Source organism: Bradyrhizobium sp. CCBAU 11386 (assembly GCF_028128955.1).
Taxonomy (GTDB): domain Bacteria; phylum Pseudomonadota; class Alphaproteobacteria; order Rhizobiales; family Xanthobacteraceae; genus Bradyrhizobium.
Window position 1 is genome coordinate 56,358 of sequence record NZ_LBKA01000245.1, and the last position, 55,678, is coordinate 112,035.

Annotated in this window: 55 protein-coding genes and 1 pseudogene (2 of these 56 only partly in view); 29 read left to right on the forward strand and 27 right to left on the reverse strand. The window is 65.2% G+C overall.

All coding sequences use genetic code 11. From position 1 onward, the window contains the following. From XI09_RS29135 to XI09_RS29145, 3 genes are all read right to left on the reverse strand, one after another. Nucleotides 1-683: the 5' portion of a F0F1 ATP synthase subunit gamma gene (locus XI09_RS29135; RefSeq protein ID WP_271569897.1), read on the reverse strand. It extends 190 nt beyond the left edge of the window; 683 of the gene's 873 nt are visible here — the first part of the coding sequence; the start codon lies at nucleotides 681-683; its stop codon lies beyond the left edge, outside the window. A 152-nt stretch (nucleotides 684-835) separates the two neighbouring features. Continuing rightward, nucleotides 836-2,365, reverse strand: a complete 1,530-nt coding sequence (atpA, locus tag XI09_RS29140) for a F0F1 ATP synthase subunit alpha (RefSeq protein ID WP_271569898.1) — start codon at nucleotides 2,363-2,365, stop codon at nucleotides 836-838. Then, entirely contained in the window at nucleotides 2,365-2,925 is a 561-nt protein-coding gene (locus tag XI09_RS29145; protein ID WP_271569899.1) for a F0F1 ATP synthase subunit delta, read from the reverse strand. Before XI09_RS29145 ends, atpA begins: the two co-directional genes overlap by 1 nt. Nucleotides 2,926-3,583: 658 nt before the next feature. On the opposite strand from XI09_RS29145, the gene XI09_RS29150 reads away from it, so the two are divergent. Beyond that, nucleotides 3,584-4,081, forward strand: coding sequence for a septal ring lytic transglycosylase RlpA family protein (locus XI09_RS29150; RefSeq protein ID WP_271569900.1), 498 nt, complete (start codon nucleotides 3,584-3,586; stop codon nucleotides 4,079-4,081). Between the two features lie 351 nt (nucleotides 4,082-4,432). Here XI09_RS29150 and XI09_RS29155 read toward each other — a convergent pair whose 3' ends face one another. Further along, complete coding sequence (locus XI09_RS29155; RefSeq protein ID WP_271569901.1) at nucleotides 4,433-6,643, reverse strand: primosomal protein N'; 2,211 nt, start codon at nucleotides 6,641-6,643, stop codon at nucleotides 4,433-4,435. A 112-nt stretch (nucleotides 6,644-6,755) separates the two neighbouring features. Here XI09_RS29155 and XI09_RS29160 point away from each other — a divergent pair, with 112 nt between their 5' ends. Together XI09_RS29160 and XI09_RS29165 are read left to right on the forward strand one after the other, a co-directional pair. Then, nucleotides 6,756-7,721 carry a tyrosine recombinase XerC gene (locus tag XI09_RS29160; RefSeq protein WP_271569902.1) on the forward strand — a complete coding sequence of 322 codons (966 nt, stop codon included), beginning with the start codon at nucleotides 6,756-6,758 and terminating at the stop codon, nucleotides 7,719-7,721. Nucleotides 7,722-7,803: 82 nt separating this feature from the next. After that, entirely contained in the window at nucleotides 7,804-8,394 is a 591-nt protein-coding gene (locus XI09_RS29165; protein WP_271569903.1) for a DUF4337 domain-containing protein, read from the forward strand. A gap of 189 nt (nucleotides 8,395-8,583) precedes the next feature. Here the strand turns inward: XI09_RS29165 and XI09_RS29170 are convergent, their stop codons facing one another. The 12 genes from XI09_RS29170 to XI09_RS29225 form a co-directional block, all read right to left on the reverse strand. Then, nucleotides 8,584-9,114 carry a hypothetical protein gene (locus tag XI09_RS29170; RefSeq protein WP_271569904.1) on the reverse strand — a complete coding sequence of 177 codons (531 nt, stop codon included), beginning with the start codon at nucleotides 9,112-9,114 and terminating at the stop codon, nucleotides 8,584-8,586. Between the two features lie 34 nt (nucleotides 9,115-9,148). Then, nucleotides 9,149-10,549, reverse strand: a complete 1,401-nt coding sequence (gene lpdA / locus XI09_RS29175) for a dihydrolipoyl dehydrogenase (RefSeq protein WP_271569905.1) — start codon at nucleotides 10,547-10,549, stop codon at nucleotides 9,149-9,151. A gap of 37 nt (nucleotides 10,550-10,586) precedes the next feature. Then, nucleotides 10,587-11,336: an SDR family oxidoreductase gene (locus XI09_RS29180; protein ID WP_271569906.1), complete on the reverse strand. Its 750-nt coding sequence runs from the start codon at nucleotides 11,334-11,336 to the stop codon at nucleotides 10,587-10,589. 67 nt (nucleotides 11,337-11,403) lie between these two features. Beyond that, nucleotides 11,404-12,648, reverse strand: a complete 1,245-nt coding sequence (odhB, locus tag XI09_RS29185) for a 2-oxoglutarate dehydrogenase complex dihydrolipoyllysine-residue succinyltransferase (protein ID WP_271569907.1) — start codon at nucleotides 12,646-12,648, stop codon at nucleotides 11,404-11,406. Between the two features lie 139 nt (nucleotides 12,649-12,787). Beyond that, nucleotides 12,788-15,757, reverse strand: a complete 2,970-nt coding sequence (locus tag XI09_RS29190; protein WP_271569908.1) for a 2-oxoglutarate dehydrogenase E1 component — start codon at nucleotides 15,755-15,757, stop codon at nucleotides 12,788-12,790. Nucleotides 15,758-15,895: 138 nt separating this feature from the next. Further along, entirely contained in the window at nucleotides 15,896-16,780 is an 885-nt protein-coding gene (gene sucD, locus XI09_RS29195; RefSeq protein WP_271569909.1) for a succinate--CoA ligase subunit alpha, read from the reverse strand. A 34-nt stretch (nucleotides 16,781-16,814) separates the two neighbouring features. Beyond that, the gene (locus tag XI09_RS29200; protein ID WP_271569910.1) at nucleotides 16,815-17,294 is read right to left on the reverse strand and encodes a DUF1579 family protein; all 480 of its coding nucleotides are present in this window, start codon (nucleotides 17,292-17,294) and stop codon (nucleotides 16,815-16,817) included. Nucleotides 17,295-17,298: 4 nt separating this feature from the next. Beyond that, nucleotides 17,299-18,495 carry an ADP-forming succinate--CoA ligase subunit beta gene (sucC, locus tag XI09_RS29205; RefSeq protein WP_271569911.1) on the reverse strand — a complete coding sequence of 399 codons (1,197 nt, stop codon included), beginning with the start codon at nucleotides 18,493-18,495 and terminating at the stop codon, nucleotides 17,299-17,301. A 213-nt stretch (nucleotides 18,496-18,708) separates the two neighbouring features. Next, the gene (gene mdh / locus XI09_RS29210) at nucleotides 18,709-19,677 is read right to left on the reverse strand and encodes a malate dehydrogenase (protein WP_008145224.1); all 969 of its coding nucleotides are present in this window, start codon (nucleotides 19,675-19,677) and stop codon (nucleotides 18,709-18,711) included. A 245-nt stretch (nucleotides 19,678-19,922) separates the two neighbouring features. Further along, a complete protein-coding gene (gene zapE / locus XI09_RS29215; RefSeq protein ID WP_271569912.1) occupies nucleotides 19,923-21,107 on the reverse strand; it encodes a cell division protein ZapE in 1,185 nt (394 codons plus the stop codon). 228 nt (nucleotides 21,108-21,335) lie between these two features. Beyond that, the gene (gene thpR / locus XI09_RS29220) at nucleotides 21,336-21,872 is read right to left on the reverse strand and encodes an RNA 2',3'-cyclic phosphodiesterase (protein ID WP_271569913.1); all 537 of its coding nucleotides are present in this window, start codon (nucleotides 21,870-21,872) and stop codon (nucleotides 21,336-21,338) included. Nucleotides 21,873-22,047: 175 nt separating this feature from the next. Next, a complete protein-coding gene (locus XI09_RS29225; protein WP_271569914.1) occupies nucleotides 22,048-22,692 on the reverse strand; it encodes an arylesterase in 645 nt (214 codons plus the stop codon). Nucleotides 22,693-22,747: 55 nt separating this feature from the next. Here XI09_RS29225 and XI09_RS29230 point away from each other — a divergent pair, with 55 nt between their 5' ends. The 4 genes from XI09_RS29230 (at nucleotide 22,748) to XI09_RS29245 (ending at nucleotide 27,849) form a co-directional block, all read left to right on the forward strand. Then, a complete protein-coding gene (locus XI09_RS29230; protein ID WP_271569915.1) occupies nucleotides 22,748-23,470 on the forward strand; it encodes an ABC transporter ATP-binding protein in 723 nt (240 codons plus the stop codon). Then, complete coding sequence (locus tag XI09_RS29235; RefSeq protein WP_271569916.1) at nucleotides 23,467-26,037, forward strand: ABC transporter permease; 2,571 nt, start codon at nucleotides 23,467-23,469, stop codon at nucleotides 26,035-26,037. Before XI09_RS29230 ends, XI09_RS29235 begins: the two co-directional genes overlap by 4 nt. A 268-nt stretch (nucleotides 26,038-26,305) precedes the next feature. Continuing rightward, nucleotides 26,306-27,097, forward strand: a complete 792-nt coding sequence (locus XI09_RS29240) for a Bax inhibitor-1/YccA family protein (protein WP_028174871.1) — start codon at nucleotides 26,306-26,308, stop codon at nucleotides 27,095-27,097. Between the two features lie 221 nt (nucleotides 27,098-27,318). Further along, complete coding sequence (locus tag XI09_RS29245; RefSeq protein ID WP_271569917.1) at nucleotides 27,319-27,849, forward strand: GNAT family N-acetyltransferase; 531 nt, start codon at nucleotides 27,319-27,321, stop codon at nucleotides 27,847-27,849. A 109-nt stretch (nucleotides 27,850-27,958) separates the two neighbouring features. Here the strand turns inward: XI09_RS29245 and XI09_RS29250 are convergent, their stop codons facing one another. The 3 genes from XI09_RS29250 to acnA all read right to left on the reverse strand — a co-directional run bounded on the left by XI09_RS29250 (nucleotide 27,959) and on the right by acnA (nucleotide 32,652). After that, nucleotides 27,959-28,330 (reverse strand): DUF2794 domain-containing protein, encoded by a 372-nt coding sequence (locus tag XI09_RS29250; RefSeq protein WP_092189541.1) that lies wholly within the window; start codon nucleotides 28,328-28,330, stop codon nucleotides 27,959-27,961. 603 nt (nucleotides 28,331-28,933) lie between these two features. Beyond that, on the reverse strand, nucleotides 28,934-29,710 hold the full coding sequence (locus XI09_RS29255) for a DUF1223 domain-containing protein (protein ID WP_271569918.1): 777 nt from the start codon (nucleotides 29,708-29,710) through the stop codon (nucleotides 28,934-28,936). 221 nt (nucleotides 29,711-29,931) lie between these two features. Next, entirely contained in the window at nucleotides 29,932-32,652 is a 2,721-nt protein-coding gene (gene acnA / locus XI09_RS29260) for an aconitate hydratase AcnA (RefSeq protein ID WP_271569919.1), read from the reverse strand. A 242-nt stretch (nucleotides 32,653-32,894) separates the two neighbouring features. Here acnA and ccmA point away from each other — a divergent pair, with 242 nt between their 5' ends. The 5 genes from ccmA (at nucleotide 32,895) to XI09_RS29285 (ending at nucleotide 35,882) form a co-directional block, all read left to right on the forward strand. Then, nucleotides 32,895-33,497: a heme ABC exporter ATP-binding protein CcmA gene (ccmA, locus tag XI09_RS29265; RefSeq protein WP_271569920.1), complete on the forward strand. Its 603-nt coding sequence runs from the start codon at nucleotides 32,895-32,897 to the stop codon at nucleotides 33,495-33,497. 76 nt (nucleotides 33,498-33,573) lie between these two features. Next, entirely contained in the window at nucleotides 33,574-34,242 is a 669-nt protein-coding gene (ccmB, locus tag XI09_RS29270) for a heme exporter protein CcmB (RefSeq protein ID WP_027523533.1), read from the forward strand. A gap of 76 nt (nucleotides 34,243-34,318) precedes the next feature. Next, nucleotides 34,319-35,110 (forward strand): heme ABC transporter permease, encoded by a 792-nt coding sequence (locus XI09_RS29275; RefSeq protein ID WP_271569921.1) that lies wholly within the window; start codon nucleotides 34,319-34,321, stop codon nucleotides 35,108-35,110. Next, complete coding sequence (gene ccmD, locus XI09_RS29280; protein WP_271569922.1) at nucleotides 35,107-35,292, forward strand: heme exporter protein CcmD; 186 nt, start codon at nucleotides 35,107-35,109, stop codon at nucleotides 35,290-35,292. Before XI09_RS29275 ends, ccmD begins: the two co-directional genes overlap by 4 nt. Next, the gene (locus XI09_RS29285) at nucleotides 35,289-35,882 is read left to right on the forward strand and encodes a DsbE family thiol:disulfide interchange protein (protein WP_271569923.1); all 594 of its coding nucleotides are present in this window, start codon (nucleotides 35,289-35,291) and stop codon (nucleotides 35,880-35,882) included. The genes ccmD and XI09_RS29285 overlap by 4 nt, the downstream gene beginning before the upstream one ends. Before the next feature lie 137 nt (nucleotides 35,883-36,019). On the opposite strand, the gene XI09_RS29290 is transcribed toward XI09_RS29285, so the two are convergent. Next, nucleotides 36,020-36,622, reverse strand: coding sequence for a septation protein A (locus XI09_RS29290; RefSeq protein ID WP_271569924.1), 603 nt, complete (start codon nucleotides 36,620-36,622; stop codon nucleotides 36,020-36,022). Nucleotides 36,623-36,625: 3 nt separating this feature from the next. Continuing rightward, a complete protein-coding gene (gene ftsY, locus XI09_RS29295) occupies nucleotides 36,626-37,573 on the reverse strand; it encodes a signal recognition particle-docking protein FtsY (protein WP_271569925.1) in 948 nt (315 codons plus the stop codon). Between the two features lie 60 nt (nucleotides 37,574-37,633). Between ftsY and XI09_RS29300 the strand changes: the two genes are divergently transcribed. Then, complete coding sequence (locus XI09_RS29300; RefSeq protein WP_271569926.1) at nucleotides 37,634-38,335, forward strand: RluA family pseudouridine synthase; 702 nt, start codon at nucleotides 37,634-37,636, stop codon at nucleotides 38,333-38,335. Between the two features lie 127 nt (nucleotides 38,336-38,462). Continuing rightward, nucleotides 38,463-39,572 (forward strand): DUF2336 domain-containing protein, encoded by a 1,110-nt coding sequence (locus XI09_RS29305; protein WP_271569927.1) that lies wholly within the window; start codon nucleotides 38,463-38,465, stop codon nucleotides 39,570-39,572. A 134-nt stretch (nucleotides 39,573-39,706) separates the two neighbouring features. Here XI09_RS29305 and mtaB read toward each other — a convergent pair whose 3' ends face one another. Both mtaB and dapF read right to left on the reverse strand, forming a co-directional pair. Next, nucleotides 39,707-40,960, reverse strand: a complete 1,254-nt coding sequence (mtaB, locus tag XI09_RS29310; RefSeq protein WP_271569928.1) for a tRNA (N(6)-L-threonylcarbamoyladenosine(37)-C(2))-methylthiotransferase MtaB — start codon at nucleotides 40,958-40,960, stop codon at nucleotides 39,707-39,709. After that, on the reverse strand, nucleotides 40,960-41,835 hold the full coding sequence (gene dapF, locus XI09_RS29315; protein WP_271569929.1) for a diaminopimelate epimerase: 876 nt from the start codon (nucleotides 41,833-41,835) through the stop codon (nucleotides 40,960-40,962). Before dapF ends, mtaB begins: the two co-directional genes overlap by 1 nt. 202 nt (nucleotides 41,836-42,037) lie before the next feature. Between dapF and XI09_RS29320 the strand changes: the two genes are divergently transcribed. Beyond that, nucleotides 42,038-42,799: a GyrI-like domain-containing protein gene (locus XI09_RS29320; protein WP_271569930.1), complete on the forward strand. Its 762-nt coding sequence runs from the start codon at nucleotides 42,038-42,040 to the stop codon at nucleotides 42,797-42,799. Nucleotides 42,800-42,804: 5 nt separating this feature from the next. Further along, nucleotides 42,805-43,507: pseudogene (locus XI09_RS29325) on the forward strand (SIMPL domain-containing protein). 188 nt (nucleotides 43,508-43,695) lie between these two features. Here XI09_RS29325 and XI09_RS29330 read toward each other — a convergent pair. Next, nucleotides 43,696-44,676 carry an MBL fold metallo-hydrolase gene (locus tag XI09_RS29330; protein WP_271569931.1) on the reverse strand — a complete coding sequence of 327 codons (981 nt, stop codon included), beginning with the start codon at nucleotides 44,674-44,676 and terminating at the stop codon, nucleotides 43,696-43,698. A gap of 414 nt (nucleotides 44,677-45,090) precedes the next feature. Here XI09_RS29330 and ffh point away from each other — a divergent pair, with 414 nt between their 5' ends. The 7 genes from ffh to XI09_RS29365 all read left to right on the forward strand — a co-directional run bounded on the left by ffh (nucleotide 45,091) and on the right by XI09_RS29365 (nucleotide 51,042). After that, entirely contained in the window at nucleotides 45,091-46,638 is a 1,548-nt protein-coding gene (gene ffh, locus XI09_RS29335; RefSeq protein WP_271569932.1) for a signal recognition particle protein, read from the forward strand. 85 nt (nucleotides 46,639-46,723) lie between these two features. Beyond that, nucleotides 46,724-47,056, forward strand: coding sequence for a 30S ribosomal protein S16 (rpsP, locus tag XI09_RS29340; RefSeq protein ID WP_011083313.1), 333 nt, complete (start codon nucleotides 46,724-46,726; stop codon nucleotides 47,054-47,056). A 9-nt stretch (nucleotides 47,057-47,065) separates the two neighbouring features. Then, the gene (rimM, locus tag XI09_RS29345) at nucleotides 47,066-47,620 is read left to right on the forward strand and encodes a ribosome maturation factor RimM (protein ID WP_271569933.1); all 555 of its coding nucleotides are present in this window, start codon (nucleotides 47,066-47,068) and stop codon (nucleotides 47,618-47,620) included. Nucleotides 47,621-47,748: 128 nt separating this feature from the next. Beyond that, nucleotides 47,749-48,516, forward strand: a complete 768-nt coding sequence (gene trmD, locus XI09_RS29350) for a tRNA (guanosine(37)-N1)-methyltransferase TrmD (RefSeq protein WP_271569934.1) — start codon at nucleotides 47,749-47,751, stop codon at nucleotides 48,514-48,516. Between the two features lie 110 nt (nucleotides 48,517-48,626). Continuing rightward, nucleotides 48,627-49,007 carry a 50S ribosomal protein L19 gene (rplS, locus tag XI09_RS29355; RefSeq protein ID WP_092189506.1) on the forward strand — a complete coding sequence of 127 codons (381 nt, stop codon included), beginning with the start codon at nucleotides 48,627-48,629 and terminating at the stop codon, nucleotides 49,005-49,007. Nucleotides 49,008-49,331: 324 nt separating this feature from the next. Further along, nucleotides 49,332-50,738 (forward strand): 3-isopropylmalate dehydratase large subunit, encoded by a 1,407-nt coding sequence (leuC, locus tag XI09_RS29360; protein ID WP_271569935.1) that lies wholly within the window; start codon nucleotides 49,332-49,334, stop codon nucleotides 50,736-50,738. A gap of 94 nt (nucleotides 50,739-50,832) precedes the next feature. After that, complete coding sequence (locus XI09_RS29365) at nucleotides 50,833-51,042, forward strand: hypothetical protein (RefSeq protein ID WP_271569936.1); 210 nt, start codon at nucleotides 50,833-50,835, stop codon at nucleotides 51,040-51,042. A 51-nt stretch (nucleotides 51,043-51,093) separates the two neighbouring features. On the opposite strand, the gene XI09_RS29370 is transcribed toward XI09_RS29365, so the two are convergent. Continuing rightward, nucleotides 51,094-51,618 carry a hypothetical protein gene (locus tag XI09_RS29370; RefSeq protein ID WP_271569937.1) on the reverse strand — a complete coding sequence of 175 codons (525 nt, stop codon included), beginning with the start codon at nucleotides 51,616-51,618 and terminating at the stop codon, nucleotides 51,094-51,096. 187 nt (nucleotides 51,619-51,805) lie between these two features. On the opposite strand from XI09_RS29370, the gene XI09_RS29375 reads away from it, so the two are divergent. Then, the gene (locus XI09_RS29375) at nucleotides 51,806-52,105 is read left to right on the forward strand and encodes a DUF1330 domain-containing protein (RefSeq protein ID WP_271569938.1); all 300 of its coding nucleotides are present in this window, start codon (nucleotides 51,806-51,808) and stop codon (nucleotides 52,103-52,105) included. A gap of 9 nt (nucleotides 52,106-52,114) precedes the next feature. Here XI09_RS29375 and XI09_RS29380 read toward each other — a convergent pair whose 3' ends face one another. Further along, nucleotides 52,115-52,375, reverse strand: coding sequence for a hypothetical protein (locus tag XI09_RS29380; RefSeq protein ID WP_271569939.1), 261 nt, complete (start codon nucleotides 52,373-52,375; stop codon nucleotides 52,115-52,117). Between the two features lie 298 nt (nucleotides 52,376-52,673). Here XI09_RS29380 and XI09_RS29385 point away from each other — a divergent pair, with 298 nt between their 5' ends. Continuing rightward, nucleotides 52,674-52,883 (forward strand): hypothetical protein, encoded by a 210-nt coding sequence (locus XI09_RS29385; RefSeq protein WP_271569940.1) that lies wholly within the window; start codon nucleotides 52,674-52,676, stop codon nucleotides 52,881-52,883. Between the two features lie 7 nt (nucleotides 52,884-52,890). Here XI09_RS29385 and XI09_RS29390 read toward each other — a convergent pair whose 3' ends face one another. After that, entirely contained in the window at nucleotides 52,891-53,181 is a 291-nt protein-coding gene (locus XI09_RS29390; RefSeq protein ID WP_271569966.1) for a hypothetical protein, read from the reverse strand. A gap of 161 nt (nucleotides 53,182-53,342) precedes the next feature. Between XI09_RS29390 and XI09_RS29395 the strand changes: the two genes are divergently transcribed. From XI09_RS29395 to XI09_RS29410, 4 genes are all read left to right on the forward strand, one after another. Continuing rightward, nucleotides 53,343-53,753 carry a metallopeptidase family protein gene (locus XI09_RS29395; protein ID WP_271569941.1) on the forward strand — a complete coding sequence of 137 codons (411 nt, stop codon included), beginning with the start codon at nucleotides 53,343-53,345 and terminating at the stop codon, nucleotides 53,751-53,753. Nucleotides 53,754-53,834: 81 nt separating this feature from the next. Beyond that, entirely contained in the window at nucleotides 53,835-54,440 is a 606-nt protein-coding gene (gene leuD, locus XI09_RS29400) for a 3-isopropylmalate dehydratase small subunit (RefSeq protein ID WP_271569942.1), read from the forward strand. A gap of 81 nt (nucleotides 54,441-54,521) precedes the next feature. Continuing rightward, nucleotides 54,522-55,307, forward strand: a complete 786-nt coding sequence (locus XI09_RS29405) for a hypothetical protein (protein WP_271569943.1) — start codon at nucleotides 54,522-54,524, stop codon at nucleotides 55,305-55,307. A 292-nt stretch (nucleotides 55,308-55,599) separates the two neighbouring features. Then, nucleotides 55,600-55,678: the beginning of a DUF6455 family protein gene (locus XI09_RS29410; RefSeq protein ID WP_271569944.1), read on the forward strand. It continues 341 nt past the right edge of the window; the window shows 79 of its 420 coding nt (coding positions 1-79); it begins with the start codon at nucleotides 55,600-55,602; the stop codon falls past the right edge of the window.

Genomic DNA, 55,678 nt, shown 5'->3' on the forward strand with positions numbered 1-55,678 from the left:
GCGAGGTTGCGCGGCAGCAGGCGCGTGAGGATCTCGTCCTCTTCCGGCTCGTATTCGTAGGACGTCGTGCTGGCGGCAGCGCTCTCCTCGACAACCAGCGGGATGATCTGCTGGGCGGTCGGGATCTGGGCGATCACCGAGCGGAAGCGCGAATAGAACAGCGTGCAGACGTCGAATTCACCGGCATCGAAGCGGGCCAGAACCTTCTTGGCGATGTCCTCGGCATTGACGAAGCCGAGCTGGCGAACGCTGCGCAGGTCGAGATGCTCGACGATCTGCTTGTCGAACTGGCGGCGGAGCTGCTCGTAACCCTTGCGTCCGACGCAGAAGAATTTGACTTCCTTGCCCTCGTTCATCAGCGCCAGCGCGCGCTCGCGGGCGAGACGCACGATCGAGGAGTTGAATGCACCGGAGAGGCCGCGCTCGCCGGTGCAGACCAGAAGCAGGTGAACCTGGTCCCTGCCGGTGCCGGCCAGGAGCGTCGGCGCGCCGGGCGAGCCCGCCGCGGCGCTGGCGATGTTGGAGATCACCGCGCTCATCTTGTCGGCATAGGGACGTGCAGCTTCCGCAGCGGTCTGCGCACGGCGCAGCTTCGAGGCCGCGACCATCTGCATGGCCTTGGTGATCTTTTGCGTCGCCTTGGTGGAGGCGATGCGGACGCGCATGTCTTTAAGTGACGCCATTCTTCGTCCCCGACGGTTCGAGCCCTTGCGGCCAAACCGCTAGCCTGTCTCTGTCGTCATGCCCGGGCCTGTCCCGGGCATCCACGTCTTCGTCTTTCCACGCGGCAAGGCATGGATGGCCGGGACAAAAGCCCGGCCATGACGGCTCGTTATTACGCGAAGCTCTTCGCAAAACCTTCGACCACCGACTTCAGCTTGGCAGCGGTGTCGTCGGAGAGGTCGCGGCTGTCGCGGATCGAATTGAGGATCTCGACGTTCTTGCCGCGCAGCAGCGACAAGAGACCGTCCTCGAACGCGCGCACCTTGTTGAGCGGGAGCGGATCGAGATAGCCGTTGGTGCCGGCCCAGATCACGCAGACCTGCTCTTCCATCTTCAGCGGCGAGAACTGCGGCTGCTTCAGGAGCTCGGTGAGGCGCGAGCCGCGGTTGAGCAGGCGCTGGGTCGAGGCGTCGAGGTCGGAGCCGAACTGCGCGAACGCCGCCATTTCGCGGTACTGCGCGAGCTCACCCTTGATCTTGCCGGCGACCTTCTTGGTGGCCTTGGTCTGCGCCGACGAGCCGACGCGCGACACCGACAGACCGACGTTCACCGCGGGGCGGATGCCCTGGAAGAACAGGTCGGTTTCCAGGAAGATCTGGCCGTCGGTGATCGAGATGACGTTGGTCGGAATGTAGGCCGACACGTCGTTGGCCTGGGTTTCGATGACCGGCAGCGCGGTGAGCGAGCCCGAACCCTGGTCCTTGTTGAGCTTCGCCGCGCGCTCGAGCAGGCGGGAGTGCAGGTAGAATACGTCGCCCGGATAGGCTTCGCGGCCCGGCGGACGGCGCAGCAAGAGCGACATCTGGCGGTAGGCGACGGCCTGCTTGGACAGATCGTCATAGATGATGACGGCGTGCATGCCGTTGTCGCGGAAGTACTCGCCCATGGTGCAGCCGGTGAAGGGGGCGATGTACTGCATCGGCGCCGGATCGGAGGCAGTGGCGGCGACGATGATCGAGTACTCCAGTGCGCCCTGCTCTTCGAGCACCTTCACGAACTGGGCGACGGTCGAACGCTTCTGGCCGATCGCGACGTAGACGCAGTACAGCTTGATGTTCTCGTCGGCCTGCGCGTTGAGCGGCTTCTGGTTCAGGATGGTGTCGAGCGCGATCGCGGTTTTGCCGGTCTGGCGGTCGCCGATGATCAGCTCGCGCTGGCCGCGGCCGATCGGGATCAGGGCGTCGATCGCCTTGAGGCCGGTCGCCATCGGCTCGTTCACCGACTTGCGCGGAATGATGCCGGGCGCCTTGACGTCCACGCGCATGCGCTTGTCGGCCTGGATCGGACCCTTGCCGTCGATCGGGTTGCCGAGCGCGTCGACGACGCGGCCGAGCAGGCCCTTGCCGACCGGCGCGTCCACGATGGCGCGGGTGCGCTTGACGGTCTGGCCTTCCTTGATCTCGCGGTCGGCACCGAAAATAACGATACCGACGTTGTCGGTTTCGAGGTTCAGCGCCATGCCGCGGGTGCCGTTCTCGAACTCGACCATCTCACCGGCCTGGACGTTGTCCAGACCGTAGACGCGGGCGATACCGTCGCCGACGGACAGCACCTGTCCGACTTCGGAGACTTCAGCTTCCTGGCCGAAATTCTTGATCTGGTCCTTGAGGATCGCGGAAATTTCCGCGGCGCGGATGTCCATCAGCCTGCCTCTTTCATCGCGTGCTTGATCGAATTGAGTTTGGTGCGAAGCGAACCATCCACCATGCGGCTGCCCAGCTTGACGACGAGGCCACCGATGATCGAGGGATCGACTTTCACGTTCAGCGCGACGTCCTTGCCGGTCACCGACTTCAGGGCAACCTTGAGAGCGTCGAGATTCTTGTCCGAGAGCGCCTCCGCCACGGTGACATCAGCGGTCGCCTCGCCCTTGAACCTGGCGACCAGGGCGCGGTAGGCGCGGATGACGTCAGCCACCACGAACAGGCGGCGGTTGGCGGTCAGCACTTTCAGGAAATTGGCGGGGATGCCGACGATGCCGACCTTGTCCAGCACGGCCGAGAGGGCCCTGGACTGGGCATCGGCCGCGAACACCGGGCTGCGGACGAGGCGCTTCAGATCGGCACTCTCGCCCAGCAAGGCCTCGAACCTGTCGAGGTCGGCCTTGACCTCGTCGACCACGTTCTGGTCGCGGGCCAGTTCAAACAAGGCCGTTGCATAACGGCCGGACACACCGGAAACGGACGTATCTTCTGCAGCCACAGACGCGCTCTTTTAGCTGTCAAATTCGCAAGGGAAAAACCGTCGCCACGAAGCGGCGCCTAGCGATCCAAGCCCTTGGAATTCAAGCGGGACTTCGATTTTCGACCAGCACGGGAAGTGCCGGGCTCGTTAAAATCGCGGCTTTGCTAACATAGCAGGCGCGCACGTGCAACATGACGCCAAATTAAAGGCATGAGGTTCTGTCGCCAGTTCGTCGCAGTCCGCGGCGCTTCAGATGACGAGCGTCGTCGACTTGCACGATGACCTGCCACGCCACGGAATTGCCGCGTGCCTTGCAGCGGTGCGGCGTCCTTGGTTCCTGCCCCCAGCGCATAGCGGCCATGAACACGGATCGCTGAGGCGTGAATCCCGCCGCGGTCGTGCCACGCGCCGAATACTTACTCAATTCTAAACGCTGGGAGCGATGACTTTGCTCTACAGTATTCGAAAGTAATAGACCAGTTAATGAATCGTTAAAGTGCAAGATTACGGAATGTCGGATGAATATACCGGCAGGTCACAAGATATTTCATGACGACATAGAACAGATTTACTGCCCAATTCATGCCGCATTGCGAAAGGAAACGCCAATCCGCTCACAAACTGATGGGGGCTCCACTGGCCACATATGTGGCAATACTAGCTTAGGGACCACTAAATGCTGTCTTCCAAGACGCTGGGCACTGTGACCCGGCCGCGCACGGCGATCGCTTTCATTGCCGCAACCCTCCTCATCGGTGGAACCGCCACCGAAGCTTCCGCCAAATCCCGGCATCATCGGCACCATCACCGCCACCACATCCAGAACGATGCCAACGCGAACTCCGACTGGCGCAACGCCAACGCGTCGATGACGCCGTCCTCGGGCACCGGGCACAGCTTCTCCGGCATGGCCTCCTATTACGGCAACGAGTCCGGCAGCCGGACCGCCTCGGGCCAGCGCTTCAACCAGAACGCCATGACCGCGGCGCACCGTTCGCTGCCGTTCGGCACCAAGCTGCGCGTCACCCATGGCGGTTCGAGCGTCATCGTCACCATCAATGACCGTGGCCCCTTCATTCGCGGCCGTGTGCTTGACCTCTCCACGGGTGCTGCCCGCGCCATCGGCCTCACCGGCGCCGGCGTCGGCCGCGTCACCGCGGAAGTCGTCTCCTAAGAGCGCATCACGCGTGAAACAAGCCCGCTGTCTTGGGGGACGGCGGGCTTTTTTGTTGGCCGTCATCCCGCTCGTGTCCCGGACAAGCTGCAACGCCGGTTGGCGTTGCGGCGCGGAGCCGGACCCAGAAGCTGCGAGCTCTCCTTTGCGACATGGACCCCGGCTCTGCAGCGCACCGTCGAAGAGACGCTGCGCTGCGTCCGGGGCACCAGAGGAGAGAGCGACGAACACACCGCTCCCTACCGTCATTGCGAGCGCAGCGAAGCAATCCAGAATCTTTCCGCGGAAAGACTCTGGATTGCTTCGTCGCAAGGGCTCCTCGCAATGACGGGGAGAGAGTGTGCGCAGCCCTTACAAAAAGCTCTGCGGATCGACGTCCACCTCTAACTTCAGATTGCCCTTCGGCTTCGGGCAAACGGCGAGCCAGTTGCGCAGATAGTCCGACAGATCGAAACCGCGCGCCGATTTCACCAGGATGCGGAAGCGGTAGCGGCCCTTGATCACGGCGAGCGGCGCTTCCGCCGGGCCCAGCACCACCACGCGCTCGTCGCGCGGCGCGAGCGCGACGAGACGGCGGCCAAAGCCTTCCGCGCTCGGGCGGTCGCCGGCCGAGATGATCAGGCTGGCGAGCCGGCCGAACGGCGGATACAGCGTGCGCTCGCGCAGATCGATCTCGCTGTCGTAGAAGGCTTCGCGGTCGCAGGCGATCAGCGCCTTCATTACGGGATGATCGGGCTGGTGGGTCTGGAGATAGCCGACGCCGCGGCCCTGCTCGCGGCCGGCGCGGCCGATCACCTGGTTGAGCAATTGCCAGGTGCGTTCCGCCGCGCGCGGATCGCCATTGGACAGGCCCAGATCCGCATCCACGACGCCGACCAGGTTGAGCCGCGGGAAGTTATGGCCCTTGGCGACGAGCTGCGTGCCGATGATGATGTCGACGCGGCCCTCCGCGATCTCGGCAAGCTCGGAGCGCATGGTCTCGATCGAGGTGATGAGATCGCTCGACAGCACCATGGTGCGCGCCTCCGGGAACAGCGCCGCCGCTTCTTCCTGCAGGCGCTCGACGCCGGGGCCGACCGCGACAAGCGATTCCTCTGCCGAACAGTTCGGACAGATATGCGGGCGCGGCATCGAGAAGCCGCAATGGTGACAGACCAGGCGCTGGCGGAAGCGGTGATCGACCAGCCAGGCATCGCAGATGGTGCAGGCGAAGCGATGGCCGCAGGCCCGGCACAAGGTCAGCGGCGCATAGCCGCGGCGATTGAGGAACAAGAGCGCCTGCTCGCGCCGCTCGATCGCGGTTCTGATCTCGCCTGCCAGGCGCGGCGAGATGAAGCGGCCGCGCGCGGGCGGCTCGCGCCGCATGTCGATCGCCTCGATATGCGGCATGTGCTGGCCGCCGAAGCGCGAGGGCAGCGCGATGCGCTGATAGCGGTTCTTGCGCGCATTGACCTCGGATTCGACCGACGGCGTCGCAGACGCCAGCACGATCGGAATCTTGGCGATATGCGCGCGCACCACCGCCATGTCGCGGGCGTGGTAATGCACGCCCTCGTCCTGCTTGTAGGCCTGGTCGTGCTCTTCATCGACGACGATGAGGCCGAGATTGGCGTAGGGCAGAAACAGCGCCGAGCGCGCGCCGACCACGACCGGCGCGCTGCATTCGGAGATCGCCGCCCAGTTGCGCGCGCGGGTGCGCGGGGTGAGCTCGGAGTGCCATTCGATCGGCCGCACGCCAAAACGCTGCGCGAAGCGGTCGAGGAACTGGCCGGTGAGCGCGATCTCCGGCATCAGGATCAGCGACTGCCTGCCGCGGCGGATCGCCTCCGCGATAGCCTCGAAATAGACCTCGGTCTTGCCCGAGCCGGTGACACCGTCGAGCAGCGCGACGTGGAACGTGCCGTTGGCCGCGAGCGCGCGCATCGTATCGACGGCGGTGCGCTGGAGCGGTGTGAAGTCCGGCCGGCCGAAATCCGGATCGGGGGCCGGTGGCGGCGGTGGCGGCGGCATCGGCTCGACCGTGAGCGTGCCTTCGTCCACGAGGCCGTCGATCACGCCGGCCGAGACGCCCGCCCCCTTGGCCGCCTCGGACTTGCCGTGCAGCAGCCGGTCCGACAGCACCTCGATCACGCGTTGCCGCGCCGGCGTCAGCCGCTTGGGGGGATCGCCGACCAGGCGCACGCCGGGGCGCACCCGCTCGGGGCCGAGATTGTCGCCCATCCGCAGGCACATGCGCAGCACCATGCCGCGCGGGCTCAGCGTGTAATTGGCGACCCAGTCGACGACGGAACGCAGCTCGGGCTTCAGTGGCGGGAGGTCGAGCTTCTCGTTGACCTCCTTGAGGCGGTTGTGCAGGCGCGGATCGGGATTGGCGTTCTCGGCCCAGACCACGGCGAGCACCTCGCGGGGCCCCAGCGGCACGCCGACGAGATCGCCCGCCTTCAGCTCCATCCCGCGCGGCACCTTGTAGGAATAGGTCTGTTCCAGCGCGACCGGCACCAGCACGTCGACCATGCGGGTCGCGTTGGCGGAGGCGGTGCTGCTGCGGGACGTGTGGTCCATGAACTGAGAATCGGAACCCGGGGGCCTCAAGGCTAGCGCCGTGAGGCGGCCTTAGCGAACGATAAACGAGTGTGATGCGATATACTGTGCGGAATCACCACGTCCAGAGCGCATGAGCAAAGCGGCCGCCCCACCCATCGAGCTCGCCAGCGCCGATCCTGACATCGCGCAGGAGATGACGCGCTGGCTGTCGCATCTCGGCGCCGAGCGGCGGCTGTCGCCGAAGACGCTGGAGGCCTATGGCCGCGACTTGCGGCAGTGCCTGGATTTCCTGTGTGCCCATTGGGGCGAGCGCGTCACGCTCAAGCGCTTCGCGGCGCTGGAAGCCACCGACGTGCGCGCCTTCATGGCGATGCGCCGGGCCGACGATATTGCCGGCCGCTCGCTGATGCGCGCGCTGGCGGGCCTGCGCTCGTTCGGCCGTTTCCTCGAACGCGAGGGCAAGGGCAAGGTCGGCGCACTCTCGGCGATCCGCGCGCCGAAGGTCGCCAAGAGCCTGCCAAAACCGCTGCCGATGGCTTCCGCAAAGCGTCTTGCGGATGCCGACGAGCGCGCCGGCGAGGAACGCGAGACCTGGATTCTGGCGCGCGATGCCGCGGTGATGGCGCTGCTGTACGGCTCCGGCCTGCGCATCTCCGAAGCGCTCGGCCTGAAGCGCCGCGAGGTGCCGAAGCCGGGCGAAGGCGACGTGCTCGTCGTGACAGGCAAAGGCAACAAGACCCGCATGGTGCCGGTGCTCCAGAACGTGCTCGCGCTGGTGCAGGAATATGTTGCGATGTGCCCGTATCCGCTGCCGGCGGAAGGACCGATCTTCGTCGGCGCGCGCGGCGGTCCCTTGAGCCCACGCATCATCCAGCTCGCGATGGAGCGGCTGCGCGGCGCGCTCGGCCTGCCCGACAGCGCGACGCCGCACGCGCTGCGCCATTCCTTCGCCACGCATCTGCTGTCGCGCGGCGGCGATTTGCGCGCGATCCAGGAATTGCTCGGCCATTCCTCGCTCTCGACCACGCAGGTCTACACCGGCATCGATTCCGAGCGGCTGCTGGAAGTCTATGCCAGCGCGCATCCGCGACGCTGACACACTGACGTCATAACTTCCTTGCCTCTTGCGCGGCGCCCGCGGTTCGGTCAATCGTGGGGAACCGAGGCAGGAGGGATTTATGAGCGCACATGAAAGCATGGAGCATGCCGAGCACGCCGAGCACGCGTCCGGCTCGAACAAGAAGATCGCACTTCTGATCGCCGTGCTGGCGCTGTTCCTGGCGATCTCCGAGACGCTCGGCAAGGGCGCCCAGACCGAATCGATCAGCAAGAACGTCGAGGCCGCCAATCTCTGGGCGTTCTTCCAGGCCAAGAGCATCCGCCGCACCGTGGTGCTGACCGCGGCCGAGCAGGGCAAGCTCTCGCTCGCCGGCACCACCGACGACGCCATGAAGGCGACGGTGCAGAAGCAGGTCGACGACTGGACCAAGACCGCGCAGCGCTACCGCTCCGAGCCCGAGACCGGCGAAGGCACCGAACAGCTCGCCGAGAAGGCCAAGCATGCCGAGCACGAGCGCGACGAGGCGACCGCGAAATACCATCACTTCGAGCTGGCGTCCGCCGCCTTCCAGATCGGCATCGTGCTGGCCTCGGCCACCATCATCACCGGCATGTTCGCGCTGGCTTACGTCAGCGGCATCCTGACGCTCGCCGGCCTCCTCATGACCGCGCTCGGCCTGTGGTGGCCGCATCTGGTGCATTTGCATTGAGGCCGGGTCGCATTTGCTCCGCTGTCGTCCCGGCGAAGGCCGGGACCCATACCGCGTGATTTATCGATTGCGGATGGTCGGAGTATCGAACGACGAATCTTCGCCAAACTTCTCCCTGGGGTTATGGGTCCCGGCCTTCGCCGGGACGACACTGGGGAATTGGCGTGAGCATAGGCTCAACAACAACGCTCAGCGCGCCTCGTGCACGCTCTTGCGGAAGCGCTGGATCAGGCGGAGGGTGCGGGAGGACCAGCCTTCGCCGTTGCCGCTGATGATCTCCTTGATGCGCCGCTTGACCGGGTCGACGAGCTCGGCCGCCTTGGCGCGCAGCTTCAGCACCAACGCGTAGAGCCGCTCGAACCAGTGCATCTCCATGAGCTTGTCGCGCGTCACGTCGAAGACGAAGGCGGTGACGCCGACGCCGAGCATCTTTGCGAACAGGATCGTGAAGACGGCGCTGGTCCAGTATTCATGCGTAAGCAGCCACAGGCCGACCAGCTTGAGCGGAAACAGCGGGATGATGGGGACCGCGAACACGATCAGCGTCATGGCCGGCGATAGCGCATCGACGCGCTCCGTCAGCCATTGCTTGAAACGCGCGAGCGGGATCGCTGCGACAACCCGCGCGACGATCGGCTCGAGATGGTCCCACAGCCAGGCTTCGATCAGGAAAATGATCGCCAGCAGGACCCAGACCGGTTGAAGAAGGCGGCGCAGCATGTGTTGTCCCGCCCGATTCGGCTCGGGGCGTGGCCTACATATGGATGGCCCGCTTGCCGACTGCAAGCGCGGCTTCCTTGATGGCCTCCGAGCGGGTCGGATGCGCGTGGCAGGTGCGCGCGAGATCCTCCGCACTGCCGCCAAACTCCATGAGAACGCACGCTTCATGGATCATTTCCCCGGCTTCGCGGCCGATAATGTGCACGCCGAGCACGCGATCGGTCTTCGCATCTGCGAGAACCTTCACAAAGCCGTCGGTGGTCTGGTTGACCTTGGAACGGCCATTGGCGGTAAAGGGAAACTTCCCGACGGTATAAGCCACGCCCACCTGCTTCAGTTCCTCCTCGGTCTTGCCGACGGCGGAGACTTCCGGCGTGGTATACACGACGCCTGGGATAACGTCGTAATTCACGTGGCCGGCTTGCCCTGCGATGATCTCCGCGACCGCAACGCCTTCGTCCTCGGCCTTGTGCGCGAGCATCGGGCCGGCGACGACGTCGCCGATGGCGTAGACGCCCTTGAGGCTGGTGGCGAAATGCGGATCGATCTGCACGCGGCCGCGATTGTCGAGCGCAACGCCGGCCTCCTTCAGGCCGAGGCCATCGGTGTAGGGCACGCGGCCGATGCAGACGAGCACGACGTCGGCTTCGATAGTCTCGGCGGCACCGCCGGCAGCCGGTTCGATTTTCGCGAGCAATGCCTTGCTGTTCGCTTCGACGCCGGTGAGCTTCGAGCCCAGCTTGAATGCAAATCCCTGCTTTTCGAGGATGCGCTGGAACTGCTTCGCGATCTCGCCGTCCATCCCGGGCAAGATGCGGTCCAGGAATTCGACCACCATGACTTCGGATCCGAGCCTGCGCCACACCGAGCCAAGCTCAAGCCCGATCACGCCGGCGCCGATGACCAGCAACCTGCCGGGCACCTTGTCCAGCGACAGCGCGCCGGTGGACGAGACAACGCGCTTCTCGTCGATCTCGATGCCCTTGAGACGCGCGATGTCCGAGCCGGTGGCGATGACGATGCTCTTCGTTTCGATCGTTTGCGACTTGCCGTCGGCGGAGACTTCGACCTTGCCGGTGCCGAGGATCTTGCCGGTGCCCTTGAGCACGTCGATCTTGTTCTTCTTCATCAGGAACTCGACGCCCTTGACGTTGCCGTCGATGCCCTGCTGCTTGAAGTTCATCATCGCCGGAAGCTCGAGCTTCGGCGCGGAGACGGACACGCCCATCTTGGCGAAGGAATGCGCGGCTTCCTCGAACATCTCGGAAGCATGCAGCAGCGCCTTCGAGGGCATGCAGCCGACATTGAGGCAGGTGCCGCCGAGCGTGGCGTTCTTTTCGACCACGGCGACTTTCATGCCGAGCTGGCTGGCGCGCACCGCGCAGACATAACCGCCCGGTCCGGTGCCGATGACGACGAGATCGTAGGTAGCCATGAGAGAAAGTCCCGTGAGTTTAGCGTGGAAAGATGTGTCAGCGTCCGCCGGACACATCGAGAATGGCCGAGGTGACGTAGGAGGCATCGTCCGACGTCAGCCAGACGATGGCGTTGGCGATTTCCTCGGCGGTGCCGACGCGCTTCATCGGCACCATATGGGCCAGGCGATGGGCGCGGTCGGGCTCGCCGCCGGCGGCGTGGATTTCGGTGTCGATCAGGCCGGGCCGGATCGCGGCAACGCGGATGCCTTCGCCCGCAACCTCATAGCCGAGGCCGACGGTGAAGGAATCGATCGCGCCCTTGGACGCGGCGTAATCGACATAGGTGTTGGGTGCACCTAACCTGGCTGCGACCGACGACAGATTGACGATGACGCCGCCCTTGCCGCCATGCTTGGTCGACATCCGCTTCACTGCCTCGCGCGCGCAGAGGATGGAGCCGGTGACGTTGACCGCCATCACGCGCTGGATGCGCTCGGCCGACATCTCGTCGACGCGCACGCCGCTCTTGCCGACGATGCCGCCATTGTTGACGAGGGCACCGAGCGTGCCGAACTTGTCCGCTTGCTTGAACAGTTCGATTATGTCGCTTTCCTCGGCGACATCGCATTTCACCGCGATGGCCTTGCCGTTGCTGGCCGCGATCTGCGCGACGACTTCGTCCGCAGCCTGCTTGTTGCTGGCGTAGCCGACGACGACACGGAAGCCGCGTGCGGCCGCCGCGAGCGCGGTCGCCCGCCCGATGCCGCGGCTGCCGCCGGTGATGACAACGACTTTATCCGTCATGCGCCCCTCCATGGTTCGACACGCGCCGTCGCGCGAGAGGGCGACGGCGCTCGCAGAGCATCAGCGATCAGAGATCGAGCACCAGGCGCGCCGGATCTTCCAGGCTCTCCTTGACGCGGACGAGGAAGGTGACGGCTTCCTTGCCGTCGATGACGCGGTGATCGTAGGACAGCGCCAGATACATCATCGGGCGGACCTCGATCTTGCCGCCGACGACCATCGGCCGCTCCTGGATCTTGTGCATGCCGAGGATGCCGGACTGCGGCGCGTTCAGGATCGGCGTCGACATCAGCGAGCCGTAGATGCCGCCATTGGTGATGGTGAAGGTGCCGCCCTGCATCTCGTCGATCTTGAGCTGGCCGTCACGGGCACGGCGGCCGAAATCGGCGATGCCCTTCTCGATGTCGGCGATCGACTTATGGTCGCAGTCGCGCACAACCGGCACGACCAGGCCCTTGTCGGTGCCGACGGCGACGCCGATGTGATAGTAGTTCTTGTAGATCAGGTCGCTGCCGTCGATCTCGGCGTTGACCGCCGGGATGTCCTTCAGGGCCTGCACGACGGCCTTGGTGAAGAAGCCCATGAAGCCGAGCTTGCTGCCGTGCTTCTTCTCGAACGCGTCCTTGTAGTGCGCGCGCAGCGCCATGACGTTGGTCATGTCGACCTCGTTGAAGGTCGTCAGCATGGCCGCGGTGTTCTGCACGTCCTTCAGACGACGCGCGATGGTCTGGCGCAGCCGGGTCATCTTGACGCGCTCTTCGCGGGCGGCGTCATCGGCCGGCGAGAGCGCGCGGACCTGGACGGCGGCGGCGGGCTGGTTGACCGGGGTCGGCGCGGAGGCCGCGCGCTCGATCGCGGCGAGCATGTCGCCCTTGGTGACGCGGCCGTCCTTGCCGGAGCCGGGAACGGTCGAAGCATCGATGCCGGTCTCGGCCGAGAGCTTGCGCACGGAGGGGGCGAGCGGCGCGTCGGCCGGCGGCGCCTTCGCGGACGGAGCCGGTGCGGCAGCAGCAGCCGCGGCGGCGGGAGCGGCAGCAGGCTTGGCGGGAGCAGCGGCCGGCTTGGCCGCGCCAGCGGCGCCTTCGGTGATCTGGCCGAGCAGCGCGCCGACAGCAACGGTCGCGCCGTCAGCGGCGATGATCTCGCTCAGCGTGCCTGCGGAGGGCGCCGGGACTTCGATGGTGACCTTGTCGGTCTCGAGCTCCACCAAGGGCTCGTCGACGGCGACGGGGTCGCCGGCCTTCTTGAACCAGCGGCCGATGGTGGCCTCGGTGACGGATTCGCCGAGCGTCGGCACACGAATTTCAGTCATGGTCTTTTCCTTAATCGTTTTTGGCCGTCATCGTCCGCGCAGGCGGACGATCCAGTACACCGTGACGATCATGGATCAAACGGACGCCGCGGCGTACTGGATGCCCCGCCTTCGCGGGGCATGACAATTGGAATTTCGGTTAGCTCAGTGCTTCGTCCAGGAACGCCTTCAGCTGAGCCTGATGCTTGGACATCAGACCCGTGGCGGTCGCGGCGGAAGCGGCGCGGCCGACATAACGCGGACGCCGGCTCGCACCGTTCACCTGGTTCAGCACCCATTCCAGATAGGGCTCGATGAAGTGCCAGGCACCCATGTTGCGGGGCTCTTCCTGGCACCACACCACTTCGGCCTTCTTGAAGCGCGACAGCTCGGCCACCAGCGCCTTCAGCGGCACCGGATAGAGCTGCTCGACGCGCATCAGGTAGATGTCGTCGATGCCGCGCTTCTCGCGCTCCTCGTAGAGATCGTAATAGACCTTGCCGGAGCAGAGCACGATGCGGCGAACCTTCTCGTCGGGGACGAGCTTGATCGCCTCGTTCGGCAGCATCTGGGCGTCATCGTACAGGATGCGGTGGAAGGTCGTTCCCTTCGCGAGCTCTTCGAGACGCGACACCGCCCGCTTGTGACGCAGCAGCGACTTCGGCGTCATCAGGATCAGCGGCTTGCGGATCTCGCGATGCAGCTGCCGGCGCAGCACGTGGAAATAGTTGGCCGGCGTGGTCGGATAGACCACCTGCATGTTGTCTTCGGCGGACATCTGGAGATAACGCTCCAGACGCGCCGAGGAGTGCTCCGGCCCCTGGCCCTCATAGCCGTGCGGCAGGAGGCAGACGAGGCCGGACATGCGCAGCCATTTGCGCTCGCCCGAGGAGATGAACTGGTCGAACACGACCTGCGCGCCGTTGGCGAAGTCGCCGAACTGCGCTTCCCACAGGGTCAGCGTGTTCGGCTCGGCGAGCGAATAGCCGTATTCGAAGCCGAGCACCGCTTCTTCCGACAGCAGCGAGTTGATGACCTCGTAATGACCCTGCTCGTGACCGAGATGGTTGAACGGCGTGTAGCGGCTCTCGTCCTCCTGGTCGATCAGGACCGAATGGCGCTGCGAGAATGTGCCGCGCTCCGAATCCTGTCCGGACAGACGGACATGGTGGTTCTCATTGAGCAACGAGCAGAACGCCAGCGCCTCGCCGGTCGCCCAGTCGATGCCCGCGCCGGTGTCGATCGCCTTGGCGCGGTTGTCGAGGAAGCGCTGGATGGTGCGGTGGACGCGGAAACCATCCGGCACCTTGGTGATCTTGCGGCCAATATCCTTCAGGGCGGTGATGTCGACGCCGGTGACGCCGCGCCGCGCATCCTCTTCCTGGTCGGCGATCTTGAAGCCGGCCCACTTGCCGTCGAGCCAGTCGGCCTTGTTCGGCTTGTAGCTGGTGCCGGCTTCGAACTCGGCATCGAGCCGCGAGCGCCAGTCGGCCTTCAACTTGTCGACCTCGCCCTCGGTGACCACGCCCTCGGAGATCAGGCGCTTGGCATAGAGCGACAGCGTCGACGGATGGGCCGCGATCCGCTTGTACATGACCGGCTGGGTGAACGCCGGCTCATCGCCCTCGTTGTGGCCGTAGCGGCGATAGCACCACATGTCGATCACGACCGGCTTGTGGAACTTCTGCCGGAACTCGATCGCGACCTTGGCCGCGAACACCACGGCTTCCGGATCGTCGCCGTTCACGTGGAAGATCGGCGCGTCGATCATCTTCGCCACGTCCGACGGATAGGGCGAGGAGCGCGAGTAGCGCGGATAGGTGGTGAAGCCGATCTGGTTGTTGACGATGAAGTGCACGGAGCCGCCAGTGCGGTAGCCCTTCAGGTCGGACAGGCCGAAGCATTCCGCGACCACGCCCTGGCCGGCGAACGCTGCGTCGCCATGCATCAGCAGCGGCAGCACCGAGATGCGCATGTCGGGCGGATCGCCGTGCTGGTCCTGCTTGGCGCGGACCTTGCCGAGCACCACGGGATCGACGATCTCGAGATGCGAGGGGTTGGCAGTCAGCGACAGATGGATGCGGTTGCCGTCGAACTCGCGGTCCGAGGAGGCGCCGAGGTGGTACTTGACGTCGCCGGAGCCTTCGACCGCATCAGGATTGGCCGAGCCGCCCTTGAACTCGTGGAACAGCGCGCGGTGCGCCTTGCCCATCACTTGGGTCAGCACGTTGAGGCGGCCGCGATGCGGCATGCCCAGCACGATTTCCTTCACGCCGAGATTGCCGCCGCGCTTGATGATCTGCTCGAGCGCAGGGATCAGGGATTCGCCGCCGTCGAGGCCGAAACGCTTGGTGCCGGTGAACTTGGTGTCGCAGAACTTCTCGAAGCCCTCGGTCTCGACCAGCTTCGTCAGGATGGCGCGACGGCCTTCGCGGGTGAACGAGATCTCCTTGTCCGGACCCTCGATGCGCTCCTGGATCCAGGCCTTCTGCGCGGCATTGCTGATATGCATGAACTCGACGCCGAGCGTCTGGCAGTAGGTGCGCTCGCAGATCGCGGTGATCTCGCGCAACGTGCCGTATTCGAGGCCGAGCACGTGATCGAGGAAGATCTTGCGGTCGAAATCGGCTTCACTGAAGCCGTAGGTGCGCGGATCGAGCTCTTCGCGGTTGCGCTGAGCCTCGATGCCGAGCGGATCGAGCTTGGCGTGGAAGTGGCCGCGCATGCGGTAGGAGCGGATCAGCATCAAGGCGCGGACGGAGTCGCGCGTGGCCTGAAGCAGGTCGGCGGAGGAAAGGCCGGCGCCCTTGTCGCCCCCCTTGGCCTGCGCCTTGGCGGCGATCTTGGCGCCGACCGCCTTCTCGACTTCGGCCCAGTTGCCGTCGAGGGCGGAGGTCAGGTCGTCCTGCGGCGTCAGCGGCCAGTTGGCACGCTCCCAGGACGGGCCTTCGGCGTTCTTGCGGACGTCGTCCGGCTGGTCCTTCAGGCTCTTGAAGAACTCCTGCCACTCGGCGTCGACCGAGGACGGGTCCTTCTCGTAGCGGGCGTAGATTTCGTCGATGTAGGTGGCGTTGGTGCCCTGCAAAAAGGAAGAGAGGGCAAAGGCTGCGTTCGCGTCTTGGCGAGACATACTTGAGTTCCTGGCGATTTCGGTTCGCGCATAACAAACGGCGCTGGCGCTGGGCTCCCCCGGCAGAGGCCCAGCGCGATTGGCACCATTTACCCTATTTGCTGCGAAACTTCGCCCGGAAAAGTACGAAGAAGTGAATTAGCCTTTCAATTTTTCGGCAAGCGTGTGCCCGAGGCGGGCGGGAGACGGCGACACTGTAATCCCAGCCGATTTCATCGCGTCGGTCTTGGAACCGGCGTCGCCCTTGCCGCCCGAAATAATCGCGCCGGCATGGCCCATGCGGCGGCCGGGAGGGGCGGTGACACCGGCGATGAAGCCGACCATCGGCTTCTTGCGGCCGCGCTTGGCCTCGTCCTTGAGGAACTGGGCGGCGTCCTCCTCGGCGGAACCGCCGATCTCGCCGATCATGATGATCGACTCGGTCTTGGGGTCGGCGAGCAGCATTTCCAGCACGTCGATGAACTCGGTTCCCTTGACCGGGTCGCCGCCGATGCCCACCGCGGTGGTCTGGCCGAGGCCTTCCTGGGAGGTCTGGAACACAGCTTCATAGGTCAGCGTGCCGGAGCGGGAGACGATGCCGACGCTGCCGGTCTTGAAGATGTTGGCCGGCATGATGCCGATCTTGCATTCGCCGGCGGTCATGACGCCCGGGCAGTTCGGCCCGATCAGGCGCGACTTGGAACCGGCCAGCGAGCGCTTCACGCGGACCATGTCGATGACGGGAATGCCTTCGGTGATGCAGACGATCAGCGGGATCTCGGCGTCGATGGCTTCGCAGATCGCATCGGCCGCGCCCGGCGGCGGCACGTAGATCACCGACGCATCCGCACCGGTCTTCTCACGCGCCTCGCGCACGGTGTCGAACACCGGCAGGCCCAGATGCGTCGAGCCGCCTTTGCCCGGCGAGGTGCCGCCGACCATCTTGGTGCCGTAGGCGATCGCGGCCTCCGAGTGGAAGGTGCCGTTCTTGCCGGTGAAGCCCTGGCAGATGACCTTGGTGTTCTTGTCGATCAGGATGGACATGAGGTCTGCTTTCGCGAAACTAACGAGTGAGAGGTCAGTGGATGCGGCGGTAGACGCCGGTGAGCACGTCAGCCCAGCCTTCCGCGTCCGGCGAGAACTGGATCTTCAACGAGTAGGAATTGTCGTCGATGATCTCGTAGACGTGGCGCGCATTGCCGCGGAGCGAGCCGCGCACCAGCGTCAGGGTCTTGCCGACCCACCCGCCGGAGGCGGGCGAGGGCGGCGTGTAGCCGAGCGAGTCGTACCAGAACAATTTGTAGGTCCGGTCGTCGCGGTCGAAGGTGAAGATGCCGTGGGTGGCGAAGACCTGCTTGCCGTCGCGCATCTGGATTGCGTCCTGGATCAGGTAGAACCCGTTCAGATCCATGCGCGCGACAACGTGCGAGGTGGCCGGCCCGCCCGCCGTCCAGCGCGACGGGAAGACCACCTCTTCGCCATCCCATTCGCCGACGAACGCGGCGAGGCGCGCGTGCTCTGCAAGCGGAGATGATGCGGCGAGATGGTCTTGGGTCATGGCCTTAGCCTCCCTTGACGGCCTTCACGATCTTCTGCGCGGCGTCGTCGAGATTGTCGGCCGGCACCACGTTCAGGCCGGATTCACGGATGATCTTCTTGCCCAGCTCGACATTGGTGCCTTCGAGGCGAACCACCAGCGGCACGCTGAGGCCGACCTCGCGCACGGCGGCCGTGACGCCTTCGGCGATCACGTCGCACTTCATGATGCCGCCGAAGATGTTGACCAGGATGCCCTTCACATTGGGATCGGCGGTGATGATCTTGAAGGCGGCCGCGACCTTCTCCTTGCTGGCGCTGCCGCCGACGTCGAGGAAGTTCGCCGGCGCCATGCCGTAGAGCTTGATGATGTCCATCGTCGCCATGGCGAGACCGGCGCCGTTGACCATGCAGCCGATGTTGCCGTCGAGGGTGACGTAGTTGAGGTCGTGCTTGGATGCCTCGATTTCCTTGGCGTCTTCTTCGGTCTCGTCGCGCAGCGCAAGCACTTCAGGATGACGGAACAGGGCGTTGTCGTCGAACGACACCTTGGCGTCGAGCACGCGGAGCTGGCCTTGCTTGGTCACGACCAGCGGGTTGATCTCCAGCATCGACATGTCCTTGGCGACGAACGCCGCGTAGAGCTGCGCGGTGAGCTTCTCGGCCTGCTTGGCGAGATCGCCGGAGAGCTTCAGGGCGTTGGCGACGGTGCGGCCGTGATGGCCCATGATGCCGGTCGCGGGATCGACCGAGAAGGTCACGATCTTCTCCGGCGTGTTGTGCGCGACGTCCTCGATGTTGACGCCGCCTTCGGTCGAGACAACGAAGGAGACGCGCGAGGTCTCGCGGTCGACCAGGATCGAGAGATAGAATTCCTTGTCGATGTCGGAGCCGTCCTCGATGTAGAGGCGGTTGACCTGCTTGCCGGCCGGGCCGGTCTGCACGGTCACCAGCGTGGCGCCGAGCATCTGCTTGGCGAATTCGGAGACCTCGGCGGCCGACTTGGCGATGCGGACACCGCCCTTGTCGCCGGCGGAGGCTTCCTTGAACTTGCCCTTGCCGCGGCCACCGGCGTGGATCTGGCTCTTCACCACCCAGACCGGACCCGGCAGCGCTTTGGCCGCAGCGTCCGCGTCAGCGGCCTTCAGGACCGGAACGCCCTTGGAGATCGGCACGCCGAACTCGTTCAGCAGCGCTTTGGCCTGATATTCATGGATATTCATATGGTCGCTCCCTGAACCCGCGGGCGGTGACCCCATGGGCCCACCTCAGTCTTGTGGCTGGCATACCATATACCACAGGAACTGCAACCCGGATTCTTTGACATCGATCTCCGAACCGGAACCCGCCAAGCCTTCGACAAAGTCGGTCAGCCGGGTCCCGGAAGTGAAACCGCCGAAGACCGCTTTTCGATCTTCGGCGGGATTGTTTGCGCCTTAGCGGCCGAGAAGATCGGGGGCGATCTTCTTGCAGGCGTCGACCAGGCCCTGCACCGCGCCGACCGACTTGTCGAAGGCCTCGCGGTCCTTGCCGGCGAGCTCGATCTCGACGACGCGCTCGACGCCCTTGGAGCCGATCACGACGGGCACGCCGACATACATGTCCTTCACGCCATATTCGCCGTTGAGATAGGCGGCGCTGGGCAGCACGCGCTTCTTGTCGCGCAGATAGCTCTCGGCCATCGCGATCGCGGACGCGGCCGGGGCGTAGAAGGCCGAGCCGGTCTTGAGCAGGTTGACGATCTCGGCGCCGCCGTTGCGGGTGCGATCGACGATCTCGTCGAGGCGCGCCTGCGAGGTCCAGCCCATCTTGACGAGGTCGGGCAGCGGGATGCCGGCGACGGTGGAGTACTTCACCAGCGGCACCATGGTGTCGCCATGACCGCCGAGCACGAAGGCGGTGACGTCTTCAACGGACACGTTGAACTCGTCGGCCAGGAAGTAGCGGAAGCGCGCCGAATCCAGCACGCCGGCCATGCCGACGACCTTCTTGTGCGGCAGGCCCGAGGCCTTCTGGAGCGCCCACACCATGGCGTCGAGCGGGTTGGTGATGCAGATGACGAAGGCGTCGGGGGCGTACTTCTTGATGCCGGCGCCGACCTGCTCCATGACCTTGAGGTTGATGGAGAGCAGATCGTCACGGCTCATGCCGGGCTTGCGCGGCACGCCGGCGGTGACGATGCAGACCTTGGCGTTGTCGAGCGCCTCGTAGGAGTTCGCGCCGGTGTAGTGCGCGTCAAAGCCGTCGACCGGCGAGGACTGCGCAATGTCGAGCGCCTTGCCCTGCGGCACGCCCTCGGCGATGTCGAACATCACGACGTCGCCCAGTTCTTTCAGGCCGATGAGGTGAGCCAGCGTTCCGCCGATCTGACCGGAGCCAATCAAAGCAATCTTGTCGCGCGCCATGTGAACCTGTCCTTTAGACACGTAAGGAGGGGAAAACTGACAGGGTGGTTATCCCTTTCGCCTCGCCCGTTCAAGTCGGTGGATGCCCAATTGTCGGGCTTGCCGACGCCTCGAGCACGCAGCCCCGTCATTCCGGGGCGCGACGAAAGTCGCGAGCCCGGAATCCATCGGGCGGCAGAGCACGCTGATGAATGGATTCCGGGCTCGTCGCTTCGCGACGCCCCGGAATGACGGCCGTATAGGACTTAAGTCTCCACCAGGCCCTTGGTGGAGCCGCTGGCGGTGGAATCCTTGCGGCCGTGAGCCAGCGCCAGATAGGATTCCGAGCTCATTTCGATCAGGCGCGAGGCGGTCCGCTTGAACTCGTTGGCCTCGTTGCCCTCGTCGGCGAGGTACAGCGAGATCGGGTTGGCGTCGGCCGAGGCCATCAGCTTCACGGCATTGTCATAGAGCGTATCGATCAGAGTGATGAAGCGTTTGGCGGCGTTACGCTGGGAGAAATCCATCACTGGAATATGGTCGACCAGGATGGTGTGATAGTCGTGCGCGAGCCTGAGGTAATCCGATGCGCCGAGCGGCTTCTCGCAGAGATCGGCGAACGAGAACCGCGCCACGCCATGGGCCGAGCACGGCACGTGCAGGATGCGGCCCTTGATCGAAATATCGTGCGACTTGCATTTGGCGCTGCCGCTCATGCGCGACCAGGCGCGGTCGAGCGCGGCGTCCGCATCGCTGTCCGCCGGCGTCAGCCACATCGGCACGCCCTGAAGCTTCTCCAGCCGGAAGTCGGTGCGCGCGTCGAGCCGCGCGACGTCCATGTGATCGGTGATCTGCTTGATGAAGGGCAGGAACAGCGAACGGTTGAGGCCGCCTTTGTAGAGATCGTCGGGCGCGACGTTGGAGGTTGCGACCACCACGGTGCCGAGCTCGAACAATTTGGCGAACAGGCGTCCCAGGATCATCGCGTCCGCGATGTCGGTGACGTGGAATTCGTCGAAGCAGAGCAGCCAGCTCTCCTCGAAGATCGCATTCGCGGTCAGCGCGATGACGTCGCCGTCGGCGATCTCGCCGCGCGCGATGCTCTGGCGATAGTCGTAGATGCGCTCGTGCACATCGGCCATGAATTCGTGGAAATGCGCGCGCCGCTTGTACTCGACCGAAGACTGCTGGAAGAACAGGTCCATCAGCATGGTCTTGCCGCGGCCGACCTCGCCATGGATGTAGAGCCCGCGCGGCGCCTCGTCCTTGTCACTGCTGAACAGGCGGCTGAGCAGGCCCTGCTTGCGCTGCGGCTTGTAAGCCGCGAGCCGCTGGTCGAGCGCCGCATAGGCTTCGGCGACTTCGGACTGCGCGGCATCAGGCTCGATCGCACCGTCGGCGATCTGGGCCTGATAGGCCTCGCGGAATGGGGAACTGGGGGTCGAGAGCATCGCCCTTTACCGCCAGAGACGGACGGAAATTGCAAGCCGTGAATTGGTGGACGGGCTATGCGGATTCGTGTCCCGGACGCGCTGCAGCGCCACCAGCGCGTTCACGCGCGTCTTCGACGCGCTATGCGCTGCCGCGCAGAGCCGGGACCCACTATTTCGTTCATCGCCAAATATCGTTCGTTGTGAAGCGCTGGGCCCCGGCTCTGCGGCCGGGGCACGAGAGTTGCGCTACGCACACAGCTCGTAGGCGTCCTCGACCACATACGGCCCGCCGCCGGTCGATGCGCGGGACGAGAACAGCACGAAGCGTTCGGCCATGAATGCCTTGCTCGGGAAGTAGCCGCGCAGCGACAGATAGTCGGCGACGTCGCGGTCGGATGCGTCGTGCAGCCGGGCCAGCGTGACATGCGGGATGAATTTGCGTCCCTCTGGATTAAGGCCGATCCGCTGCATCATGCGTTCGAGCTCGGCCTGCAATTCCATCAGTGGCCTGCTCGGCGCGATGGTGGCGACCACCGCGCGCGGCTTGCGGCCGCCGAAGCTCGTCAGCCCCTGCACCTTCACCTCGAACGGCTTGCGGTCGACGCGAAACAGCATCGAGGCGATCTCGTTGGCGGAGACGCCGTCGATATCGCCGATGAAGCGCAAGGTGACGTGATAATTTTCGGGATCGATCCAGCGGGCGCCGGGAAGGCCGCCCCTCAAGTTGGAAAGCGTCTGGCCGATCTCGGCCGGAATTTCCAGACCAGTGAACAAACGCGGCATCGTTTCGCACTCCCGATGCTTGGGTACGGCCCCCTTGAAGCAGGACCTTATCCAAATTAGAGCCGGCGACGAATCACCGGTACCCTGATTCCTATCGCAGTTGTGTGACTCTGCGAAGCATCGCGCGGACCGCCCCGGGAAAACCCTGGGAATTAGGGTTAGCGTTGCCTGCTTTTCAACGGCGTTGCTCGCTTATGTTGCGCAAGAATGCCTCCACCGTGGGCAGCATGTTGCCGACGATGATGTCGACGCCGGCCGCGGTCGGATGGATGCCGTCGGCCTGGTTGAGCTTGGCGTCGGCCGCAACGCCGTCGAGAAAGAACGGATAGAGCGGCACGTCGAATTGTTTCGCCAGATCCGGATAAATCGAATTGAAGCGCGCGGCATAATCGGCGCCGTAGTTCGGCGGCGCCAGCATGCCGCATAGCATGACTGAAATCCTGCGGGCCTTCAGCCGCTGGACGATGTCGGTCAGCGCGGTGCGCGTCAGGCCGGGATCGATGCCGCGCAGCGCGTCGTTGGCGCCGAGCTCGATGATCACGCCCTCGGTTCCCTCAGGCACCGACCAGTCGAGCCGGTCGCGGCCGCCGGAGGCGGTGTCGCCGGACACCCCGGCATTGGTCATGTCGATCGCTATGTCCTTGGTCTGCAAGGCTTTTTGAAGTTTCGTGGGGAATGCCTCCTGGGCCGGAAGGCCAAGGCCCGCGCTCAAGGAATCGCCGAGGACCACCAGCTTGATCGGTTTGGCGGCCGGCTGTGCTTGTGCCGACGCCGCTGTCGCAATTGTCATCAAGGCGAGCATCAACACGGCTATGTGCATGAACAATCCGTAACGCCTCTCGACCGCGCTATCGGAGTTGCCATATGACCGGACCATGGACACTCGCATCGAATCCTCTTCGCTCGCCGGCACCGCGCCGGACACCATCGCTATCTCCAACGTCAATCTCTCATTGGGTACGGGCGCGGCACGCGTTCACATCCTCAAGGATATCAGCTTGCGGGTCGCCTCGGGCGAGACGATTGGCCTGATCGGCCCGTCAGGCTCGGGCAAATCCACGCTGCTGATGGTGATGGCGGGGCTGGAGCGTCCTGATAGCGGAGAGGTGGTGGTGAACGGCACGCCTTTCAATGCCCTCGACGAAGACGCGCTCGCCCGCTTCCGTGGCCGCCAGGTCGGCATCGTCTTCCAGTCCTTCCATCTGATCCCGACCATGACGGCGCTGGAAAACGTCGCCGTGCCGCTCGAGCTTGCCGGCAATCCCGACGCCGCAAAACGCGCGGCGCAGGAGCTGCAATCGGTCGGGCTCGGCGACCGCCTGCATCATTATCCGACGCAGCTTTCCGGCGGCGAGCAGCAGCGCGTCGCGCTCGCCCGCGCGCTGGCGCCCGATCCTGCCATCCTCGTCGCCGACGAGCCTACCGGCAATCTCGACGAGGCGACCGGAAAACAGATCGTCGACCTGCTCTTCACCAAGCATGCCGAGCGCGGCATGACCCTGGTGCTGGTCACGCACGATTCCTCGCTCGCGCATCGCTGCGATCGCGTGATCCGCCTGCGCTCCGGGCGCATCGACACCCAGTCTGCGCCGGCATGAGCGCCGCGGCTGAACCCTTCGCGCGACCCAACGCCGCCGCGTTGTCGCTCCGCTACGCGCTGCGCGAGTTGCGCGGGGGGCTGCGCGGCTTCTATGTTTTCATCGCCTGCATCGCGCTCGGCGTGATGGCGATCGCCGGCGTCGGCTCGGTGTCGGCGAGCCTCTCCGATGGTCTCGCCCGCGAGGGCCGCACGCTGCTCGGCGGCGACGTCTCCTTCGTGCTGTTCCAGCGCGAGGCCAAGCCCGAAGAAGTCGCCTTCCTGCGTTCACGCGGAACCGTCTCGACCGCCGCGACCCTGCGCGGCATGGCGCGCTCGGCCGAGGGCAAGCTCGCGCTGGTCGAGATGAAGGCGGTCGACGACACCTATCCGATGCTCGGCCAATTGACGCTGGCGCCGCCGCTGCCGATGTCCGACATCCTTGCAGAGCGTGACGGCGCGTTCGGCGCGGCGGCCGATCCGACGCTGCTGGCGCGGCTCTCGCTCAAGACCGGCGACCGCGTCACCATCGGTTCGGCGACCTTCCAGATCCGCAGCACGGTCGAAGCCGAGCCCGACAAGCTTGCCGGCGGCATCGGCTTCGGCCCGCGCTTCCTGATCAGCGAGGCAGCCCTGCAGGCCACCGGCCTGATCCAGCCCGGCAGCCTGGTGCGCTGGGTCTATCGCGTGAAGCTGCCTGAGGCCGCCAACAACGAGCGCGCCACCGACGCCTTCATCGCCGATGCGCGCAACGCCGCGCCGCAGGCCGGCTGGGAAGTCCGCAGCCGCTCCAACGCCTCGCCGCAGCTCGAGCGCAACATCAGCCGCTTCACGCAGTTCCTGACCCTGGTCGGCCTCGCGGCGCTGCTGGTCGGCGGCGTCGGCGTCGCCAACGCGGTGAAGAGCCATATCGACCGGAAGCTCGAGGTGATCGCGGCCTTCAAGGCCGTCGGCGCCACGGGCCGCGACGTGTTCGGCATCTATCTCGCCCAGGTCGTCCTACTCGCGGCGATCGGGTCCGTGATCGGGCTTGCGCTCGGCGCCGCGATGCCCTTCGCCATCGTCGGGCTGTTCGGCAAGCTGTTGCCGCTGCCGGTGGTGCCGGCCGTGCACGCCGACGAGCTCGCGCTGTCCTTCGTCTACGGCCTGTTGACCGCGCTGGCCTTCGGCCTGTGGCCGCTCGGACGGGTGCACGACGTGCCGGTCGCCGCACTGTTCCGCGACACCATCAGCTCCGAATGGCACCGGCCGCGCTGGAGCTATCTCGTGTTCATGGGCGTCGTGATCGCCCTGCTCGTCGCGGTCGTGATCGGCCTGTCCTTCGACAAGCGCATCGCCGCGGTGTTCGTGGCGTCCTCGGTCGTCGTGTTCGCGCTGCTGCGCGGCATCGCCGCCTTGCTGATGACGATCGCGCGGCGGCTGCCGCGGACGCGCCTGCCGATGCTGCGGCTTGCGATCGCCAACATCCACCGGCCGGGCGCGCTGACGCCTTCGGTCGTGCTCTCGCTCGGCCTCGGGCTCGCCGTGCTCGTCACCATCACCCAGATCGACGGCAATCTGCGCCGGCAGTTCCTCGCGGCCTTGCCGGATCAGGCGCCGTCGTTCTTCTTCATCGACATTCCGAGCACGCAGGCGGCGCAGTTCGACGGCTATCTGCGCCAGATCGCGCCCGGCGCCAAGGTCGAGGACGTGCCGATGCTGCGCGGGCGCATCGTCGCCGCGCGCGGTGTCCGCGCCGAAGAGCTCAAGCCAACCACCGATTCCGAATGGGTGCTGCAGAGCGACCGCGGCCTCACCTATACCGGCGAGCTGCCGAAGGGCTCCAAAGTGGTTGAGGGCGAGTGGTGGAGCGCGGACTATTCCGGCCCGCCGCTGGTCTCGATGGAGAAGAAGATCGCCGACGGGCTCGGCCTCAAGCTCGGCGACGAGGTCGTGGTCAACGTGCTCGGCCGCGACATCCCGGCGAAGATCAGCAATCTGCGCAACATCGACTGGCAGGGCCTCGGCATCAATTTCGTGCTGGTGTTCTCGCCGAACGCCTTCAAGGGCGCGCCGCACACCCATATCGCGACGCTGACCGAAGCCGGCGGCAACGCCGAAGGCGACGGCAGGATCATCAAGCAGGTGGCCGACGCCTACCCGATGGTGACGAGCGTGCGCGTGCGCGAGGTGATGGAGACGGTCGGCTCGGTCGTGACCAATCTTGCGCTGGCGATCCGCGGCGCCAGCGCCGTGACCCTGATCTCGGCGATCCTGGTGCTCGGCGGGGCGCTCGCGGCCGGCCATCGCCACCGGGTCTACGATGCGGTGATCCTGAAGACGCTGGGCGCGACGCGGCTGCGGCTGCTCGGCGCCTATGCGCTCGAATACGTCCTGATCGGGCTCGCCACCGCGGTCTTCGGCGTGATCGCCGGCAGCATCGCCGCCTGGATGATCGTGACGCGGCTGATGACGCTCAGCTTCGTCTGGCAGGCCGGCAGCGCAGCCGGCGTGGTCGTGGCCGCCCTGGTCGTTACCGTCGGGCTCGGGCTCGCCGGCACGCTCCTGGCGTTGAACAAAAAGCCCGCCACGGTGTTGCGGAATTTGTGACAAAAGGTAGCGGGCCGCCGCGCGGGTGCGAAATCGCACGATTCCGGCGATTAACCACGTCTGCTCGTCTGGATTGCGGGTGAGGGCGACATTCAGCCGCGCGTGGACGGTTGCAGCGAATGTGTTAGTTTCCCACATATCGAATGGGTTCGGAGCCCCGATTGTTAGCCAAAATTTAGTCGGAAGACATCGGTATCCGAGATAGAATTTGACGAACCGGCGGCATGGCGACCCTCATGCCGGACCGGCCAACCAACGGGAATCGACCATGTCGGACCTAGACCGTAACTACGCTTCTCCTTTCGGCAGGGCCGCCGGGCGTGTTGACGCCGCGACGGTCGACGCCGGTCTGCGCGCCTACATGCTGCGCATCTACAACTACATGAGCATTGGCCTCGCCATCACGGGCCTTGCCGCACTCGGCGTCTACATGGCCGCCGTGACTGACGTTCCGACCCCGGAAGCCGTCCGCGTCGGCAAGCTGTTCCTGACGCCGTTCGGCTATGCGATGTTCGTCAGCCCCCTGAAGTGGCTGTTCATGCTCGCGCCGCTCGCCATGGTGTTCGTGATCTCGGCAGGCATCAACCGTCTGGCACCCTCGACCGCCCAGATCCTGTTCTGGGTGTTCTCGGCGCTGATGGGCATCTCGCTGTCGTCGATCTTCCTGGTGTTCACGCACACCTCGATCGTGCGGGTGTTCTTCATCACCGCGGCGACCTTCGGTGCGCTCAGCCTCTACGGCTACACCACCAAGCGTGACCTGACCGGGATGGGCTCGTTCCTGTTCATGGGCCTGATCGGCATCATCATCGCCAGCCTGGTGAACCTGTTCCTGGCGAGCTCGATGCTCCAGTTCATCGTGTCCGTGGTCGGCGTGCTGGTGTTCGCGGGCCTCACCGCCTGGGATACCCAGCGGCTGAAGAACGACTACATCTACGGCTACGCTGCGGCCGGCGGTGACATCGCAGAGCGTGCGGCCATCACCGGCGCGCTGTCGCTGTACCTGAACTTCATCAACCTGTTCACGCTGCTTCTGCAGCTCCTCGGCCAGCGCGACTAAGCACTGCGACGGGAGAACGGACACCAACCCCGGCCGCAAGGCCGGGGTTTTTGTTTTGGGCCCCACTGCCGCCCCGCGTCATTGCGAGGAGCTCTTGCGACGAAGCAATCCAGAGTCCCTCCGCAGATGCATTTCTGGATTGCTTCGCTGCGCTCGCAATGACGGTGGGGCAACACCGGAGCCCCTTCCGGCCGCCGCGGGAAGCCTCTAATCTTGTCCCCATGTCCGCACCCGAAATCAGGCCCACCCTTGAGGCCGACCTCCCCGCCATCACCGCCATCTACCAACAGGCCGTCCGCGAGGGCACGGCGACGTTCGAGCTGGAACCGCCCGATCTTGCCGAGATGACGCGGCGCTACCGCGCGCTGGTCGACGGCGGCTATCCCTATTTCGTCGCCATCCTCGACGGACGCGTCGCCGGCTACGCCTATGCCGGCGCCTACCGGCCGCGGCCGGCCTATCGCTTCACGGTCGAGAACTCGATCTATCTCGATCCCTCCTTCCATCGCCGCGGCGTCGGCTCGTTGCTGCTGGAGCGGCTGATCACCGAGTGCGAGGCGCGCGGCTTCCGCCAGATGATCGCGGTGATCGGCGATTCCGCCAATGCCGGCTCGATCGCCGTGCACACCAAAGGCGGCTTCAGGATGATCGGCACACATCCCAATGTCGGGCTGAAATTCGGCCGCTGGCTGGACACGGTGATGATGCAGCGCGAACTCGGCGAGGGCGCAAGCACGGTGCCGGGGAAGTAGGTCGTAGGGTGGGCAAAGCGCAAGCGTGCCCACCATCCTCGGCGAATGAAGGCAGATGGTGGGCACGGCGCGTCGCGCCTTTGCCCACCCTACGGCACCGTACGGATGACTAAACCACCGCCAGCTTGCGATCGATCACCAGCAGCACGCGCTCGAGCTCGTGGCCGCGGCGCAGGATCAGGCCGGTCGCCGAGATCACGCTGTACATGCCCTGCTTGCGCGCGAGGCGCGGGTCCTTCTCGATGCGATAGATCGGCACTTCCGAGGCGCGGCGATAGACCGAGAACACCGCACGGTCCTTCAGGAAGTCGATGGCATAGTCGCGCCACTCGCCGTCGGCGACCATGCGGCCGTAGAGATTGAGAATTCGGCGCAGTTCGAGCCGGTTGAAGGTCACCTGGTTCGGCTGCGCATTCGCAGCGACGGGACGCGCCGCCGCGCGCTGCTCACTCGGATCGGCATCCTCCGACATCAGACTCATGGGAAGCGCCTCCTCATCGCACGGCATGATCGCGTCCGCGAAGACCGTCCCCGGAACCGCGGATCATGACAATCATATGATTGCGCCAACCGTTCCCCGCCGCAAGGGGCTCTCGAGGGCTCTTTGGAAGGGCTCTCGGTGCAACCCATCGAATTGGGCGTGAATCGGAGCACACGCAACGGTGGAACTCTGTCGCGACGAACCGTCACGGGATCGTTAGCAGGAATCATAGTATCGCCGCTTTTCCGCCCAGCGCCTGCCGCCCTGCACTGCGAAAAGACCTGTGTGCGTTGACCCGGTCCTTTCGGTTCCGGATTCCTCAGCCCCCAGCCCCCCGGGGTCGATAGGATCGGGTCTGTACGCGCGACAAGGAGGGCCAGCGCGAGTTGGTCCTTTTTTGTTTGGGTCGGGATGTTTCTGCCGACGCTCTTTGCTCTCAGCACATGCTCTCTCCCCTCATCCTGAGGGCCGCGCTCTTCGCGCGGCGTCTCGAAGGATCGAGGCCGAGATGCAGCGGGGGCCTGCATGGTTCGAGACGCGCGCAAGGGCGCGCTCCTCACCATGAGGGTCGAGAGCGAGCACGACGCTAGCGAGAGATTCGAATCAGTGCAGCGACGTGTACGCCGCGCCCAGCATCGGGCCGGGTTTGTCGCGGCTGCCGTCCTGGACGTAGACCACCGCGCCGTCGACGCCGTCGCGCGTGAGGTTCTCGATCGGCACCGTCCAGCTTTCCGGACGACCGGTCCAGTCGCCGACCTTGAGCAGGTTGCGCACCACGTTGTGATAGGTGACTTGCTGCCCGCGATTCTCGCCGCGGCTGATCGCGATCGGCACCGACCTCGCGATCGAGCAGATCCAGACTTCGCCGTGCGAGATCGCCGGCTCCTTGCTCGCGGCCACCGACACGTTGATCTGCTTGCCCGAGAGCGACATCGTCACCGGCACGCTCATCACGCCCGTGCCCTTGTCGGTCTTGCCGATCGCGCTCTCGATGCCGGAACGATCACTGCCGATGACATGCGTCGAGCCGTTCACCACGACCTGCGGCGTGTAGACCTCGCGATCGCCGCGCATGCGCGAATAGGCGCGCTGCCGCGCCGAGAAGCGCGAATCCGCCAGCGTGTCCTTCCAGCCGAGATAATCCCAATAATCGATCGGCATGCTCAGCGCGATGATCGAGGGGTCGCTGGAGAGATCGCCGATGATCTTGTCGGCGGGCGGACAGGAGGAGCAGCCCTGCGAGGTGAATAGCTCAACCACGGCGCGGGGATCAGCCTGGGCGGGACGGATGACGGCGACGATCGCACAGATACCGAGTGCTCCCGACCAGAGGGCACCGGACCAACGTGAAATCGGATGAGAAGCCGTCATTGCTGTCATGTCGAACGCCGCACACCATTGCTCGTGGGAAGGGAAATCTTATCGCCTGATGGTCACCGTAGTCTTACGGGGCGCGACACACTCAACCGTCCTGGCCGGAATTTCCGCCGGGCGGGCCCATCCGAAGCATGCCGCAAACGCGCGAAGGCGGCCTTGTGATAGGCCGCCTTCGTTTAACCTTCTACTCACTTCGCAGTGAGCCACCGTTCACAAATCCGCGCTTACGCCGCGAGCTTGCGCAGCACGTAGTGCAGGATGCCGCCGTTCCGGTAGTAGTCGAGCTCGTCCAGCGTATCGATGCGGCAGAGCAGCGAAACGCGCTGCAACGAACCGTCGCCGGAGACGATCTCCGCGGTCAGCTTCTGACGCGGCTTCAGATCGCCGACGAGACCACGCAGCGTGACCTTCTCGTCGCCCTTCAGGCCGAGCGACGACCAGGAGGTGCCGTCCTCGAAGGTCAGCGGCAGCACGCCCATACCGACGAGGTTGGAGCGATGGATGCGCTCGAAGCTCTGGCAGATCACCGCGCGCACGCCGAGCAGACGCGTGCCCTTCGCAGCCCAGTCGCGCGAGGAGCCGTTGCCGTATTCGGCGCCGGCGAACACCACCAGCGGCACTTGCTCCTGCTGGTACTTCATCGCGGCGTCGTAGATCGACATCTGCTCGCCGTCGGGCCAGTGCTTGGTGAGGCCGCCTTCCGGGATGTTGCCGTCGGCGCCCTTGAGCATGAAGTTCTTGATGCGGATGTTGGCGAAGGTGCCGCGCATCATCACTTCGTGGTTGCCGCGCCGCGTGCCGTACTGGTTGAAGTCGGCGGGACGCACCTGATGCTCGCTGAGATACTTGCCCGCGGGCGAGGTGAGCTTGATCGAACCGGCCGGCGAGATGTGGTCGGTGGTGATCTTGTCGCCGAACATGGCGAGGATGCGCGCCTCGACGATGTCGGTGACCGGCTCCGGCTCCTTCTTCATGCCGTCGAAATAGGGCGGGTTCTGCACGTAGGTCGAGCTCATGTTCCAGCGATAGGTCTCGCTCTCGACCGTCTTGATCTTGCGCCAGTTGGTGTCGCCCTTGAACACGTCGGCGTACTTCTTCTTGAAGATCGACGCGGTCACGAACTTCTTCATGAAGGCGTTGATCTCCTTCGACGTCGGCCAGATGTCCTTGAGGTACACCGGCTTGCCGTCCTTGCCTTCGCCGAGCGGCTCGACGGCGAGGTTCTTGGTCACACTGCCGGCGAGCGCGTGGGCGACGACCAGCGGCGGCGAAGCCAGATAGTTCGCCTGCACGTCCGGCGAGACTCGGCCTTCGAAGTTGCGGTTACCGGAGAGCACGGCCGCCGCGACGATGCCATTGTCGTTGATCGACTTCGAGATCTCCTCCGGCAGCGGACCGGAATTGCCGATGCAGGTGGTGCAGCCGAAGCCGACCAGGTTGAAGCCGACCTTGTCGAGATCGGTCTGGAGACCGGAATCGGCGAGATAGCCCGCGACCACCTGGCTGCCCGGGGCGAGCGAGGTCTTCACCCACGGCTTGGCCTTCAGGCCCTTTGCGGCGGCGTTGCGCGCCAGGAGGCCGGCGCCGATCAAGACGCTCGGGTTCGAGGTGTTGGTGCAGGAGGTGATGGCGGCGATCACGACGTCGCCGTGGCCGAGATCGAAGTTCTTGCCTTCGACGGCAAAGCGCTTCGTCGGCTCTTCGGCCTTCTTGTACTCATTGGCGAGCGCGACCGAGAAGCCTTCCGCGACCGACGGCAGCGCGATGCGGCCTTCGGGACGCTTCGGACCGGCCATCGACGGCACGACGTCGGCGAGGTCGAGCGTCAGCGTTTCCGTGAACACCGGATCGGCCGACTTGGCGGTGCGGAACAGGCCCTGCGCCTTGGCATAGGCCTGCACCAGCGCAACGCGCGGTGCGGCGCGGCCGGAGGTCTTGAGGTAGTCGATCGCGGCGGCGTCGACCGGGAAGAAGCCGCAGGTCGCGCCGTATTCCGGCGCCATGTTGGCGATGGTCGCCTTGTCGGCGACGGAGAGATTGTCGAGGCCGGGGCCGAAGAACTCGACGAACTTGCCGACCACACCGAGCTTGCGCAGCATCTGCGTCACGGTCAGCACGAGGTCGGTCGCGGTGACGCCTTCCTTCATCGCGCCCTTCAGCTTGAAGCCGACGACGTTGGGCAGCAGCATCGACAGCGGCTGGCCGAGCATGCAGGCTTCCGCCTCGATGCCGCCGACGCCCCAGCCGAGCACGGCGAGACCGTTGACCATGGTGGTGTGGGAGTCGGTGCCGACCAGCGAGTCGGGATAGGCGACCTCGAAGGTGCCGGTCTTCTTGCCGACCGTCATCTTCTCCTTCTTGGTCCAGACCGTCTGGGAGAGATATTCGAGATTGACCTGGTGGCAGATGCCGGTGCCGGGCGGCACGACGGAGAAGTTCGAGAACGCTTTCTGGCCCCACTTCAGGAACTCGTAGCGCTCCTGGTTCTGCTTGTATTCCTCGGCGACGTTCTTGCCGAAGGCCTTGTTGTCACCGAAGAAGTTCACGATCACGGAGTGGTCGATGACGAGGTCGACCGGCACCAGCGGGTTGATCTTCTCGGCATCGCCGCCGAGCTTCTGCATCGCGTTGCGCATTGCGGCGAGATCGACCACCGCGGGCACGCCGGTGAAGTCCTGCATCAGGACGCGCGCCGGGCGGAACGCGATCTCGTGCTCCAGCGACTTCTTGCGCAGCCATTTGGACACCGCGACGATGTCCGCCTTCTTGACCGAGCGGCCGTCCTCATTGCGCAGGAGGTTCTCGAGCAGGACCTTCATCGAATAGGGGAGTTTCGAAATTCCCTTCAGACCATTCTTCTCGGCCGTGGGCAGGCTGTAATAGACATAGGTCTTGGCGCCGACCTTGAGGGTCTTTTTGCATTTGAAGCTGTCGAGCGAGGTCATGTAGGAAATCCCAATTGTTAGTTATACCCGGCAAGGGGTATTTTAACACCGTCAGCGAGTCCGGCTGGGTCGCTTGCAGGGGCAGGTTGAGTTGCTGCATCAAGTAGTTCCGGGCTTATAGAAGCTTTCTAACCGCGCCGCCACAGCCACAAACGTGCCGCAGCAATTCGCGAGCCAAAAATTCCCATGCGCTACCCCAAGTTTTCCTGAGGCCTGGTTTGAACGGGTTGATACGAGGCAAGATGCAGCTTTCCGGACGTGGGGTGATCTGTGTGCGGGGTGGCCGCGAGGTGTTTGCCGGACTCGATTTCGAGGCCGTCTCCGGCGAGGCCGTGGCGGTCGTCGGCCGCAACGGCTCGGGCAAGACCTCGCTGCTGCGGCTGATTGCGGGCCTGCTCATTCCGGCCGGCGGGACAATCGCGCTCGATGGCGGCGATGCCGAGCTGACATTGCCTGAGCAATGCCACTATCTGGGCCATCGCGACGCCCTGAAGCCGGCGCTGAGCGTGGCGGAAAATCTGTCATTCTGGGCCGATTTTCTGGGCGGCGAGCGTTCCGACGCCCACGAGAGCCTCGCCACGGTCGGGCTCGACCACGCCACCCACCTGCCGGCCGCTTTCCTGTCGGCCGGCCAGCGCCGCCGGCTCTCGCTGGCCCGGCTGCTGACGGTGCGCCGCCCGGTCTGGCTGCTGGACGAGCCGACCACGGCGCTGGACGTGGCCGGCCAGGACATGTTCGGCGGCCTGATGCGCGACCATCTCGCCCGCGGCGGCCTGATCATCGCCGCGACCCACATGGCGCTGGGGATCGATTCGCGGGAGCTGCGGATCGGGAGTGCCACATGAGGCAGCCCGACCCTCAGTTTTCCAAGCGGCCGGACTCCGCCCTCTCCGTTCCCTCCCCCCTTGCGGGAGGCCCCCCATGACCGCCCTGTCCGCCCTCATCCGCCGGGACGTCCGGATCGCGCTCCGCGTCGGCGGCGGGGCGCTGATCGGCGTGCTGTTCTTCCTGACCGTGGTGGTGCTGATGCCGTTCGCGGTGGGGCCGGACCTGGCGCTGCTGTCGCGGCTGGGGCCGGCCATTCTCTGGCTCGGCGCGCTGCTGGCGAGCCTGCTGACGCTGGACCGGCTGTTCATGGCCGACCATGAGGACGGCTCGCTCGACCTGATCACCATGAGCCGGACGCCGCTGGAACTCGCCTGCGCGGCGAAAGCGCTGGCGCACTGGCTGGCGGCGGGCCTGCCGCTGATTGTCGCAACCCCCGTGCTGGGCCTCCTGCTCAACCTCGACATGGTCGCGACCGGCGCGGTGGCCCTGACGCTGCTGGCGGGCACGCCGGCCCTGACCTTTACCGGCATGATCGGCGCCGCGCTGGCGGTGACGCTGCATCGCGGCGGACTTTTGATGGCGGTTCTGGTGCTGCCGCTGTCGATCCCGGTGCTGATCTTCGGGGTTGCGGCCTCCCAGGCCGTGATCGTCGGTCCCATGTCGTTCGGCGCGCCGTTCTCGATCCTGTGCGCGCTGTCGCTGGTCAGCCTCGTGATCGGCCCCTTCGCGGCGGCGGCGAGCCTGCGGCACGGGCTCGACTGACCTTGACCCCGATCAACTTTCGCTGCCCGCTTTTATGCTGATTGCGTGAGTGCTGACCTGTGATTATCAGAATACCATGACGCTGATCGACCTCGCCAACCCGACACGGTTCCTCGCGCTGACGGCGCGGGTGTTGCCGTGGCTTGCGGCCGCGACCGTCATCCTGCTCGCGATCGGCCTCTATCAATCCGCTCTTGCGCCCGACGACTACCAGCAGGGCGCGACCGTGAAGATCATGTTCATCCACGTGCCCAATGCCTGGCTGTCGATGTTCGTCTGGGGCGTGATGAGCATCGCCTCGCTGGGCACGCTGGTGTGGCGGCATCCGCTCGCCGACGTCGCCGCGAAGGCGGCAGCTCCGATCGGCGCGGCCTTCACCTTCCTCGCACTGCTCACGGGCTCGCTGTGGGGCCGGCCGATGTGGGGCACCTATTGGGAATGGGACGCGCGACTGACCTCGGTGCTGATTCTCTTCCTGATGTATCTCGGCCTGATGGCGCTGTGGCGCGCGGTCGAGGATCCCTCGCGCGCGGCGCGCGCTGCCGCCGTGCTGACCCTGGTCGGCGCGATCAACCTGCCCATCATCAAGTTCTCGGTCGACTGGTGGAACACGCTGCACCAGCCCGCTTCCGTGATGCGCATGGGCGGCTCGTCGCTCGACAAATCGTTCCTGATTCCGCTGCTGGTGATGGCAATCGCGTTCACGCTGCTGTTCGTCACGCTGCACCTGGCTGCGATGCGCAACGAGATCCTGCGCCGCCGTGTCCGCTCGCTGCAAATGATGCAGGCGAGCCGCATCGCGTTTTCGAGCGAAATGGGCGCCGGTTCGCGTCACGACAACGCGTCGAAAGAAATTGGGGCCGCATGACGATGTCGCTCGGTCCCTATGCCTCCTTCATCGTGACGTCCTATGCCGCGGCCGCCCTCGTGGTCGTGATCCTGATCGGCTGGATCGTGCTCGACTATCGCAGCCAGACCCGGCGCCTGCGCGAGCTCGACCGCAGCGGTATCACCCGCCGCTCGGGCCGCAGCGCGATGGATCGGCCATGAGCGATCACACGACCTCCGCGAGCCCGCAGCGCCGGACCTTCCTGATGGTGCTGCCGCTGATCGCCTTCATTGGGTTGGCGCTGCTGTTCTGGTTCCGGCTCGGCAGCGGCGATCCCTCGCGGATTCCCTCTGCGCTGATCGGACGGCCGGCGCCGCAAACGATGCTGCCGCCGCTCGAGGGCTTGCAGGCTGACAACGTCCAGGTGCCGGGTCTCGATCCCTCCGCGTTCAAGGGCAAGGTCAGCCTCGTCAACGTCTGGGCCTCCTGGTGCGTGCCGTGCCACGACGAGGCGCCGCTCCTGACCGAGTTCGCCAAGGACAAACGCTTCCAGCTCGTCGGCATCAACTACAAGGACGCATCCGACAATGCGCGGCGCTTCCTCGGCCGCTACGGCAACCCGTTCGGCCGCGTCGGCGTGGATGCCAACGGCCGCGCCTCGATCGAATGGGGCGTCTATGGCGTGCCCGAGACCTTCGTCGTCGGCCGTGAGGGCACCATCGTCTTCAAGCTGGTCGGCCCGATCACGCCAGACAATTTGCGGAGCGTGCTGCTGCCGCAGATGGAGAAGGCGTTGAAGGCGGGGTCTTAGTACGGGTCTCGTGCCCCGGACGCTGCGCAGCGCTTCTTCAGCGATGCGCTGCTGAGCCGGGGCCCAGGTCTCCACAACGGCACTCTTGGGAAAAGTCTGGGTCCCGGCTCGCGCTTCGCGCGTCCGGGACACGAGAATTACCCCTTCCTCACGTCCCCCGCTTCCGCCTCGCTCGTTTCCAGCGAGACCGGATCGAGGTGGTAGCGCTTGGTCAGCGGCATCTGGGCGATGGCGAAGATCATGGTCAGCGGCGTCACGCCGAACACCTTGAAGTTCACCCAGAAATCCGTGCTCTGGGTGCGCCAAACGATCTCGTTCAGCACCGCCATGCCGGCGAAGAACAGCGCCCAGCGCAGCGTCAGGATGCGCCAGCCCTGCGGGGTCAGGTTGAACATCTGGTCGAACATCACGGCGATGAAGGAGCGGCCGAACAAGAGTCCGCCGCCGAGGATGGCGGCGAACAGGCTGTAGATGATGGTCGGCTTGACCTTGATGAAGGTCTCGTCGTGCAGCACCAGGGTGAGCGTGCCGAACACCAGCACGATCACGCCCGTCACGATCGCCATGATCGGGATATGGCGCGTCACCACATAGGAGGCGATCATCGCCGCGACGATCGCGACCATGAAGGCGCCGGTCGCGGCGAACAGGTTGAACTTCGCATTCACGAAGAAGAAGACGAGCAGCGGACCGAGTTCGGTCGCAAGCTTGAACAGCGGATGCGGCTGGGTCTTGTCCATTCTCTAGCTTTCGATTCCGGCGATCGCACGGGCGAAGTCGCGCGCGGTGAAGGGCGCGAGATCGTCGACGCCTTCGCCGACGCCGATGAAGTGCACCGGCAATTTGAATTTCTCCGCGAGCGCCACCAGGATGCCGCCGCGGGCGGTGCCGTCGAGCTTGGTCATCACGAGGCCGGTGACCCCGGCGGTGCGATGGAAGGCCTCGACCTGCGACAGCGCGTTCTGGCCGACGGTGGCGTCGAGCACAAGCAGCACCGCATGCGGCGCGGTCGCGTCCACCTTGCGGATGACGCGCACGACCTTTTCGAGCTCGTTCATCAGCTCGGCCTTGTTCTGAAGCCGCCCGGCGGTGTCGATCAGGAGCACGTCGATGTTCTGCTCCTTCGCCGCCGTCAGCGCGTTGAAGGCGAGGCTCGCCGAATCGGAGCCTTGCGCCCCCGCAATGACCGGCGTCCTGGTGCGCTCGCCCCAGACCTTGAGCTGCTCGATGGCTGCCGCGCGAAACGTGTCGCCGGCGGCGAGCATCACCCTGCGGCCTTCGGAGGCAAATTTCTGCGAGAGCTTGCCGATGGTGGTGGTCTTGCCGGAGCCGTTGACGCCGACCACGAGAATGACGAACGGCTTCTTGGCCGAATCGATCTCGAGCGGCTTTGCCACCGGCGACAGCACCTTCTCGACCTCGGTCGCAACGACGTCCTTGACCTCGTCCGCCGAGATCGCCTTGTCGTAGCGCCCCGTGCCGACGGCGTCCGCGATGCGCACCGCAACCTGCGTGCCGAGATCGGCGCGCAAGAGCACGTCCTCGATGTCGTCGAGCATGGCGCGGTCGAGCTTGCGCTTGGTGACGAGGTCGGCGACCGCGGTCCCGAGCGAGGACGAGGTGCGCTTCAGCCCGTTGGACAGGCGGCGCCACCAGCTCAGCTTGGGTGTCTCGGGGGTGGTATCGTTCATGATGGCGGTGTGTTAGCCGTTCCGGCTCCCAAACGAAAGTCTTGACCGAAAGTCCTGCAATTGCTCGATGTTCCCGAATTGACCGCTGACGAAATCCTGGCGCGCGTGCTCCATCGCGACGGACTGATGCTGGTCATCGACAAGCCGGCCGGCCTGCCGGTGCATCGCGGCCCCAAGGGCGGCGCCAATCTGGAGGCATCTTTCGACGCGCTCCGTTTCGGCCTGCCGCGGCCGCCGGTGCTGGCCCACCGGCTGGACAAGGACACCTCCGGCTGCCTCGTGCTCGGCCGCCATCGGAAAGCCACAGCCTCGCTTGGCCTGCTGTTCAAGCACGGCAAGATCGGCAAGACCTACTGGACCGTGGTCGAGGGCGGACCTGGCGAGGACGAAGGCACCATCGATATGCCGCTCGGCCGGCTCAATGCCGAGCGCGGCTGGTGGCAGAAGCCCGATCCCGAGGGGCAGAAAGCCATCACCAACTGGAAGGTGATGGGCCGGGGACATGGCCTGACCTGGCTCGCCATGGAACCGGTGACCGGGCGGACCCACCAATTGCGGGTGCATTCGGCCGCGACCGGCTGGCCGATCTTCGGCGATAACATTTACGGCAACGGCCCCCGCTTCGGCGAACCGCGCCTGCACCTGCATTCCCGCGAGATCGTGGTGCCGATTTCCCGGAACAAGGAGCCGATCCGCGTGGTGGCCCCGGCCCCGCCCCACATGCACGAGCGGCTCAGGGCTTGCGGGTGGAATGGGGAATAACCCTGCCGGTCCCTCATGGTGAGGAGGCCGTCGCGCGATGGTTTACGAAACGTTCAGGGCTCGCCTCTAATGATAGCGGTTGCTTAGAACAAGCTTCCGTCAATCCGCTCAGGACGAGCCGCGCGTCATGTCCAAGGCCGAGCTATCGATCATCGACGAGGTCGAATCCGCACTTCGGATTGGCTCGGCGGAAAAGGGCCTGGAGACGGCCCGCCGCGTCACCGACCTGTTCCTGTCCTCCGCCGGCAGTTTTGACGACGAGCAGATCGCGCTGTTCGACGAGGTGCTCGAGCGCCTGATCGGTACCATCGAGCTGCGCGCCATCGCCGACATGGGCGCGCGCGTCGCGCTGGCCGAGATCAGCGCGCAGCTCGCGCCGATCGCGCAGGCGCCGCCCTCGGTCATCCGCCGCCTCGCCAACAATGACGAGATCCGCATCGCCGGTCCCGTGCTCCAGGAATCCGCGCGCCTCGACGAGGACGAGCTGGTCAGGATCGCATCATCCAAAGGCGAGCCGCATCTGCTCGCGGTCGCCGGGCGCTGGTGGCTGAAGGAGATCGTCACCGACGCGCTGCTGGCGCGCCGCTATCCCAGCGTCAGCCGGCGGCTCGCCGCCAACCCCGGCGCGCGCGTTTCCGGAGGCGGATTCGCCATCATCGTCGGCCAGGCCGAAAGCGATCCGGAGCTCGCCGTCAGCGTCGGTGTCCGTGTCGACCTGCCATCGGAGCTGCGCCGCCAGTTGCTGCGCTCGGCGAGCGATGCGGTTCGCACCCGCCTGTTATCGCGCGCGCCGCCGCATCTGTTCGAGGAAATCCAGAGCGCGATCGCCGCCGTCACCGCCGGCGTCGCGCGCGAGATGTCGGGTGTCCGCGATTTCGAAGGCGCCAAGCGCGCCATCGCAGGTCTCAAGGCATCCGGCCAGCTCAACGAGGCGACGCTGTTCGGTTTTGCCAAGCAGCGGCGCTATGAAGAAGCCGTCGCGGCGCTGGCGGCATTGTCGCAATCCACCGTCGAAGTGATTCGCCCGCTGATGCAGAGCCTGCGCGAGGACGGCCTGCTGGTGCCGTGCAAGGCGGCGCAGCTCAGCTGGGAAACCACCGCCGCCGTGCTCGAAAGCCGCTTCGCCACCGGCGCGATGAAGCCGGCCGACCTCGCAAGAGCGCAAAGCCATTTCGCCCGCATGACGCCGGAGAACGCGCGGCGGACGCTGCGGTTCTGGCAGGTGCGGGCGTCGTAGGTACTCGCTGCGCACCACACGCACCGGTGTCATCACCCGCGAAAGCGGGTGATCCAGTATTCCAGAAACGTTAGTGGGATACGGAGAAGCCGCGGCGTACTGGGTCGCCCGGTCAAGCCGGGCGACGACACTGGTTATGTGGTGAGCCGCTCGCCATCACTGCCGGCAATCCTCAGCGGCACGACACTACCCACGCGCGCGCCCGCAATCGCCACCGGCAGATAGTGCTCCGTGCGGCCCTGGCTGTCGCTCTCGATCAGCACATCGCGCGTTGCGCCAATTTCGGCTTGCAGCCGCTGACGCAATGCTGCCTCACCAGCCGCACGCAGCAGCCTCGCACGTTCCTTGATCTCAGGCCCCGCAACCTGCGGCATCCGCGCGGCGGGCGTGCCGGGGCGCGGGGAATAGGGGAAGACGTGCAGGAACGTCAGGCCGCATTCCCTGACCAGATCGAGCGAGCGCGAAAACATCGCCTCGGTCTCGGTCGGAAAGCCCGCGATGATGTCGGCGCCGAAGGCGATGTCCGGGCGCAGGCGCCGCACCTGGTCGCAGAAGGCAATCGCATCGCCCCGCAAATGCCGCCGCTTCATGCGCTTCAAAATCATGTCGTCGCCGGATTGCAGCGACAGGTGCAGATGCGGCATCAGGCGGGAATCGTCGGCGATGGCATCCAACAGATCGGCATCCGCCTCGATCGAATCGATCGAGGAGATGCGCAGGCGCTTCAGCTCGGGCACATGGCGCAGGATCTGCTTCGTCAGCATGCCCAGCTTCGGAGCACCCGGCAGATCGGCGCCATAGCTGGTGAGATCGACACCGGTCAGCACGATCTCGGCGTGACCACGTTCCGCCAGCGCCCGCACCTGCTCGACCACGGCGCCCATCGGCACCGAGCGCGAATTGCCGCGTCCGAACGGGATGATGCAGAAGGTGCAGCGGTGGTCGCAGCCGTTCTGCACCTGCACGAACACGCGCGGCAGGCCGCCCGCGAAGCCGTCGAGGAGATGTGGCGCCATCTCCTTCACCGCCATGATGTCGCCAACGGCGATCTTCTCGCTGGCACCGATGTCGAAGGCGGCGCGCGTATCGCGCCAGGCATCGCTGCGCATCTTGTCGTCATTGCCGACGACGCGGTCGACCTCCGCCATATCGGCGAACATCCGGCTTTGCGTCTGCGCAGCGCAGCCGGTGACGACGATGCGCGCCCCTGGCCGCTCGCGCTTCAGCTTGCGGATCGACTGCCGCGCCTGCGCCACCGCCTCGTTGGTGACGGCGCAGCTGTTGATGACGATGGTGTCGGAGAGCCCCGCGCCTTCGGCCTTACGGCGGATCACCTCGGCCTCGAAGGCGTTGAGGCGGCAGCCGAAGGTGACGATCTCGACGGACATCAGCCGACCGGCGCGAACAGCGCCGGGTCGAAATTGCCCTCATATTCGAAGGTCGCGGTGCCCGTCATCAGCACGTGATCGTCGCGCTCGCGCCATTCGATGCCGAGCTTGCCGCCGGGCAACGTGATCTCGACATTGCGCTCGGCGCGCTTCAGCCGCGCCGCGGCGGCGGCCGTGGCACAGGCCGCCGAGCCGCAGGCCTTGGTGAGCCCTGCCCCACGCTCCCAGGTGCGGATCGTGATGTGGTCGCGATCGACGACATGGGCGAGCGTGATGTTGGCGCGCTCGGGGAAGATCGGATGGTTTTCCAGCAGCGGACCAAAACGCTCGAGGTCATAGGCGTTGACGTCGTCGACCCAGAACACCGCGTGCGGATTGCCCATGCTCACCACCGAGGGCGAATGCAGGATCGGATTGTCGATCGGCCCGATCTGCAATTCGATGTAGCGGGTGTCGCGAAACTCCTCCGCCAGCGGAATGTCCTGCCAGCCGAACTTGGGCACGCCCATGTCGACGGTGTAGAGATCGGGCGTCGGGCCCTGCCAGCAATTGAGCAGGCCCGCCGCGGTCTCGAACGTCGCCGTGGCCTGCCCGGTCTTCTCGAAGATGCGCCGCACCACGCAGCGCATGCCGTTGCCGCAGGCGCCGGCTTCGGAGCCGTCATTGTTGTAGATGCGGATGAAGGCCTCGGTGCCGTCGAGCCGCGGCTTCTGAAGCACCATGAGCTGATCGTAGGGCACGCCGCCGTGCACGGATGCCACCGCGCGGGCATCGTCCGGCGTCACCGGCGAGGCGGAATCGCGCATGTCGACAACGACGATCTCGTTGCCGATGCCGTTCATCTTGGCAAATGCGTGGTTGGCCAGCGCGCTCATGAAAATTCCCGAATTTCGCCCGCCTTATATGGCGATCCTTGGCCGCTTGGCCAGTGTTTTGCCGCCGGGCGCCAGGTCGCCTGCCATGACGCATCTGTCATGGGACGAATTCGGCGCTCGCGTGTTAGAACGGCGTAGTTCGCGCGAACCGGAATGTGCGGCCGGGTTAAGGCCTTGGTGGGCAAGGTCTGGGGAGAATAAAATGAACACTTTTCGTCGTCTTGTTCTGGCCGCGCTGATCCCGGCAGCGGCCTTGTCACTTGGCCTGTCCGGCGCTCAGGCGCAAACCCCGAGCCCGGCGCCCGCTGCCTCGGCAAGTCCCTCGCCGGCCCCGTCGGTTTCGCCCGCTCCGGCTGCAAGTGCCTTGCCCGCCCCTGCGGCAACACCCTCGCCTGCGGCGAGCGCCTCACCCGCTCCTGCAGCATCGCCAGCAGCCAGCGCTTCGCCCAGCCCGGCCGCACCACCGCCCGCCGCGGCCGCCACCCCTGCCCCGGTCCAGACTGCCGATCCCTTCGGCCTCGAGACCACGCTCGAGTCCAGGAAGGTCGTGATGGTCAAGGGCACTGCCAATTGGGACTCGGCCTTCGACACGCTGGTCGACGCCTTCAAGGCGCTGAACACGCTCCTGGACAAGCAGGGCATCAAGCACGCCGGCAATTCGATGATCGTCTACACCTCGACCGACGACACCGGCTTCACCTTCCTCGCCGAGATCCCGGTCGATCAGGACCCGCAGAAACTGCCCAAGGACATGAGCATCGGCAAATCGCCGGAGGGCAAGGCGCTGAAATTCGTCCATCGCGGTTCCTACGACAACATGGACAACACCTATGAGGCGATCACCAATCACCTCGACGACAAGAGGCTGGAAGCCAAGGACACCTTTATCGAGGAGTACCTCACCGATCCCCTGAAGACGGCGGAGGACAAGCTCGTGATCAATGTTTTCGTGCCGCTGAAGTGAGATCGATGAAAAAGCCTGCCGTACTCGCCTCCGTCCTTGCCACCACGCTGCTGGCCGCGCCTGCGCGCGCCGACGATTTCCCCTCCGCGATCTCTGGTGAATGGCGAGGCCACCGTATCGGTGGCGCCCGATCTTGCGCAGATCGACGCGGGTGTCGCCAATGACGCCAAGACGGCGAAGGAAGCCTCCGACGCCAATAACGCCGCGATGGGCAAGGTGCTGCTGGCGCTGAAGGGTGCCGGGATCGCCGAGAAGGATTACCAGACCTCGCGGCTGTCGCTTCAGCCGCAATACAGCCAGAACAAATCCACCGGCGCCTCGCCCGTGGTCGGCTTCCGCGCCTCCAATCGCGTCACCGTCAAAATTCGCGACGTGACCAAGGTCGCCGGCATCATCGACACGCTGGTCGGCGCCGGCGCCAACGACATCGGCAACATCTCGTTCGAGGTGACGCAGGCGTCAAAGCTGCTCGACGACGCCCGCGAGCAGGCGGTGGCCGACGCACGCCGCAAGGCCGAGATCTACGCCAAGGCGACCGGCGTCACGCTGGGCACGCCGCTCAGCGTCTCCGAAGGCGGCGCGCCGGTGCCGTTGTTCAAGGCGCGAATGGCGACGGCACCGATGGCCGCACCCGCCGCCGTCGCGCCCGGCGAGGAGACGCTGTCGGTGACGGTGAATGTGAGCTGGGCGATCAAGCAGGGGCAGTAAGCCGCAAGGGGCATGCTGTTCACCACACCAACGGTGTCGTCCCGGCGAAGGCCGGGACCCATACCGCGTGATCTTTCGGTAGGCGCAGGTCGCCGTACCGCGGGAAGACTGAAAACTACGAGTCTTCGCCAAACTACTCCATGTGGTTATGGGTCCCGGCCTTCGCCGGGACGACAGCGGAGAGCGCGTCAAATCTCCACCACCTGCCCGGGCTTCATCGCGACGAACCGCTCCTGCGGAATCTTCGCGACATCCAGCGCCTCGACCAGCGCCTTGGCCGGCGCGTCGATCGCTTCATCCGTGAGCTGGAACGTGCCGTGATGATGCCCGAGCGCGTCCTGCGCGCCGCAATCGAGCAGCGCCTTCACCGCATCCTCCGGATTCATGTGCTGGTCGCGCATGAACCAGCGCGGCTCGTAGGCGCCGATCGGGAGGATCGCCAGACGTAACGGCCCGTGCTTCTCGGCGACACGGCGGAAATGTCTGCCGTCGCCATAGCCGGAATCGCAGACGACGTAGATTTTCCCGGCCGGCGTCTCCAATACAAAACTCGCCCACAGCGCCTTGTTGCGATCGAACAGGCCGCGCGCCGTCCAGTGCCGGGTCGGAACCAGATACACGGCGATGCCGCCGCCGAGCTCGACGCGATCGTGCCAGTCGAACGCCTCGGCCTTGATCGACGAGTCGGTGCTACGCATCGTGACGTCATTGCCGAGCGGCGTGACCACCCGCGGAGCAAAATTCTTGGCGAGCCGCGACAGTGTCGCGATGTCCAGGTGATCGTAGTGCCCGTGCGAGACCAGCACGACGTCAATCTTCGGCAGCTTCTCGAAGGCGATGCCGGGATCGTTGTGCCGCTTCGGTCCCGCCCAGGCGACCGGCGAGACCCGCATGGACCAGACGGGATCGACGAGGATGTTGAGGCCGCCGGTCTGGATCAGCCAGCTCGCATGTCCGACGAAGGAGAGCCGCACCTTGTCGCCGTCGACACGCTCCGGCGGCGTGTCGGCATGGGGGCTCGGAGCCCAATCCGGCCAGTCCGCGCGCTGCCGTTTGCCACTGAACTGCCAGCGCAGAACCTCACGCAACGATTTTGGCGGCGAGCCGTCCGGATCGAAGAAGTTCAGGCCATCGAAATGGTCGGAGACGGGGCCGTCATAGGTCTTCATGCGGGACATCCAGAGGAGGGGACACCGACCAGCGCAGCTGCTCCGGCAAGCAGTCCGAAAACGCGACGGCGGGTGACCGGCACGGGCGGGTTTCTAGGGATGGTGCGGACGGTAAGGCATCCCCGCCTATATGGGCGGGGCCAGAGAAAAAGGAACCCACCGCCGGAAAGGACGTGTTTTCAAGGCCTTGCCTTACCAAAGCGGCCCCGGCGCCCTAACTTTCCTTGACTTTTGGGCGGCAGCGGCGTTTAACCCCGCCACTTTCTCGGAAAGGCTTTCTTTTCGACCCGCCGACTGGCCCTGGAGGCCAGAGGTCAACGCCCGACAGCGCTGTGCGCCCTCGGGCGCAAAGGTGTTTGGTTTTCTGCTCCCTCGCCCCGCTCTTGCGGGGAGAGGTAAAGAAGGACAACGGCATTGTTCGACAGTCTGTCGGAACGGCTTGGCGGCATCCTCGATCGTCTGACGGGGCGCGGTGCGCTGACCGAAAAGGACGTCGACGCCGCGATGCGCGAGGTGCGCCGCGCGCTGCTGGAAGCCGACGTTGCGCTCGAAGTGGTGCGCAGCTTCACCGAGCGCGTCCGCGAGCAGGCGATCGGCGCCACCGTCGTCAAGTCGGTGACGCCCGGCCAGATGGTGGTCAAGATCGTCCATGACGAGCTGATCAACACGCTCGGCGCCGAAAGCCAGACCATCGACGTCAATTCCGTGCCGCCGGTGCCGATCATGATGGTCGGCCTGCAAGGCTCCGGTAAGACCACCACCACCGCGAAGCTCGCCCGCCGCCTGGTCCAGCGCGACAAGCGCAAGGTGCTGATGGCCTCGCTCGACGTCTACCGTCCGGCGGCGATGGAGCAACTCGCGGTGCTCGGCCGCGATCTCGACATTCCGACCCTGCCGATCGTGGCGGGACAGCAGCCGCCGCAGATTGCGAAGCGCGCGCTGGAAGCCGGCAAGCTCGGCGGCTACGACATCGTGCTGCTCGACACCGCCGGCCGCACCACGCTCGACGAAGAGATGATGGCGGAAGCGGCCGCGATCAAAGCCGCGGCCAATCCGCATGAAGTGCTGCTGGTCGCGGACAGTCTCACCGGCCAGGACGCGGTCAATCTTGCCCGCGCCTTCGACGAGCGCGTCGGCCTCACCGGCATCGTGCTGACCCGCGTGGACGGCGACGGCCGCGGCGGCGCCGCGCTGTCGATGCGCGCGGTCACCGGCAAGCCGATCAAGCTGATCGGCACCGGTGAAAAGACCGACGCGCTGGAAGATTTCCATCCTGATCGTATCGCCGGCCGCATCCTCGGCATGGGCGACGTGGTGTCGCTGGTCGAACGTGCCGCCGCCAACATCGACGCCGAAAAGGCCGCGCGCACCGCCGAGCGCATGCGCAAGGGTCAGTTCGACCTCAACGACATGCGCGAGCAGCTGTCGCAGATGGCCAATATGGGCGGCATCAGCGGCCTGATGGGCATGATGCCCGGCATCTCCAAGATGAAGAACCAGATCGCGGCCGCCGGGATCGACGACAAGATCCTGAAGCGCCAGGTCGCGATCATCGATTCCATGACGCGCGACGAGCGCCGTCATCCCGACCTGCTCAAGGCGAGCCGCAAGAAGCGCATCGCCGCCGGCAGTGGCCAGAGCGTCGAGCACGTCAACAAGCTGCTCAAGATGCACCGGAACATGGCCGACGTGATGAAGGCCATGGGTTCGGGCAAGCGCGGCCCGCTCGCCGGCATCGCCCAGGCCATGGGCTTTGGCGGCGGCATGAAGATGCCTTCGCCCGAAGAGATGAAGGCGATGCAGGAAAAGATGCAGGGTGGCGGCGGACAGGGCCTGCCCAACCTGCCGAAGGATCTGCCGCCCGGTCTTCGCTCAGGTTTACCGAATTTGCCGGGGCTTACGGGCCTCAGCGGCAAGCCGACCCTTCCGGGGCTCGGCGGTTTTCCCGGCAAGAAGAAATGAGGAATTCGTCGCACGGGATCGCAAACATCCCGCGCAACGCGGAATACCAATCAACCGAACAAACTGTACTTTGAAGGAGAACTCAATGTCCGTCGTTATCCGCCTCGCCCGCGCAGGCACCAAGAAGCGTCCCGTCTACCACGTCGTCGTCGCCGACTCGCGCTTTCCGCGCGATGGCCGCTTCATCGAGCGTCTCGGCTATTTCAACCCGCTGCTGCCGAAGGACAACGAGGCCCGCCTCAAGCTCGACATGGAAAAGGTGAAGGCCTGGGTCGCCAAGGGCGCGCAGCCGTCGGACCGCGTGTCGCGTTTCCTCGACGCCGCCGGCGTCAAGAAGCGCGAAGCCCGCAACAACCCGCAGAAGGCCGTGCCGCGCAAGGAGCGCAAGGCGCAGGCCGAAGCCGCCGCGAAGGGTTAAGGCCAGACCATGTCGGCGCTGGTCTGCGTCGCGCGGATCGGCGCCGCGCATGGTGTGCGCGGTGCGGTCAAATTGTGGACCTTCACCGAAGATCCCTTTGCCATCAGGCGCTACGGTCCGCTGCTGTCCAAGGACGGCAAGCGCCAGTTCGAGGTCGCGCAGGCGCGCGAGGCGAAAGACCATCTGGTCGCGACGTTCAAGGGCGTCACGACCCGCGATGAGGCCGAGCGCCTCAACGGCATCGAGCTCTACGTCGCGCGCGAACAGCTGCCCGCGACCGATGCGGACGAGTATTACCACACCGATCTGATCGGGCTCGCCGCCGTCACCACGGACGGCGAGGCGCTCGGCCGCGTGCTCGCAATCCATAATTTCGGCGCCGGCGACATCATCGAGATCGCGCCGCCCAAAGGCACGTCGCTGCTGCTGCCGTTCTCCAATGCGGTGGTGCCGGAGGTCGACATCGCCGGCGGCCGCGTCGTGATCGCGCTGCCGGAGGAAATTGAAGGCGAGGAGCGCGACTCTCCTTCCACGAGTCGTCCCGGCGAAGGCCGGGACCCATAACCACAGGCCGGAATTTTTAGCTAAGCTGATCGCTCCAGCCATCGCAAAACTGGCTGCGGTGGTTATGGGTCCCGGATCTGCGCGCGCTCGAGGCGCGCTTGTCCGGGACGACAGAATTCTAGGATACAATGACCAACCCCTCACCCTGGCACGCGACGGTGCTGACGCTGTTTCCGGAGATGTTTCCGGGACCGCTCGGCGTGAGCCTGGCCGGCCGGGCGCTGGCCTCCGGGCTCTGGCAGCTCGAGGCGCGGGACATCCGGGCCTCGGCGACCGACCGCCATCGCAGCGTGGACGACACCCCGGCCGGCGGCGGCCCGGGCATGGTGCTGCGGGCGGATGTTCTGGCGGCCGCCATCGACGCCGCGGAGATCGGCCAAGATTCTCCAAAAAAGCGGCCCCGCCTTCTGATGAGCCCACGGGGTCGGCCATTGACCCAGGCCCGCGTCGTGGAGCTCGCCAAGGGCCCCGGCCCGCTGATCGTCTGTGGGCGGTTCGAGGGGGTGGACCAGCGGGTGATCGACGGGCGGGGCCTGGAGGAGGTCTCGATCGGCGACTACGTGCTGTCCGGGGGCGAAATCGCCGCGCTGGCGCTGATCGACGCCTGCGTCCGGCTGCTGCCGGGGGTGATGGGCAAGGAAGCCTCGGGAACCGAGGAGAGCTTCTCGGACGGCCTGCTCGAATACCCCCAATACACCCGTCCGCAACTGTTCGAGGGGGTCCCGATCCCCGAGATCCTGACCTCCGGCGACCACGCCAAGGTCGCGGCCTGGCGGCGGGCCGAATCCGAGGCCCTGACGGCGGCCCGGCGGCCCGATTTGTGGGCGCAAGTCCCGGCAAAAGCGCCGAATCGGGCCGGTCGCCAAAAAACGCCAAAAAACAAGACAGACGGGTGACAAACGCTCCGGCTTGCCTTATAGCAGCGGCCAAATCCGCAATGGCTGGATAGACGAATTTCGCGCAGCCCCCGTTTGAAAAGGCTGGGCGCGCCGATGGAGATTTACCCATGAACCTGATCAAGCAGCTCGAGCAAGAGCAATTCGACAAGCTGTCCGCCGGCAAGGACATCCCGGAATTCGGCCCCGGCGACACCGTGATCGTCAACGTGAAGGTCGTCGAAGGCGACCGCACCCGCGTGCAGGCCTATGAAGGCGTCTGCATCGGCCGTTCCGGCGGTGGCCTCAACGAGAGCTTCACCGTGCGCAAGATTTCGTACGGCGAGGGCGTCGAGCGCGTGTTCCCGGTGATGTCGCCGATGATCGACTCGATCAAGGTGGTGCGCCGCGGCAAGGTGCGTCGCGCCAAGCTGTATTACCTCCGCAACCTTCGCGGCAAGTCGGCCCGCATCGTCGAGAAGCAGGACCGCGCGACTGCCGTCGGCGAGTAAGCTCCGCCCACCAGGCAAGTTCTAGAAAGCGCGGGGCTCGGCTCCGCGCTTTTTTGTTGCGTCAGCCGTGCGCGTCAAAGCCCTCGCGCTTCCAAATCTCCCTGCTATATATTCTTGGAATGTTTCCAGATCTGACCAGCCTCGCCCCCGTCAAGCGCATCGTCATCGACGATCGCTCGCGGTTGCCTGGCCGGTTCTTCGGACGCTTCGCGACCTCGGCAACGTCAGAGCTTACGCGCGCAGCCTAAAAGCTGCGCTGACGATTTTGTTGCCCCGCGCGCCACCCGCGCTCCTCGCTGACACACATTCCCGGAGCTTAAGCTCATGTCCAAGCCGACCACATTGTACGACAAGATCTGGAACGACCATCTGGTGCACGAAGCCGACGACGGCACCTGCCTGCTCTATATCGACCGCCATCTGGTGCACGAGGTGACCTCGCCGCAGGCGTTCGAAGGCCTGCGCGCGACCGGGCGCAAGGTTCATGCACCGGAAAAGACGCTCGCCGTCGTCGACCACAATGTGCCGACCACCGACCGCTCCAAGCCGAACCCCGATCCTGAAAGCATCGAGCAGATCAAGGCGCTGGCCGAGAACGCCAAGGAATTCGGCATCGAATATTACAACGAGTTCGACAAGCGCCAGGGTATCGTCCACGTCATCGGCCCCGAGCAGGGCTTTACCCTGCCCGGCACCACCATCGTCTGCGGTGACAGCCACACCTCGACGCATGGCGCGTTCGGCGCGCTCGCGCACGGCATCGGCACCTCCGAGGTCGAGCACGTGCTGGCGACGCAGACGCTGATCCAGAAGAAGGCCAAGAACATGCGCGTCACCGTCGACGGCAAATTGCCTGACGGCGTGACCGGCAAGGACATCATCCTCGCCATCATCGGCGAGATCGGCACCGCGGGCGGCACGGGCTACGTGCTGGAATACGCCGGCGACGCGATCCGCGCGCTCAGCATGGAAGGCCGCATGACGGTCTGCAACATGTCGATCGAAGGCGGCGCCCGCGCCGGCCTCGTCGCGCCCGACCAGAAGGCCTACGACTTCCTGCGTGACCGCCCCAAGGCGCCGAAGGGCGCGGCCTGGGACGCTGCGATGCGCTACTGGGAGAAACTGCGCTCCGACGAAGGCGCGCATTTCGACCACGAGCTGCGCCTCGACGCTGCCAAGCTGCCGCCGATCGTGACCTGGGGCACGAGCCCGGAGGACGTCATCTCGGTGACCGGCATCGTGCCCGATCCCGACAAGATCGCGGACGAGGCCAAGCGTCTCTCCAAGCACCGCGCCTTGAAGTATATGGGCCTGACCGCGGGCACGAAGATCACCGACATCAAGCTCGACCGCGTCTTCATCGGCTCCTGCACCAACGGCCGCATCGAAGATCTGCGCGCCGCCGCCAAGATCGCGGAAGGCAAGCAGGTCTCCGCCAGCGTCAACGCCATGGTGGTGCCGGGCTCGGGCATCGTGAAGGAGCAGGCCGAGGCTGAGGGTCTGGACAAGATCTTCATCAAGGCTGGCTTCGAGTGGCGCGAGCCGGGCTGCTCGATGTGCCTTGCCATGAACCCGGACAAGCTCAAGCCGGAAGAGCGCTGCGCCTCGACCTCGAACCGCAATTTCGAGGGCCGCCAGGGCTTCAAGGGCCGCACGCATCTGGTGTCGCCGGCGATGGCGGCGGCAGCTGCGATCGCGGGTCACTTCGTCGACGTCAGAGAGTGGCGGTAAGCTGCTCCCTGCAATTTGAGCTAAGGCGGCAAGCGGTTGTTAAGCGGCAGCGCCGACATTGTGACCTCGCGAAGGCTTCGCGAGGACACGCCTCATGGCCAACAAGCCTGAATATGTCGATCTGATCAGCGAGGCGACGCGCCAGCACCGGCGGCGCGCGACACCCTTGCGCATCGTCGCCGAGCCTGAGGTCGAGGAGACCTCGAAGCTCAGCCGCTGGCCGCCGGCGATGTTCAGGCAATGGAAGATCGAGAACCTGATGCGGTGGAAGTCCGCGTCGTGGAAGTTGAAGGATTGGCTCTAGGCCACATGAACAAAGGGCGCCGTGACGGCGCGCTTTTCATGTCGATCGTGCTTACCAATAGTAGCGGTACGGATAGTGCCAGCGATGCCAGCGGCAGATGCGGCGCGGGCCGTAATAGGTCCAGATGATCCGGCAGCGGCGCGGATGGTGGTAGTAGGGATAGTAGCCGCCGTAATAATGGCGCCGGTGGAAGTGGCGATAGCCGTAATGCGGGCGATAGATCCCGTAGCGATGATAGCCGCCATAATGGTGAATTCCGCCGTAGCGAACGCCGCCGCCGTGAAAGGCCGGCGCGGCGCGGAAGCCGCCGCCACGAAAGCCGCCAAAATGTCCTCCGCCACCGCGGAAGCCGCCGCCGTGAACATGTCCGCCACCACCATGCCCGCCGTGTCCACCGTGGCGAACCTGCGTAACGAGATCGTCGCTTGCGGCCTTCGCCGCCGGCAACGCCGTCGGATTGATGGGAGTCATCGCCTCGGCGCGACGCGCAGTCCCGGCCGACAGCATCAGCGTGGCAACGGCCGCAAGCCCGAGCAAGCGTATCGGGCTCGTCCCAACACCCAAAATCCTCAGCATGGAATTCTCCCTGAACCCAGACAGCGGCATTGCGGCGCAACGTCTCGCGCCACCGCTGTTCATTTGGCTGTTCATTTGCGGTCGCTCCCAAGATTAAATTAGGGACAGCGACGTGAACGCCTCATGAATGAACGAGGTTTCCGGCAACGCGCTCCGGCGCAGTGCCGCGACGGGAGGAATTCTTGCGATGACTGTCTACGCAATTGCGCAATTGAAGATGACGGACCGCGCGGCCTATGGCCGCTATCAGGCGCGGTTCTTCGACGCGTTCAGAAAATCCAGCGGACGGCTGCTTGCGGCCGACGAACATCCGCATGTACTTGAAGGCGCATGGCCGCACGACAAACTTGTCATGATGTCGTTTCCCGACGAGGCAGCGTTTCTCGCCTTCTCGAACTCGCCCGACTATGTCGAGATCTCGCAAGACCGAAAGGCAGGCGCAAAAGCGACAGTGCTGCTGGTCAAAGGATTTGCGCCCGCCGGATAGAGTAGCAACTCACCAGAACGGCCCATAGCCGAATACGAAAGGCGCGGGCACGCCGTAAGGATAGGAACGGTAGTAGACGGGCCGCGCGTAATAGGGCGGATCATGGGGCGCAGAGTGCCGCGCAATGTCGTGGTGTCGCGCGTGTCGTCGCGCATCAAAAACCGCGATCCCCGCCGAGGCATCCGGCTTCGTCGTCCTCTGCATCGCGGAAGCGCGAGGCAAACCGGCGGCGAGCCCAACGAGAACGGCCAATGCAATCCAACGCGTCATGACGACCTCCGCGCCTTGAGCATGCGGGCTTCACAAGGCCGTCTGCAAGTTAAAACAGGCCCGGCGGTGATGGCGATGCCCGCGCCAATGATGACGGCGCCGGTGGTGCTACGACACAAGGATGAGGGTCGAGCTCTGGAGCCTTGAGACTGAATAGGCTATGGATGAACGCGCCCCGGACGCGAATGCAGAGGGCTCGCAACAAGTTCCTGAGTCTCGGCGCAACATTTCAGGCGCCACCAAAACCGGCCGTCAGCGACGAACGTATCTTCTGGTCGAGCGAATGCAGGAGATGGTCATGCCGAATTCCAGCGGATTGCGGATATCTCGCCTCGCGATCGCAGCAAGCCTTGCGCTCGGCGCGAGCTCGGCGATTGCCGCGCAGGGACCGGGCGTCGAGGCCGGCGCGGCGAGCCCGCTGACTCAGTTCGTGATGACGATCCTGGTCTATGGCGCGTCCGCAGCTGTCGTCGGCGCCGGCCTGATCGGCGCGCTCCGCGGGAATTGAGGGGGCGTCAACCCCGGCGCCAGTAGCAGCTCATATGCGGCACGATCACCGTGCCGCTGGGCCGGTATTCCTGCACATAGGTGGCGTTGCACTCGCGGACCGCATCGGGACCGGGATTGTAGCGCGGATAGACGCCGTCCGGGCTGTAATAGGGCGTGACGCGCAGGCGCGCCGAAGGCCGCCTGCGCGTCGGCGGGGCGTCGGGCGAGACGGCCTGGGCCAGCCGGATGTCAGGGCCGGCGGTCTGGGCTTGGGCCGGGGTTTGGGCGCCGACAAAAAAAATCGAAAACAACCCCATGCACAGTAGAACCGGTACTGCTGTTCCCGCCCGCATCACACCACCACTGACCTGAGCCATCCCCTTGATGCGCCGTACGCTCCCCGTTTTCACGCGCGACGTCAACGCTCGATCTTATAAAGCGGGATGCAACGCCGCGGAACCCGCGCTAAGAGAAGTCCATGTGGACGGAATTGAAGGCCCCCTCGCTGGCCGAGATGGAAACGGTGGCCCACGAATTGTTCGAGCGCCTGCCGGCGGAGTTTCGCGGGCTTTGCGAAGGCGTGATCATCCGCGTCGACGACTTCCCGACCGAGGAGGTCCTGGACGAGATGGACTGCGAGAGCGAGTTCGACCTGCTCGGCCTGTTCCAGGGCGTCGGCCTGCCCCAGCAGAGCTTTGGCGACGTGGCGCGGCTGCCCAACATGGTCTGGCTCTACCGCCGGCCGATCCTGGACTACTGGGCCGAGCACGACGAGAGCCTCGGCCATATCGTCCGCCACGTCCTGATCCACGAGATCGGCCACCATTTCGGCCTTTCGGACGACGATATGGCGGCGATTGAGGCCCAAGAGGCGGGTCAAGCAGACTAGATCTGCCGAATTCGGCCTAGGATTCGGCCCCCGATCGCGATAAATACCTGTTCCCCCAGAACCACCCGGGAAAGCGCAACCATGGACAAGTTCACCACGCTGGAAGGCGTCGCGGCGCCGCTGAAGATCATCAATGTCGACACCGACATGATCATTCCGAAGCAGTACCTCAAGACCATCAAGCGCACCGGCCTTGGCAAGGGGCTCTTCTCCGAGCAGCGCTACAAGGACGACGGCAGCGAGAATCCTGATTTCGTCCTCAACCAGCCGGCCTATCGCAATTCGAAGGTGCTGGTCGCCGGCGACAATTTCGGCTGCGGCTCGAGCCGCGAGCACGCGCCCTGGGCGTTGCTCGACTTCGGCATCCGCTGCGTGATCTCGACCTCGTTCGGCGACATCTTCTACAACAACTGCTTCAAGAACGGCATTCTGCCGATCCGCGTTGCCCAAGAAGACCTCGACAAGCTGTTCGACGACGCCGAGCGCGGCGCCAACGCGACGCTGACGATCGACCTGCCGAACCAGGAGATCCGCGGCCCCGACGGCGGCAAGGTCAAGTTCGAGATCGATCCGTTCCGCAAGCACTGCCTGATCAACGGCCTCGACGACATCGGTCTCACCATGGAGAAGAAGGCCTCGATCGACACCTATGAGGACAGGCTCAAGCGCGAACGCGCCTGGGCCTGAGCTCGATATCCGGTTCAAGCCCCGGTGCGATCAGCGCCGGGGCTTTTTCTTTGCCCTGATTATCTCGTATAGCTTCCGGCCATGCTGCCCGACATCGTCACCTTCTGGCATGGCCCGATGGACGCCCTGCGCCAGACCTGCCTGCGCTCGCAGCTTGCGGCCGGCCACAAGGTCACGGTCTACAGCTTTGACACCATTCCCGGCCTGCCCGCGGGCGTCGGCAATGCGGATGCCGAGGCGATCCTGCCGCATGCGTTCTCCGAACGGCTGCGGCCGCCGCAGCCCGACGGAAGCTGGCGCGACTGGACCACGCTTCAGTTCAGCGACTTCTTCCGCATGAAGCTGATGGCGAAGAATCTCGGCCTCTGGCTCGATGCCGACGTCCTGCTGCTCAAGCCCGTCGAGATCGATCCGGCAAAGCCCTATTTCGCCTGGGAGCGGCCGCGCCAGCTCGGCAATTCCGTGATCTACCTGCCGCCGGAGCACGGCATCGTTGCCGCGTTCGAAGAGCTGATGGAGCAGGAGGAGCTGACGCCGAACTGGCTGTCAATGCGCCATCGCATCACCTTCATGATGCGCCGCCTGCGCGGCGGCTCGAACCGCCTCTCGGACATCCGCGTCGCGATCTTCGGACCTGCGGCGCTGACTGCACTTGCGCGCCGCACCGGCGAATTGGGCCGCGCCCTGCCGAAGCAATCGTTCTACGCCGTGCACGCCGAACCGAAGCTGTTCTTTGATCCCTCGAGCTATCTCGGCCTCGTCACCGACCCCGAAATCATCGGCCTGCACATCTCGCCCAAGGGCCGCGGTGGCGAAAAGCCGATCCCGGGCAGCCTGTATGCGTGGGCGACGGAGCGGTTTAGCTGAGAGCCGATTCTCCGCTGTCGTCCCGGCGAAAGCCGGGACCCATAACCACAGGAAGCGGTTTGGCGAAGACCCTCAGTTACATTATTCAATGGCACCGCGCACCATCGATAGACCTCGCGGTATGGGTCCCGGCTTTCGCCGGGACGACGGCGGTGGTTGTTGCGATGCTGCAGCAGCGCGTCCGGGGCACGAGATCGAGTTTGTCGTTAGATCCTGTTTGATCCAGCGCAACGCGCCCCTGCATCATTGTGCTTTATTCGGCTCCAATTCCACGACCCAAACGGAGCCTCGCATGAGCACCGCAAGCAGGCCTTATCCCATCGTTCAGGATCTCATCGACTCCTTTGCGAGCTGGCTGAAGCATCGCCGCG

Coding starts and splice junctions, on each gene's coding strand:
- XI09_RS29365 (WP_271569936.1), top strand. CDS start 50,833: ATGGCCAACAAGCCTGAATATGTCGATCTGATCAGCGAGGCGACGCGC.
- zapE (WP_271569912.1), bottom strand. CDS start 21,107: ATGCTCTCGACCCCCAGTTCCCCATTCCGCGAGGCCTATCAGGCCCAG.
- XI09_RS29165 (WP_271569903.1), top strand. CDS start 7,804: ATGAGCGCACATGAAAGCATGGAGCATGCCGAGCACGCCGAGCACGCG.
- XI09_RS29390 (WP_271569966.1), bottom strand. CDS start 53,181: ATGGGGTTGTTTTCGATTTTTTTTGTCGGCGCCCAAACCCCGGCCCAA.
- XI09_RS29190 (WP_271569908.1), bottom strand. CDS start 15,757: ATGTCTCGCCAAGACGCGAACGCAGCCTTTGCCCTCTCTTCCTTTTTG.
- XI09_RS29230 (WP_271569915.1), top strand. CDS start 22,748: ATGGACACTCGCATCGAATCCTCTTCGCTCGCCGGCACCGCGCCGGAC.
- XI09_RS29250 (WP_092189541.1), bottom strand. CDS start 28,330: ATGAGTCTGATGTCGGAGGATGCCGATCCGAGTGAGCAGCGCGCGGCG.
- XI09_RS29320 (WP_271569930.1), top strand. CDS start 42,038: ATGAACACTTTTCGTCGTCTTGTTCTGGCCGCGCTGATCCCGGCAGCG.
- XI09_RS29405 (WP_271569943.1), top strand. CDS start 54,522: ATGCTGCCCGACATCGTCACCTTCTGGCATGGCCCGATGGACGCCCTG.
- rplS (WP_092189506.1), top strand. CDS start 48,627: ATGAACCTGATCAAGCAGCTCGAGCAAGAGCAATTCGACAAGCTGTCC.
- dapF (WP_271569929.1), bottom strand. CDS start 41,835: ATGAGCGCGCTGGCCAACCACGCATTTGCCAAGATGAACGGCATCGGC.
- XI09_RS29395 (WP_271569941.1), top strand. CDS start 53,343: ATGTGGACGGAATTGAAGGCCCCCTCGCTGGCCGAGATGGAAACGGTG.
- leuD (WP_271569942.1), top strand. CDS start 53,835: ATGGACAAGTTCACCACGCTGGAAGGCGTCGCGGCGCCGCTGAAGATC.
- mdh (WP_008145224.1), bottom strand. CDS start 19,677: ATGGCGCGCGACAAGATTGCTTTGATTGGCTCCGGTCAGATCGGCGGA.
- leuC (WP_271569935.1), top strand. CDS start 49,332: ATGTCCAAGCCGACCACATTGTACGACAAGATCTGGAACGACCATCTG.
- trmD (WP_271569934.1), top strand. CDS start 47,749: ATGACCAACCCCTCACCCTGGCACGCGACGGTGCTGACGCTGTTTCCG.
- XI09_RS29305 (WP_271569927.1), top strand. CDS start 38,463: ATGTCCAAGGCCGAGCTATCGATCATCGACGAGGTCGAATCCGCACTT.
- ccmB (WP_027523533.1), top strand. CDS start 33,574: ATGACCGCCCTGTCCGCCCTCATCCGCCGGGACGTCCGGATCGCGCTC.
- ccmD (WP_271569922.1), top strand. CDS start 35,107: ATGACGATGTCGCTCGGTCCCTATGCCTCCTTCATCGTGACGTCCTAT.
- XI09_RS29275 (WP_271569921.1), top strand. CDS start 34,319: ATGACGCTGATCGACCTCGCCAACCCGACACGGTTCCTCGCGCTGACG.
- XI09_RS29245 (WP_271569917.1), top strand. CDS start 27,319: ATGTCCGCACCCGAAATCAGGCCCACCCTTGAGGCCGACCTCCCCGCC.
- XI09_RS29150 (WP_271569900.1), top strand. CDS start 3,584: ATGCTGTCTTCCAAGACGCTGGGCACTGTGACCCGGCCGCGCACGGCG.
- XI09_RS29255 (WP_271569918.1), bottom strand. CDS start 29,710: ATGACAGCAATGACGGCTTCTCATCCGATTTCACGTTGGTCCGGTGCC.
- rimM (WP_271569933.1), top strand. CDS start 47,066: ATGTCGGCGCTGGTCTGCGTCGCGCGGATCGGCGCCGCGCATGGTGTG.
- XI09_RS29240 (WP_028174871.1), top strand. CDS start 26,306: ATGTCGGACCTAGACCGTAACTACGCTTCTCCTTTCGGCAGGGCCGCC.
- acnA (WP_271569919.1), bottom strand. CDS start 32,652: ATGACCTCGCTCGACAGCTTCAAATGCAAAAAGACCCTCAAGGTCGGC.
- sucC (WP_271569911.1), bottom strand. CDS start 18,495: ATGAATATCCATGAATATCAGGCCAAAGCGCTGCTGAACGAGTTCGGC.
- lpdA (WP_271569905.1), bottom strand. CDS start 10,549: ATGGCTACCTACGATCTCGTCGTCATCGGCACCGGACCGGGCGGTTAT.
- XI09_RS29160 (WP_271569902.1), top strand. CDS start 6,756: ATGAGCAAAGCGGCCGCCCCACCCATCGAGCTCGCCAGCGCCGATCCT.
- mtaB (WP_271569928.1), bottom strand. CDS start 40,960: ATGTCCGTCGAGATCGTCACCTTCGGCTGCCGCCTCAACGCCTTCGAG.
- XI09_RS29290 (WP_271569924.1), bottom strand. CDS start 36,622: ATGGACAAGACCCAGCCGCATCCGCTGTTCAAGCTTGCGACCGAACTC.
- XI09_RS29225 (WP_271569914.1), bottom strand. CDS start 22,692: ATGCACATAGCCGTGTTGATGCTCGCCTTGATGACAATTGCGACAGCG.
- atpA (WP_271569898.1), bottom strand. CDS start 2,365: ATGGACATCCGCGCCGCGGAAATTTCCGCGATCCTCAAGGACCAGATC.
- XI09_RS29180 (WP_271569906.1), bottom strand. CDS start 11,336: ATGACGGATAAAGTCGTTGTCATCACCGGCGGCAGCCGCGGCATCGGG.
- ftsY (WP_271569925.1), bottom strand. CDS start 37,573: ATGAACGATACCACCCCCGAGACACCCAAGCTGAGCTGGTGGCGCCGC.
- thpR (WP_271569913.1), bottom strand. CDS start 21,872: ATGCCGCGTTTGTTCACTGGTCTGGAAATTCCGGCCGAGATCGGCCAG.
- XI09_RS29385 (WP_271569940.1), top strand. CDS start 52,674: ATGCCGAATTCCAGCGGATTGCGGATATCTCGCCTCGCGATCGCAGCA.
- XI09_RS29370 (WP_271569937.1), bottom strand. CDS start 51,618: ATGCTGAGGATTTTGGGTGTTGGGACGAGCCCGATACGCTTGCTCGGG.
- XI09_RS29285 (WP_271569923.1), top strand. CDS start 35,289: ATGAGCGATCACACGACCTCCGCGAGCCCGCAGCGCCGGACCTTCCTG.
- rpsP (WP_011083313.1), top strand. CDS start 46,724: ATGTCCGTCGTTATCCGCCTCGCCCGCGCAGGCACCAAGAAGCGTCCC.
- sucD (WP_271569909.1), bottom strand. CDS start 16,780: ATGTCCATCCTGATCGACAAGAACACCAAGGTCATCTGCCAGGGCTTC.
- XI09_RS29330 (WP_271569931.1), bottom strand. CDS start 44,676: ATGAAGACCTATGACGGCCCCGTCTCCGACCATTTCGATGGCCTGAAC.
- XI09_RS29235 (WP_271569916.1), top strand. CDS start 23,467: ATGAGCGCCGCGGCTGAACCCTTCGCGCGACCCAACGCCGCCGCGTTG.
- odhB (WP_271569907.1), bottom strand. CDS start 12,648: ATGACTGAAATTCGTGTGCCGACGCTCGGCGAATCCGTCACCGAGGCC.
- XI09_RS29200 (WP_271569910.1), bottom strand. CDS start 17,294: ATGACCCAAGACCATCTCGCCGCATCATCTCCGCTTGCAGAGCACGCG.
- ccmA (WP_271569920.1), top strand. CDS start 32,895: ATGCAGCTTTCCGGACGTGGGGTGATCTGTGTGCGGGGTGGCCGCGAG.
- XI09_RS29170 (WP_271569904.1), bottom strand. CDS start 9,114: ATGCTGCGCCGCCTTCTTCAACCGGTCTGGGTCCTGCTGGCGATCATT.
- XI09_RS29380 (WP_271569939.1), bottom strand. CDS start 52,375: ATGACGCGTTGGATTGCATTGGCCGTTCTCGTTGGGCTCGCCGCCGGT.
- XI09_RS29375 (WP_271569938.1), top strand. CDS start 51,806: ATGACTGTCTACGCAATTGCGCAATTGAAGATGACGGACCGCGCGGCC.
- XI09_RS29155 (WP_271569901.1), bottom strand. CDS start 6,643: ATGGACCACACGTCCCGCAGCAGCACCGCCTCCGCCAACGCGACCCGC.